General features: G+C 38.1%; 53 protein-coding genes, 1 rRNA gene and 2 riboswitches (1 of these 56 only partly in view). Of the genes, 24 read left to right on the forward strand and 30 right to left on the reverse strand.

Translation table 11 applies throughout. The features are described from left to right. The 3 genes from EPA86_RS09090 to EPA86_RS09100 all read right to left on the reverse strand — a co-directional run. Window positions 1-255 carry the 5' portion of a hypothetical protein gene (locus tag EPA86_RS09090; RefSeq protein ID WP_140603115.1) on the reverse strand. 204 nt of this gene lie to the left of the window's left edge, so 255 of the gene's 459 nt are visible here — the first part of the coding sequence; it begins with the start codon at window positions 253-255; the stop codon falls past the left edge of the window. Between the two features lie 461 nt (window positions 256-716). Continuing rightward, window positions 717-1,199, reverse strand: a complete 483-nt coding sequence (locus tag EPA86_RS09095) for a hypothetical protein (RefSeq protein WP_140603116.1) — start codon at window positions 1,197-1,199, stop codon at window positions 717-719. Window positions 1,200-1,359: 160 nt separating this feature from the next. Further along, entirely contained in the window at window positions 1,360-1,944 is a 585-nt protein-coding gene (locus tag EPA86_RS09100; protein ID WP_140603117.1) for a TetR/AcrR family transcriptional regulator, read from the reverse strand. 119 nt (window positions 1,945-2,063) lie between these two features. Here EPA86_RS09100 and EPA86_RS18205 point away from each other — a divergent pair, with 119 nt between their 5' ends. The 5 genes from EPA86_RS18205 (at window position 2,064) to EPA86_RS09120 (ending at window position 5,364) form a co-directional block, all read left to right on the forward strand. Beyond that, window positions 2,064-2,288 (forward strand): hypothetical protein, encoded by a 225-nt coding sequence (locus EPA86_RS18205; RefSeq protein WP_170309598.1) that lies wholly within the window; start codon window positions 2,064-2,066, stop codon window positions 2,286-2,288. A gap of 14 nt (window positions 2,289-2,302) precedes the next feature. Beyond that, window positions 2,303-2,485 carry a hypothetical protein gene (locus tag EPA86_RS09105; RefSeq protein ID WP_211664920.1) on the forward strand — a complete coding sequence of 61 codons (183 nt, stop codon included), beginning with the start codon at window positions 2,303-2,305 and terminating at the stop codon, window positions 2,483-2,485. Between the two features lie 75 nt (window positions 2,486-2,560). Next, on the forward strand, window positions 2,561-3,769 hold the full coding sequence (locus tag EPA86_RS09110) for a B12-binding domain-containing radical SAM protein (RefSeq protein WP_140603118.1): 1,209 nt from the start codon (window positions 2,561-2,563) through the stop codon (window positions 3,767-3,769). Between the two features lie 32 nt (window positions 3,770-3,801). After that, complete coding sequence (locus EPA86_RS09115) at window positions 3,802-4,647, forward strand: ABC transporter six-transmembrane domain-containing protein (protein WP_140603119.1); 846 nt, start codon at window positions 3,802-3,804, stop codon at window positions 4,645-4,647. A gap of 102 nt (window positions 4,648-4,749) precedes the next feature. Continuing rightward, window positions 4,750-5,364, forward strand: a complete 615-nt coding sequence (locus EPA86_RS09120) for a GNAT family N-acetyltransferase (RefSeq protein WP_140603120.1) — start codon at window positions 4,750-4,752, stop codon at window positions 5,362-5,364. A gap of 69 nt (window positions 5,365-5,433) precedes the next feature. Here EPA86_RS09120 and EPA86_RS09125 read toward each other — a convergent pair whose 3' ends face one another. Together EPA86_RS09125 and cobO are read right to left on the reverse strand one after the other, a co-directional pair. After that, the gene (locus EPA86_RS09125; RefSeq protein ID WP_140603121.1) at window positions 5,434-6,606 is read right to left on the reverse strand and encodes a MerR family transcriptional regulator; all 1,173 of its coding nucleotides are present in this window, start codon (window positions 6,604-6,606) and stop codon (window positions 5,434-5,436) included. Between the two features lie 210 nt (window positions 6,607-6,816). Beyond that, entirely contained in the window at window positions 6,817-7,464 is a 648-nt protein-coding gene (gene cobO / locus EPA86_RS09130) for a cob(I)yrinic acid a,c-diamide adenosyltransferase (protein WP_140603122.1), read from the reverse strand. 241 nt (window positions 7,465-7,705) lie between these two features. Here cobO and EPA86_RS09135 point away from each other — a divergent pair, with 241 nt between their 5' ends. The 3 genes from EPA86_RS09135 to cobD are packed head-to-tail and all read left to right on the forward strand — an operon-like array spanning window position 7,706 to window position 10,366. Further along, the gene (locus EPA86_RS09135; RefSeq protein ID WP_170309612.1) at window positions 7,706-8,302 is read left to right on the forward strand and encodes a histidine phosphatase family protein; all 597 of its coding nucleotides are present in this window, start codon (window positions 7,706-7,708) and stop codon (window positions 8,300-8,302) included. Further along, complete coding sequence (gene cbiB, locus EPA86_RS09140; protein WP_246058327.1) at window positions 8,299-9,291, forward strand: adenosylcobinamide-phosphate synthase CbiB; 993 nt, start codon at window positions 8,299-8,301, stop codon at window positions 9,289-9,291. The genes EPA86_RS09135 and cbiB overlap by 4 nt, the downstream gene beginning before the upstream one ends. Window positions 9,292-9,337: 46 nt before the next feature. Further along, window positions 9,338-10,366, forward strand: a complete 1,029-nt coding sequence (gene cobD, locus EPA86_RS09145) for a threonine-phosphate decarboxylase CobD (protein ID WP_170309613.1) — start codon at window positions 9,338-9,340, stop codon at window positions 10,364-10,366. 168 nt (window positions 10,367-10,534) lie between these two features. Here the strand turns inward: cobD and EPA86_RS09150 are convergent, their stop codons facing one another. The 9 genes from EPA86_RS09150 to EPA86_RS09190 all read right to left on the reverse strand — a co-directional run bounded on the left by EPA86_RS09150 (window position 10,535) and on the right by EPA86_RS09190 (window position 20,442). Then, window positions 10,535-12,379, reverse strand: a complete 1,845-nt coding sequence (locus tag EPA86_RS09150; RefSeq protein WP_140603125.1) for a TonB-dependent receptor domain-containing protein — start codon at window positions 12,377-12,379, stop codon at window positions 10,535-10,537. Window positions 12,380-12,439: 60 nt separating this feature from the next. Then, window positions 12,440-12,569, reverse strand: a riboswitch (cobalamin riboswitch). 31 nt (window positions 12,570-12,600) lie between these two features. Next, window positions 12,601-13,431: a cobalamin-binding protein gene (locus tag EPA86_RS09155; protein WP_140603126.1), complete on the reverse strand. Its 831-nt coding sequence runs from the start codon at window positions 13,429-13,431 to the stop codon at window positions 12,601-12,603. An 11-nt stretch (window positions 13,432-13,442) separates the two neighbouring features. Beyond that, window positions 13,443-14,957: a cobyric acid synthase gene (locus EPA86_RS09160; protein WP_140603127.1), complete on the reverse strand. Its 1,515-nt coding sequence runs from the start codon at window positions 14,955-14,957 to the stop codon at window positions 13,443-13,445. Then, a complete protein-coding gene (gene cobU, locus EPA86_RS09165; RefSeq protein WP_140603128.1) occupies window positions 14,954-15,541 on the reverse strand; it encodes a bifunctional adenosylcobinamide kinase/adenosylcobinamide-phosphate guanylyltransferase in 588 nt (195 codons plus the stop codon). Before cobU ends, EPA86_RS09160 begins: the two co-directional genes overlap by 4 nt. After that, a complete protein-coding gene (locus EPA86_RS09170) occupies window positions 15,541-16,356 on the reverse strand; it encodes an adenosylcobinamide-GDP ribazoletransferase (RefSeq protein WP_140603129.1) in 816 nt (271 codons plus the stop codon). Before EPA86_RS09170 ends, cobU begins: the two co-directional genes overlap by 1 nt. Window positions 16,357-16,433: 77 nt before the next feature. Further along, window positions 16,434-17,486 (reverse strand): nicotinate-nucleotide--dimethylbenzimidazole phosphoribosyltransferase, encoded by a 1,053-nt coding sequence (cobT, locus tag EPA86_RS09175; protein WP_140603130.1) that lies wholly within the window; start codon window positions 17,484-17,486, stop codon window positions 16,434-16,436. A gap of 52 nt (window positions 17,487-17,538) precedes the next feature. Next, window positions 17,539-18,609: a FecCD family ABC transporter permease gene (locus EPA86_RS09180; protein ID WP_140603131.1), complete on the reverse strand. Its 1,071-nt coding sequence runs from the start codon at window positions 18,607-18,609 to the stop codon at window positions 17,539-17,541. Beyond that, window positions 18,602-19,435, reverse strand: a complete 834-nt coding sequence (locus tag EPA86_RS09185) for an ABC transporter ATP-binding protein (RefSeq protein WP_140603132.1) — start codon at window positions 19,433-19,435, stop codon at window positions 18,602-18,604. Before EPA86_RS09185 ends, EPA86_RS09180 begins: the two co-directional genes overlap by 8 nt. Window positions 19,436-19,564: 129 nt before the next feature. Then, a riboswitch (cobalamin riboswitch) is annotated at window positions 19,565-19,724 on the reverse strand. Window positions 19,725-19,800: 76 nt separating this feature from the next. Continuing rightward, window positions 19,801-20,442 (reverse strand): histidine phosphatase family protein, encoded by a 642-nt coding sequence (locus EPA86_RS09190; protein WP_140603133.1) that lies wholly within the window; start codon window positions 20,440-20,442, stop codon window positions 19,801-19,803. Between the two features lie 177 nt (window positions 20,443-20,619). Between EPA86_RS09190 and EPA86_RS09195 the strand changes: the two genes are divergently transcribed. The 3 genes from EPA86_RS09195 to EPA86_RS09205 are packed head-to-tail and all read left to right on the forward strand — an operon-like array spanning window position 20,620 to window position 26,283. Further along, window positions 20,620-21,801, forward strand: a complete 1,182-nt coding sequence (locus tag EPA86_RS09195; RefSeq protein WP_140603134.1) for an efflux RND transporter periplasmic adaptor subunit — start codon at window positions 20,620-20,622, stop codon at window positions 21,799-21,801. Window positions 21,802-21,803: 2 nt separating this feature from the next. Then, window positions 21,804-24,923, forward strand: a complete 3,120-nt coding sequence (locus EPA86_RS09200) for an efflux RND transporter permease subunit (protein WP_140603135.1) — start codon at window positions 21,804-21,806, stop codon at window positions 24,921-24,923. Then, a complete protein-coding gene (locus tag EPA86_RS09205; protein ID WP_140603136.1) occupies window positions 24,916-26,283 on the forward strand; it encodes an efflux transporter outer membrane subunit in 1,368 nt (455 codons plus the stop codon). The genes EPA86_RS09200 and EPA86_RS09205 overlap by 8 nt, the downstream gene beginning before the upstream one ends. Window positions 26,284-26,311: 28 nt before the next feature. On the opposite strand, the gene EPA86_RS09210 is transcribed toward EPA86_RS09205, so the two are convergent. Next, the gene (locus EPA86_RS09210) at window positions 26,312-27,508 is read right to left on the reverse strand and encodes a GGDEF domain-containing protein (protein WP_140603137.1); all 1,197 of its coding nucleotides are present in this window, start codon (window positions 27,506-27,508) and stop codon (window positions 26,312-26,314) included. Window positions 27,509-27,730: 222 nt separating this feature from the next. On the opposite strand from EPA86_RS09210, the gene EPA86_RS09215 reads away from it, so the two are divergent. From EPA86_RS09215 to EPA86_RS09275, 13 genes are all read left to right on the forward strand, one after another. After that, window positions 27,731-28,918: a hypothetical protein gene (locus EPA86_RS09215; RefSeq protein WP_140603138.1), complete on the forward strand. Its 1,188-nt coding sequence runs from the start codon at window positions 27,731-27,733 to the stop codon at window positions 28,916-28,918. A 53-nt stretch (window positions 28,919-28,971) separates the two neighbouring features. Then, window positions 28,972-29,451 carry a hypothetical protein gene (locus tag EPA86_RS09220; RefSeq protein WP_140603139.1) on the forward strand — a complete coding sequence of 160 codons (480 nt, stop codon included), beginning with the start codon at window positions 28,972-28,974 and terminating at the stop codon, window positions 29,449-29,451. A gap of 161 nt (window positions 29,452-29,612) precedes the next feature. Beyond that, window positions 29,613-30,287 (forward strand): PDDEXK family nuclease, encoded by a 675-nt coding sequence (locus EPA86_RS09225; RefSeq protein ID WP_140603140.1) that lies wholly within the window; start codon window positions 29,613-29,615, stop codon window positions 30,285-30,287. A 48-nt stretch (window positions 30,288-30,335) separates the two neighbouring features. Continuing rightward, window positions 30,336-30,740, forward strand: a complete 405-nt coding sequence (locus EPA86_RS09230; protein ID WP_140603141.1) for a hypothetical protein — start codon at window positions 30,336-30,338, stop codon at window positions 30,738-30,740. Between the two features lie 115 nt (window positions 30,741-30,855). Then, window positions 30,856-31,476, forward strand: a complete 621-nt coding sequence (locus EPA86_RS09235) for a metallophosphoesterase (protein WP_281284870.1) — start codon at window positions 30,856-30,858, stop codon at window positions 31,474-31,476. 1 nt (window position 31,477) lies between these two features. Then, on the forward strand, window positions 31,478-36,331 hold the full coding sequence (locus tag EPA86_RS09240; protein WP_140603143.1) for a serine/threonine-protein kinase: 4,854 nt from the start codon (window positions 31,478-31,480) through the stop codon (window positions 36,329-36,331). Between the two features lie 160 nt (window positions 36,332-36,491). Continuing rightward, a complete protein-coding gene (locus tag EPA86_RS09245; RefSeq protein WP_140603144.1) occupies window positions 36,492-37,229 on the forward strand; it encodes a hypothetical protein in 738 nt (245 codons plus the stop codon). Window positions 37,230-37,274: 45 nt separating this feature from the next. Further along, window positions 37,275-38,096: a thioredoxin domain-containing protein gene (locus EPA86_RS09250; protein ID WP_140603145.1), complete on the forward strand. Its 822-nt coding sequence runs from the start codon at window positions 37,275-37,277 to the stop codon at window positions 38,094-38,096. A gap of 24 nt (window positions 38,097-38,120) precedes the next feature. Then, the gene (locus tag EPA86_RS09255) at window positions 38,121-38,756 is read left to right on the forward strand and encodes a hypothetical protein (RefSeq protein WP_140603146.1); all 636 of its coding nucleotides are present in this window, start codon (window positions 38,121-38,123) and stop codon (window positions 38,754-38,756) included. 174 nt (window positions 38,757-38,930) lie between these two features. Further along, complete coding sequence (locus EPA86_RS09260; RefSeq protein WP_170309615.1) at window positions 38,931-41,306, forward strand: AAA family ATPase; 2,376 nt, start codon at window positions 38,931-38,933, stop codon at window positions 41,304-41,306. 11 nt (window positions 41,307-41,317) lie between these two features. Beyond that, complete coding sequence (locus tag EPA86_RS09265; RefSeq protein WP_140603148.1) at window positions 41,318-41,869, forward strand: 3'-5' exonuclease family protein; 552 nt, start codon at window positions 41,318-41,320, stop codon at window positions 41,867-41,869. Window positions 41,870-41,961: 92 nt separating this feature from the next. Then, a complete protein-coding gene (locus tag EPA86_RS09270; protein WP_140603149.1) occupies window positions 41,962-42,486 on the forward strand; it encodes a DUF4262 domain-containing protein in 525 nt (174 codons plus the stop codon). A gap of 45 nt (window positions 42,487-42,531) precedes the next feature. Further along, a complete protein-coding gene (locus EPA86_RS09275; RefSeq protein ID WP_140603150.1) occupies window positions 42,532-43,107 on the forward strand; it encodes a 3'-5' exonuclease in 576 nt (191 codons plus the stop codon). A 139-nt stretch (window positions 43,108-43,246) separates the two neighbouring features. Here EPA86_RS09275 and glmS read toward each other — a convergent pair whose 3' ends face one another. From glmS to rrf, 15 genes are all read right to left on the reverse strand, one after another. Next, window positions 43,247-45,079, reverse strand: a complete 1,833-nt coding sequence (gene glmS, locus EPA86_RS09280) for a glutamine--fructose-6-phosphate transaminase (isomerizing) (protein ID WP_140603151.1) — start codon at window positions 45,077-45,079, stop codon at window positions 43,247-43,249. Window positions 45,080-45,147: 68 nt separating this feature from the next. Continuing rightward, window positions 45,148-45,906 (reverse strand): DeoR/GlpR family DNA-binding transcription regulator, encoded by a 759-nt coding sequence (locus EPA86_RS09285; protein ID WP_140603152.1) that lies wholly within the window; start codon window positions 45,904-45,906, stop codon window positions 45,148-45,150. Between the two features lie 185 nt (window positions 45,907-46,091). Continuing rightward, a complete protein-coding gene (glmU, locus tag EPA86_RS09290) occupies window positions 46,092-47,453 on the reverse strand; it encodes a bifunctional UDP-N-acetylglucosamine diphosphorylase/glucosamine-1-phosphate N-acetyltransferase GlmU (RefSeq protein WP_140603153.1) in 1,362 nt (453 codons plus the stop codon). Between the two features lie 69 nt (window positions 47,454-47,522). Continuing rightward, on the reverse strand, window positions 47,523-48,260 hold the full coding sequence (locus EPA86_RS09295; protein ID WP_140603154.1) for an oxygen-binding di-iron domain-containing protein: 738 nt from the start codon (window positions 48,258-48,260) through the stop codon (window positions 47,523-47,525). Window positions 48,261-48,282: 22 nt separating this feature from the next. Beyond that, on the reverse strand, window positions 48,283-48,894 hold the full coding sequence (locus EPA86_RS09300; protein ID WP_140603155.1) for a chemotaxis protein: 612 nt from the start codon (window positions 48,892-48,894) through the stop codon (window positions 48,283-48,285). Window positions 48,895-49,115: 221 nt separating this feature from the next. Then, window positions 49,116-49,538, reverse strand: coding sequence for a F0F1 ATP synthase subunit epsilon (locus tag EPA86_RS09305; RefSeq protein WP_140603156.1), 423 nt, complete (start codon window positions 49,536-49,538; stop codon window positions 49,116-49,118). A gap of 61 nt (window positions 49,539-49,599) precedes the next feature. Continuing rightward, window positions 49,600-50,985, reverse strand: a complete 1,386-nt coding sequence (atpD, locus tag EPA86_RS09310) for a F0F1 ATP synthase subunit beta (protein ID WP_140603157.1) — start codon at window positions 50,983-50,985, stop codon at window positions 49,600-49,602. Between the two features lie 97 nt (window positions 50,986-51,082). Further along, window positions 51,083-51,946 (reverse strand): F0F1 ATP synthase subunit gamma, encoded by an 864-nt coding sequence (gene atpG, locus EPA86_RS09315; RefSeq protein ID WP_140603158.1) that lies wholly within the window; start codon window positions 51,944-51,946, stop codon window positions 51,083-51,085. A gap of 39 nt (window positions 51,947-51,985) precedes the next feature. Next, window positions 51,986-53,527 (reverse strand): F0F1 ATP synthase subunit alpha, encoded by a 1,542-nt coding sequence (atpA, locus tag EPA86_RS09320; protein ID WP_140603159.1) that lies wholly within the window; start codon window positions 53,525-53,527, stop codon window positions 51,986-51,988. 15 nt (window positions 53,528-53,542) lie between these two features. Continuing rightward, a complete protein-coding gene (gene atpH / locus EPA86_RS09325) occupies window positions 53,543-54,076 on the reverse strand; it encodes a F0F1 ATP synthase subunit delta (RefSeq protein ID WP_140603160.1) in 534 nt (177 codons plus the stop codon). A gap of 12 nt (window positions 54,077-54,088) precedes the next feature. After that, window positions 54,089-54,559, reverse strand: coding sequence for a F0F1 ATP synthase subunit B (gene atpF / locus EPA86_RS09330; RefSeq protein WP_140603161.1), 471 nt, complete (start codon window positions 54,557-54,559; stop codon window positions 54,089-54,091). 40 nt (window positions 54,560-54,599) lie between these two features. Beyond that, entirely contained in the window at window positions 54,600-54,824 is a 225-nt protein-coding gene (gene atpE, locus EPA86_RS09335) for a F0F1 ATP synthase subunit C (protein ID WP_118960401.1), read from the reverse strand. Window positions 54,825-54,945: 121 nt separating this feature from the next. Next, the gene (atpB, locus tag EPA86_RS09340; RefSeq protein WP_140603162.1) at window positions 54,946-55,731 is read right to left on the reverse strand and encodes a F0F1 ATP synthase subunit A; all 786 of its coding nucleotides are present in this window, start codon (window positions 55,729-55,731) and stop codon (window positions 54,946-54,948) included. A 37-nt stretch (window positions 55,732-55,768) separates the two neighbouring features. Next, window positions 55,769-56,161: an ATP synthase subunit I gene (locus tag EPA86_RS09345; RefSeq protein WP_140603163.1), complete on the reverse strand. Its 393-nt coding sequence runs from the start codon at window positions 56,159-56,161 to the stop codon at window positions 55,769-55,771. Window positions 56,162-57,178: 1,017 nt separating this feature from the next. Beyond that, window positions 57,179-57,266, reverse strand: a 5S ribosomal RNA gene (rrf, locus tag EPA86_RS09350); the annotation flags it as partial.

Raw genomic sequence — 57,266 nt, forward strand, 5'->3', positions numbered from 1 at the left:
AAAGCCTATAAAACAATATTCGCCTTCTATTAGCTTTAACGTTATCTGAGAATAACCTTTATCAGTTCGACCTATATAAAACTCTTCAGATGTTTCCATATTTCTGATTTGTATGTTTTTTAACGGATCAAGAGTATTAAATACTAAACCCAAGTACCCTTCATTATCTTGCAAGTTAGTAAGAGGAACTTCAGGATCGACCCTATACTTCGATACACAACCCATTAGCAAGGCACTAGCAAGAAAAGCTATCATTAATGATTTCATCATATCCCTTTGAAAATTTTATAAAATACTTAACGAATATTAACCGTAAATAGCAAGTAAGTCTATAAAACACAATTAAGCATATAGAGCTTATTTATACACTATTTCTTAGGGCATACGTATTCAAGAAAATAAATTGCTTCTATAAACCCTCTTACCTTGTATATACAATATAACGAGTATTCTAAAGCCAAATTAGCAGCATATTCCAACATCGCTTTCGATACATCCCTTCAAAACAATGCATTATGCAAATCAGCTTATAAGCCTTGGTATATCGATATTTTAGTTAGTCATACAGATAAACAGATTGTCGGAAGAAGAAATGCTTATTAAAAATATTGTTTGCATGTAACCTCTACTAACGCAAACAATAATTATAGAATGTTTAGCTAATTTTATTAAAGCAATAATATGTATATACAAGTGCTTATGAATACAAAGTAGCTCTAATGTCTTTGCTTAATAACCTTATTTGAAATGCTATCAAATTTTACCGAGATTTCAGTAAAATACACCATATATAAAACTACTCCCTCAAGTAAGGAGAATATGTACCCTATAACAGTATCAAGATATACAGATGCTGAATAGCCAAATATAAAAGGAGCTAGCACTACATTAAAGAGCAATAAAACAGTGAATAATAATCTACCAGCTGAGTGAAAATAATAGAGCCCTAAATATGCTAAAACTTGCAAAGCAGATAAAAAATAAGGCAGTGGGCCAGTTAAATCAACGATACTTTCTGCCCCAGCAAGGTATAAGAAATTCTGTGTTTGATCAGTATATAAATACGGCCAACCATACGATAAATAACTAAAAACTGTGTAGCAAAGGGCTAAAATAAGTACTAGCTTTTGATAACGTCTTTCCACACCTTCCTTATGCTCCGTATTTGACTCAAAACTTGTTTGTTTTATAGAAGTCACTTTAACACCTTGTTGAAACGAATATTTATTCGTTCTTTTGCCTATAATGAATGGCTATCATAATACATTCAATCAATAAAATAAGCTCCTAGGTTGCCATACTTTGACTCTGAATTCATATAACCACCTTTGTATATTTTCACTTAGACAATCAATAAAATTACTTACATAAAAGAACCGTACAAAGTAATTTTGAACTTTGCTTTATCTTCTCAATCTTATCGACTAACTTTAGTGGCAAAAATGATTCTGCTAATAAATAATTAGCATAAACGCCATGACTCACTAGTTCAATTGAATTGGCATCAGATGTAGGGTAATCACTCACAAGTACATCGCTGAAATGCTTGATAAAGTCAGCCATGATTTTTTCTTGATCTCGCTTAATGGGCTTTAATCTTTTAGCTTCAGAAAACAAAGCTTCGCCAATAATAGTTTTATTAACTTCTTCTTTTGATTCAACATTGAATATTGTTTCAATAAAACTTTCAGCACGATTAACCTCGGGAAGCCAAGTCAGTAGCTCTAGCCATTGTCTTGCATAAAACTCACTCCATCTAACACTTAATGCACAAATAATATCATCTCTATTTCCAATATAATGCCGCAAAATACTTCGCTTGAAGCCTGCTTTATCGGCAATACTCTCTAATGAAGCACCTTGTATTCCTTTTTCTATAATGCAAGCCTCTAACGCATCAAGGATTTCTTCAACACGTAGAGCTGCCAAACTTGGCCTACCCATAGTCAACCTCACTCATTGTTTTTTTAACTATAGCAAAAAAGCTTTAGATTGTCATCTTGACAATCTAAAGCTTTCTCTATACATTGTCAGCATGATTATTAACTTAATGGATAAGCATTATGGTAAAGCTAATATCACTCAATGTGTTTTTCGCCGCAATTTTACTAATGTTTATTGTAATGCCTGTTAAATCAAACTGGCTTTGGCTGGCATTAATTTTTACATGGTGCTGGGGTGAAGGCCTTGTTGCACAACAAGCATCGGTAAAGTGGTGGCATATGCTTTTACTCTTTATTGTGCTTGGTGCACTCGAATTTTATCTCGTTTCTATCTTCCAACATTAAATAGGTTAAACATTATGAAAATTTTTTGGCGAATTATCGGCGTTGGATTACTGCTATGGGCAGCATGGGATATTTATTTTGGTTATACCTTTTTATACGACGTTATCTATAAAGAGGTCGAGCCAACTTTATATTGGGTAACAGTCGCAGCATGGATCATTCTCGGTTTAAGTTGTTTTTACACTAAAGATGAGTAGATATGTGACTCCTTTCTCTCAAACAACCTTAACACTCAATTATGCTATCAAATACAATTTCATTGGAGCAAGATAATGAAGATTTACCTTATTAAAGCCTCTGCAGGTAGTGATTACTCTAAATACAAAGCCGAAACTGGTGGGCCACCACAAAATATTTTTGCGGCTGCAGCAGCCACACCAAAGCATTATAAGCTTGAGATGGCAGATGAAACTATCGGCATGAAAACCAACTTTTCCTCTGATGCAGATGTAGTTGTAATTTTTGCTTCTACCCCTGATGCTTATAGAGCGTATGAAATATCAGCAAAATTTGCCGAGTTAGGAAAAACCATTATTCTTGGTGGCTTGCATACTAAATTTAATCAAGAAGAAGCTGCTGAACATGCTCACGCATTGATCTTAGGAGAGGTTGAAAATTACTGGCAAACCTTGCTAAATGATGTTCAAGAAAACAACTTACAACCAGTTTATCAAAGTACAACGCCATTAGATTTAAGTGAACTAAACCCTTACCCTACTAACTTAATTTCGCCCAAAACATACAACTACACGTGGTCTGTTGTGGTTACACGTGGCTGCCCATTTAAATGCGATTTTTGTCTAGTACATCAATTTTTTAATAAGTTTCAAATGCGACCTATTGAAAATATTGTTGAAGAGCTATGGCATTTAAAATCTCTTGGCGTGGAATGGGTTGAGCTACACTCAGATAACCTTACATATAATCGCGATTACGCAATTGAGCTCTTTAAAGCAATAGCCCCCATTGGTTTAAAATTTTATGGCGAAACAACCGTGCTTATAGCTCGCGATGAAGAAATGCTACAAGCCGCAAAACAAGCGGGTGTTAAAGCATTACTACTCGGCATAGAAACCCCCTCTCTTGAAGCTCTTAAAGCACAGAAAAAAGGCTTTGTTAAACCAGATAAAATGAAGGCTTATATGGAGAACATTAGAAAGTATGATATTGAGGTTTGGGGGGATTTCCTATTTGGCTTTGATGAGCATACACCATCAATATTTCAAGAAACCCTAGATTTTGTGAAAGATATCAAAGTCGATAAGGTTATTTCACACTTTATGATCCCCTTTCCTGGCTCGGAGTCTTTTAAAAAACTAGATGCTGAAAATCGAATTTTAACCAAAAATTGGTCTAAATATGATGGTAGTCACTCAGTATACCAACCTAAAAATATGTCTACCGAGGAGTTAGAGCAAGGAGTTTATTGGGTATGGAAGAAAACAGCGAGTTTTACTGAACGCTTGAAATACCTTTTTTAATTCAGATTTCGTTAACGTTTATTGAAACTATAATGCAACAGTCTCATACCTTAAAAGCCATTATTAGTCGCTTTAAGTGGCAAATACTACTGACGTTATCCGTGGTCGTTATAGAAGCAGTTTTAGGCATTTTTTATCCTTTACTTATAGGGATTGCTATTAATAAGCTCCTTGAAGAAAGCTACCAAGGAATCTATTGGCTAACGGCTTTAGGTGTGGCTTCGTTAGTTATTGGTACATTTAGACGCTTTTACGATACAAGAATTTATTCGAAGATTTATCGAAAAACTGTCACGAGTATGGTTGCTTCAGAGCATAACAAAGCACGAGCGGTCTCAGCCATTTCAGCTCGCAGCAATCTGATGACTGAATTTGTTGAATTTCTAGAAGATTCAATGCCTGAAATAGTGCAATCATTCATTGCTATCATCGGTGTTTCTATCATTATTGCGTTATTGAATATTAAAATATTCTTCGCGTGTTTAGCTTTACTTTTACTGATATTGCTTATTTATGCCATCACAGGGAAAAAGAACTTTTGCTTAAATAAGGGTTATAACGATGAACTCGAACAGCAGGTTCATGCCATTGAAAGCAAAGACAATACTACAAGTCAAAAGCACTTCAACGCATTAATGCGTTGGAATATCGCGTTATCTGATCTGGAAACGACTAACTATTTTATTATTTGGTCAGGTGTGATTGCGCTTTTTATTTATACCCCCATAACAGTTATTGATGGAGGTATTGCGAATTATGGTCTGGTTTTTTCAATTATTATGTATGTATTTGACTATATTGAAAAACTTGTAACCATGCCGCTGCATATTCAACAAGCTATTCGTTTAAAAGAAATTTCTCAACGATTATCAACTTAAATCATCTAACTAATTATTCACAAAACGAGTAAATATGAATATAGTGTCTGCCAAGTAAAATCACTTTATTAGATTTTTCTATGGGTTATTGAGGGGTAAATTGTGTTTTCATTAAAACAAGCAAAAATCAGTGATAAAGCATTTGTTGTTCCACTGATATTCTCATCAGGACCTGATGCATTTAATTTTGTTTTCACCACAAATACTCGCAGTGCTATAGATTTTCTTCATTTCGCTTATCAACAACCCAAAGGTACATTTAGTCACAATCATCATCAGGTATTAACTAAAGCTGAAGACACTGTTGCCGCTGGCACCTTGATGCAAGCAAGCAATGTTTTAGTTGATAACTTTCATGTTGCTAAACAAATCATTCGTTTTTATGGCGTGTTCAGTGGCCTAAAAGTCATGTTCAGAGGTTTGCGTACAGAATCAGTAATAAAGCCGCCAGCCAAAGGTAGGGGCTATTTAGCACACCTTGGCGTACCTGATGCAAAACAAGGCAATGGTTATGGCAAGCAACTCGTTGCGTTGCTTGAACAGCAAGCCAAATCTCTAGGCTTAGCCAAAGTAGCACTCGATGTTTCAATGGAAAACCCTAATGCTAAAAGGCTATACGCTCGTTTAGGTTATTCGGTAAGACGTTTTAATTCGTCGACGTTAAAAAATGATTTTGGCCATGTGCCCAGTCATGAATATATGGAGAAAACACTTTAAAACTCGCTTTACAAGCCTCGATACAAAATTACTCTTGAAAATATCAAGGCTCTTAAAAGCCTTTAACAACTACTTTTCTTTTGCCAAGATAAACACATGATAGCCAAACTCATCAGCAAAACGAGTGCAAATATCTACTTCATGTTTAATATCAGACAGTGCCACCGAAGAGGTCATCTCTTCTTCAAGTTCAGTAATTCTAGCTGTTAATGGTTCATAGTAATTCAACCACGCTTGTTTACTTTGTGGAAAATGCCTAATGACTTGATAGCCAGCTTTTTGCATTTGCTCAACTCTCGTGGCTATTTGCTGAATATCAGGATATTCCTGACTCCATAGTGCCATCGCTTCCTTACTCGGTTTATCTGTTCGCCAAACCATATCACTCAGTACAATATAACCTTGTGCACGAAGACAAGGTTTCCAGCTAGCAAGTGCCTTTTCAACACCCATTATGTATGCACTGCCCTCAGACCAAATAATATCAAAACTCTCCTTATCAAAAGGGAGGTTGGTCATACTTACATTTGCTGTTTCAAGCTGCTTAGATAATCCGAGTTGTTCAAACCGACGAGTAAGACTGTCTAGTGCGGATTGTTCATTGTCTATCGCTGTGATTATTGCTTCTGTTTCTTCAGCCAATACCTTGGTTGCTAAACCTTTTCCACAGCCTATTTCTAATATGTTCTTAGGTAAAGAAGGTAATAACGACAAGGCATGTTTAGTATCTACATCACTTCCTGGTCCCCAATGTTCTAATGTCTCGAAGACTTTCATAAAGTCTGCCATGTATTCGTCATGTTCATTCATATTTTTTGATAACCATTTCAATCGCAAGGCTTCTTTCTCACAAAAGCCCTGCTTAATTAACCAATCCAGATGGGCATCTGGCGCCAATTCGTTTAAGTCTTCATGCCAAGATTTAAGGTCGCCTTCACCTAGTATCGCAGCAAGTAAATCTCGGGATTTCTGCTTTTGAACGATTTCCTGATCTAAAGCATTGAGACGATTTTTCAACAATTGTCTATCTAGTTTAGCTTCGAGGCACACCTTGCATTCTTTCAATGTTAAACCACCAGCTAAAAGATGCTGAATCAACCGAAGGCGTTGTACGTCTTTGTCGCTATATACACGGTAGCCATTTTCAAGTCGTTGTCCTGTAATGAGTTGCAACTTTTCATAGTAAAGTAACGCTGTTCTAGACAAACCAACTTTAGTAGCGAGTTCTGATATTTTGTACACAGCAATCGTCCTTTAACTAACAATGGTTAACTACTCTAAACTATAAAGCAGTAGACAGGTCAACAAACAAATGTATTAAAGTTAAATTTTTGTCGGAAAATTATAAGAAAATAATGAGCTTTAACGTGTTTTAGAACAGGTCATGCACCCTGGAACGGGCACATGATGAATGCGTTAGTGGTAACAATTATTATGAATATTCGAACGATATTACCAATCAAGACCTTTTTGCGCCATAACACCTGCATCAAAGGCATGTTTAATAGGCTGAACTTCAGAAACCGTATCGGCTAATTCAATTAAGCGACGATGACATGCACGACCGGTAATAATTACATGTTGCATGGTTGGGCGGTTCTGAATGACCTCAATCACTTCTTCTAAGTCAATATAGCCATACTTCACCATGTAGGTCATTTCATCAAGCAAGACGATGTTAATGCTATCATCAGCAAGCATATCTTTACTTTTTTCCCATGCGACTTTTGCCGCGGCTTTATCGGTTTCCGTGCTTTGTGTTTCCCAAGTAAAACCTGTCCCCATCACATGATGCTGTACATCAAATTGCTTCAGAATGTTCATTTCACCACATTCCCATTGTGTACCTTTAATGAACTGTACTACGCCAGCCTTTTGACCATGACCAATAGCTCTTAGCACCGTACCAAAACCTGACGTGCTTTTGCCTTTACCATTCCCCGTAATAACAAGAAAAACACCACGCTCTTCTGTCGCTTGGGCAACACGCTTGTCTACATTAGCCTTTATTTTCTTTTGGCGTTCAATGTGTTTTTGCTCTTTCTCTGAGGCTGCTTGATCTTGTGATTGACTAGCATCGTCTTTTTTTATGTCATTCATATTTTACTCATTATGTATTGATATTCTGTGACCCGATAGTGGTGCTTAAATTTAGGATGATTTACACCGTAATCGTGGCACTTTTACAGACAGTACAAGGCCTTGTCAAATGAATTTCTTATCTCACATATACCCTTTTATCAGGTTAACGGTCACCATAAACGTATCAACACACTTTCCTTAATTGCACAGTTGTCAGCTTTTCGCTATGCTGCCCGCCAATATTTTAAAGGTAATGACTATGCACACCCGAATTTATCTAGCTCGCCATGGAGAAACGCTTTGGAATAAAACTCAGCGCCTGCAAGGTCAATTAGATAGTGATTTAACACCCTTAGGTGAAAATCAAGCATTAGCAATCGCGAAAAAATTAGCCGACAGACACATTGATTTAATTGTATCTTCTCCTTTGGGTCGCGCTAAAAAAAGTGCCCTCATCTGTCAGCAAATACTTAAGGTCGATCACCAAATAAAAATGCCGTTAATGGAGAGAAATCTAGGGATTTGGCAAGGAGAAGAAATTCAGCACCTAAAAACATTACCTGATTATCACGAGTGTTTACAGCAAGTCACTTCGCTGGCCATATACAATCTAGAGTCTGCATTAAATTGCGGTCAACGTATTCTTGAATCTCTCAAACAACTGGCTAACGACAATTCAGGTAAGAGTGTACTCGTTATTTTTCACGGTGAAGCATTACGATGTCTCCTGTTCTTACTCGGCAAAGAAGACACCCTCAATGCTTTTCACTTGTATAAAAACGGTTGCATTATCACTGTCGATTTTAATACGACTACACAAGAGTTCACCCTAGTTTTAGATGATATTTCATCATGATGAATGCGCAATGGTTTGAACAAGCACTAGTACAGTTCTCCCCTTTTGCACTAACTTGCACCTTAATATTTGCCCTCTTTCTTGATACTGTTTTAGGCGAACCGAAGAAGTATCACTATCTTATCGGCTTTGGCCATATTGCTAGCTGCGCAGAGCAACAGCTGAATCAATATAAGACATCTCAAAAGACTTTTTCACTATTCAACGCTTTTCTAGGTGCGATTAGCTGGTGCATACTCATATTGCCAATTTGCTATCTATCGTACTGCTTAGTCAGCGCTCTACCATCAGCCGTAAAGTATATCGTTGAAGCCCTATTGTTATACTTAGCGCTGGGTTTACAAAGTTTAAATCAGCATGCCATGCAGGTATACAAGCCTCTAAAACAAGGCGATTTAGTCGCGGCTCGACATTATACAGGTTACCTTGTAAGTCGTGACACCCAAGGTTTATCACCAGAAGATATGTCCCGTGCTACTGTTGAGTCCATGCTCGAAAATGGACATGATGCCGTTATCGCTTCATTGATCTTTTATATTATTGGTGGCATACCACTGGTTATATTGCACCGACTCAGTAATACCCTCGATGCAATGTGGGGTTATCGAACACAACGTTTTAATTCATTTGGTTATTTTGCCGCGCGAGCAGATGATGTATTAGGCTTTTTCACGGGTAAAATCTGTGTATTACTGTACGCATTCCAGCAACCTTTTACTCACGCTATTCGCAATGCTTATCAACAAGGGAATCATTATAAAAGTCATAATGGTGGCTGGGTAATGGCATCAGGTGCAACGGTGATGAATAGAAAAGTTGGCGGCAATGCGTCTTATCACGGCAAAACCGTACGGTCTCCACAATTAGGGCATGGCAAAGCTATCACTGTTGATGATATTCCACGCAGTATTACTGTCGTCAGAAAAGCCGCTATAATCTTAATTTTATTGGTGTTTAGTTATCAATTGTTCAACTACTTTACGATATAATCAAGCACACAGAACTCTTTGCAACAACTCCTTAGGTGAATCAACTTTGGCACTTATCCATGGTGGGCAACGTTTACGTATTGCCAAACAATTTAATATTGATGAAGGCCATTGGCTAGATTTATCTACCGGTATCGCCCCGTATAGTTATCCTATACCAGAGATTCCTCAGCGTATTTACCAAGAATTGCCACAAGCGCAAGACAATTTAAACAGAGCAGCGCAGCACTATTACAACGCTACTAATGTATTAGCTACTCATGGCAGTCAAACCATTATAAAATTACTTCCACAACTTTGGTGTGAATTATTTCCTGCTTCAACAAGGGTTTACGTTCCTGAACAAGGCTATAAAGAGCATGCTTTAGCATGGCAAAGTGCGGGGTTTTCCTTGCGCTATTACCAAGAAGAATTACCCCCACTCTCAGACATAGAAGCACATGACGTACTAGTGATTATTAATCCGAATAACCCTACCGGAAAACTTTATCAACGTTCACAACTAGAGCGTTATCAGAGCAAAATGGTCGCAATGAATGGATTATTAGTACTAGACGAAGCTTTCATGGATGTCATTACTCCTTCACAATCCATGACTACCACTATCAGCAACTATAAGCACACCATAGTATTGCGCTCATTTGGTAAGTTCTTTGGCTTAGCGGGCATTCGCATAGGCTTTCTCCTTGCCCAGCGGTACTGGATCAACCTTATTCATGAAAAACTTGGCCCGTGGCAAGTCAATGGACCTGCTCAATATATTGCAGAGAAAGCATTAGCCGATAAGTCTTGGCAACAAACACAACAAAGTCGATTACAGCAACTATCACAACAACTGAACATCACATTGTTGGATAATTTACCATCGAATGGCGTGATCAACATTACCGGGACAGCTTTATTCCAAACCGTATATTTTAACAACGCGATTGATGTAGAGAGTTACTATGTTCAACTCTGCCAGCAAGCTATTTATGTACGGTTAACTGACGATAATAAAGCACTACGTTTTGGCTTAGCAAAACCTGAACAGCTTGAACGCTTAGCTCACGCTTTATTATCACTTAACCACTAGCGCACTACGCTAATACTTTGATAAATGTGCACTTACTGACATATGCTATATGCATATAACGCAAACAATATATATTGGTCGGTATACCTAGTAGCATTGCATATACCAAACAAAAGACAGCTCAAAATGAGCTGTCTTGAAGTTATCATAGCGAGTTAACGTGAGTCACTAAAATGTATAAGTCGCCGTTAATTGATAGTTAACGCCATCAGTAAGATAATGCTCAGCTACTGTGTAATCTTTATCGAATAGATTGTTGATCTTACCTGTGACAGAAAGCTTATTAGTAATGTCGTAACTTAATGATAAATCAGTTAACAACACTGAACTTAACGTAACAGTACTGTATTTGTTATCTTCACTTTCACCACGGTAATCCAAAATAACATTAGCAGTTAACGCATCTAATTGATAAGCCAACGTATATGTAGCGCTTACTTTAGGGCGACGAAGTAATTGCTTGTTCGTTGTTTCATCTTCTGTTTCTACGTAGGCTGCAGCTAATTGGTGAGAAAAATCACCTGTTGCTAAGGTTGCTGTTAAATCAATACCTTGTGCTGTTGCGCTATCAACATTCGCAGGGAACCAATTGCCTTCGTCATTGGGTGCCCACGCAATTAAGTTTTTAATAGCCGTATCATAAATACTGACTTCAACACTACCTAAGGCAAACTGGTTGCGAATAAGTAGTTCAGTACTTTCAACTTCTTCGGGGGCTAAGTCAGGGTTACCTGAACCTGGCCAATATAAGTCATTGAACGTAGGTGCTTTAAAGCCAGTACTTTGACTAAGACTAATCAACCAGTCATCGTTAAGTTGATAACCTGCCGAGAGGTTGTAAGTTACTTCGTTATCTAGCCCGTCAATGTCATCATTTCTTACGGCAGCTTCAAGTAAAAATGATTCAACTTGATGGCGAGCTTGTACAAAAAGAGCATTTGTTTTACGGCTGTCTTTCACATACTCAGAACCAGAATTAGAAACGCGTTCTTTATACCAGTCAAAACCCGCAATAACGCTGGTTTTTTCACTAAAACTGTATTGGGCTAACAGTGCCAATTGGTCGCGTTTAGTCGTGATTTCATTCACAACTTTAGGACTTATATTACCAGCAAACGTTCCACCTTGATCTTGAGACGTTGATAACGACGTATCGATAAATAAATGCGTAGATTCATAAACGCCCCCCACTTTAACGGAGTAGTTTTCATGTTCATTTTCATCGGCGCCACCGTACTTATTATCATACTGTGAACCACCTTGCTCATAACGTGATACTAAGCTTAGCGCATACTCATTTGTGAGTTTACTTAGACCATTAAGACTAAAAGATTGGCGATCGTAACCGTCTTCATCTTCTTGTCCTGGGTAATCTGTGGCGTTAAAACCATCGCTTTCTTCTAGTGCACCAGTTAAGGTTAATGAATGATCTTCATTACCAAACCCTACTGCCGCTTCTGTTTTCCAAAAACCGTGGCTACCCAAACCCGCACTAATAACCCCCTCTCCCGATTGAAGTTTTTTAGTGAATATTTGAATGACACCACCAATGGCATCAGATCCCCAAAGTGCACCACGTGGACCTTTAACAATTTCAATGCGATCAATTAATGCAACAGACATGGCCGCAAAGCTAGTCGTACCTAATGTCGCTGAGCCCACGCGTACACCATCAACCAATACTAGGGTATGGTTACCATTAGTACCGCGCATAAAGATTGACGATGATTGACCCGCGCCACCTAAACTAGCCACAGTAACACCGGCAACTGTGCTCAATAGTTCCGCTATATTTTGTGGTTGTATCGCTTTAATTTCTGCCTGACCAATGACTTGTGTAGCCGACAGTGATAAAAACTGATCTTGCTGTGAACGGTTTGCGGTCACAACAATTTGTTCTAGAGCCTCTTCATTTACGCCAGCTTGGGTTGTCGTTTGTGCAAAAGCTGTTGATGAAAGTAATGCTGATGCAACAGCAATGTGTGTAAGTGTTTTATTAAATGTAGTTTTCATGTTACCTCTCGCTATGACGCCCTCCGCATCATGTTGACCACTGAATAATTTTGATTATCTTCAGTAGTAATTAGATAGGCACGAAGTGTCGGACTTACATACTGAGGGAAGTGCTCAGTATGATTACCGTTGCGGGGGCAGTATCTAATTCTCATAGATTTCCCTCGATACCTATCAAAATAGAATGGCTTTAACACCACTCTGTCGCTTATTTAATGCGCTTATCGAAACGCATCAATTTTTTTACACATGTCTTCAATACCGTCTAACATACGCGTACTGAATCGATGCATTAAATCTGCATTCACCCGAATAAAGCGTTGATGCTTCACGGCAGGAATTTCCTGCCATTTTTGCCAATCGATTACCGGTTGTACTTGGTTCGATTTTTCATCGGGTAAGATAATTAATTCGGGTTGAGCGACTATCACATTTTCTATGCCTATTTGTGGGTAAGGCGTTGGATTATCGGCAAAAACATTCTGACCTTGGCAAACTTCAATCAACTGATTAATTAAAGTTTCTTTGTTAATAGTGCGCATTGGCTCTGGCCACAACTGATAAAATACTTTCATCGGTGCTATATTGGCATGCTGCTGACGTAGTGCTGTTAACTTTTCTAGGTAACGGTTAGCAACCTGCTCGGCTTGGGCTTCGTTTCCCGTGTGTTTTCCGAGTTTTATCAGCTCTCTAGCCACATCTTCTATTTTGCCAGGTTGGCTGTATATCACGTTTAAGCCCATTTTCTCCATTTGTTCAATATCGCTCGCTTTATTGCCAGACTGCCAAACAATAACTAGGTCTGGTTTCAAAGCTAATACCTTTTCAATTTGAATACCGTGGTACCCACCAATGCGTGGAATTTTTAGCGCTGCTTCTGGATAATCAGCATAATCTACCGTGCCTACAATGTTTTTGCCTGCACCAATATCAAACAGCATTTCAACAATATGAGGAGCGAGTGCGACAATGCGTTGTTTTTCTGCTTGCACAGTCATCGACCCTAGCAGTAAAAAGCCGCATAAAATCCAGCGTGTTAAACTTATCTTCATGTATTCACCTGTTAGTTATGAGCTTTACTAGTAGTTGTCACACCTGCTTGTAAGATATGCTCAATTTCATTCATTTTTAAATGTTGCTGGCAAACATCGGCTAAGCGATTTAGTTGCCCTTCGCGATGTTGGTTAATATCAATATTTGTTTGCACACCATGACGTTCATTAACCCAATTCAATACCACGTTTGTCACGTCACTATGATCAAATAAACCGTGTAAATAGGTTGCAACTATCTGGTTATCTTGAGAGATAAAACCGTCAGAGCCATGAGTGCCTGTCGATAAGTCACTGATCATAGGTGCATCTAAAGCTGGACCATGAGATTGACCGCAATGAATTTCATAACCTTGGACAGCACATTGTTTGCCCATTAAGGTTAATTGACCAGTTACCTGCGTTAAGGTTTTTGATGTGGTAAGCGTCGTGGTAAAGTCAGCTAACGCTAAGCCTGTTATGGCTCGCTCACCCTCTTCTTGTATAGTTGACTCAATTCCATCTGGGTCATATATTTTTTGACCTAGCATTTGAAAACCACCACAAATACCTAAGATCTTGCCGCCATACCTTAAGTGACGGTTAATATCATCTTGCCAGCCTTGTGATTTTAAAAAAGCCAAATCAGCAATCACATTTTTACTGCCCGGAATAATAATTAAATCACACTGAGTTATTTGCTCACCCATTTTGACGTAAGTTAAATCAATTTCAGGGTTAAGTCTTAACGCATCAAAGTCAGTGTGGTTACTTATGTGAGGTAACAATGGAATTTTGATAGCTATTTTGCTATCACTTACATTGTTTTCTATGGCAATCGCATCTTCTGCATCAAGGGCTAAATCATGTAGATACGGTAACACTCCGAGTACTGGTTTACCTGTATGTTGTTCAAGCCACGTCAAACCTGATTCAAGTAATTTTATATCACCACGAAAACGGTTAATAATAAAACCTTTAACCCGCGCTTGTTCTGACTCAGATAATAACTCAAGTGTGCCCACTAAATGGGCAAATACGCCTCCACGATCAATATCTGCCACTAAAATCACCGGGCAATCAACTTTTTCGGCGTATCCCATATTGGCAATATCATGTTCACGCAGGTTAATCTCAGCGGGGCTACCCGCGCCTTCAACCAACAAGGCATCAAACTCATTTGCTAAGCGCTGATGTGATTCGACAACCGCCTCCATAGCCACTTTCTTATAATCGTGATAACTACTCGCTTCCATATTGGAAAGCGCCTTACCATGGACAATCACCTGTGCGCCCGTATCACTATTAGGCTTTAACAATATAGGGTTGAAGTCTGTTCTAGGCTGAATATTTGCCGCAATCGCCTGTAATGCTTGTGCTCGACCAATTTCACCGCCATCTTCTGTAACCGCACTATTGAGTGCCATGTTTTGTGGTTTAAACGGTGCGACTTTAACGCCTCGATTTACAAAAACTCGGCAAAGTCCTGCAACAATCGTACTTTTGCCTGCATCTGAGGTAGTACCTTGTATCATTAATGTTTTCATTTGATGGCCTTTGGTTGTGAAGACGCCCGTTTTAACGTCAACGGAATACCTGCCATAATAAAATCAACCTGCGTGGCTATTTCAGCAATTTCTTGATGCAACCATCCCGCTTGGTCGACAAATTCTCGAGATAACTCCCCCATAGGCACAATGCCATGACCCACTTCATTACTCACCAGTAACAAAGTTACGTTATCTGTTGGTTCATATTCAGTTAGCAAATCTAAAAGCGCCTGCTTCTCATATTGCCAACAGCCCTGTTTGCTTGCGCATAAACAGTTTGTTAGCCATAAGGTTAGGCAATCAACAATAATAGTAATGCTTTGCTGATATTGAGATTGATGTGTCTGAATCAACCCCTTAATTGCACCAGCAATAGAGGTTGAAGCTTCAGTTAACTGCCAATGTGTAGGCCTTTGTTGTTGATGCTTTGTGATACGAGCAGACATTTCGTCATCAAGGGCTTGACCAGTGGCAAGGTAATGTACTTGTGCCTGAGCAGTACTTTCAAATTGCTTGGCTTGCTTTTCGGCATAAGAACTTTTACCTGAGCGCGCGCCACCTAATATTAAATGAATAGTCATCAGCTAATTTCGCCAAGTGTTGTCGTTAAACCTAACTCACCATACCCAAGTAACAGCAAACTGAGATATATCACAATTTCACTACTTTGCTGAGCCGCACCTAAGCAATCTCCGGTATAGCCACCTAACTGAGCATTAAACCAAAAACGCAATATTGCTCTAAAGGCTATTAAGATAATAAACAATAAAATACAGTCGATTAACGGTAGAAAAAAGAAACTCACCGTTAAGCCAGTAAAGAGTAATATCAGTAAGCTGTGTTTTGATAACGCTTGGGCTAACGGTTTGACTTTAGATTGTTCATCTAAAGCGACATAGGACATGTCATATATAAGACTTGTCGCGACAACTCGACTTAAAGTATTAGCAACAATAAGTGCCATAACAGGTGAAGCTAACGCCACCAGCGCTTGATATTTTAATAACAAAATAATGATTAATGCCGACGCACCATAGGTGCCTAAGCGGCTATCTTTCATGATATCTAGCTTTTGCGCTTTACTCCAACCGCCGCCAAAACCATCCCAAGTATCAGCCCAGCCGTCTTCATGAAAAGCCCCTGTTAATAACAAACTTGCTGCCATCGCCAGTAACACAGCTATGGACTTGGGTAAGTAAGCACTGGCAATCATATACATTAAGGCACTACAAAGGCCAACAAAAAGCCCCACCACAGCAAAATAACGACTGGCTTTATTTAACTGTGCTGCGCTAATTTCTTGCGAAAATGTTACAGGCACACGGGTAAAGAAGCTCAGCGCTAATAGCAACAGTGTCTTTTGCTGGTCTAGTGTGTCTTTTTGTTCTGGCTTCATCATTGCTGCTTGGTTTGTTCACTCATCTTTAAATAAATCATGTTCAATGAATTTGTTTTCGGCTCATTCGGTAAACGTTAAACCACATCCGCCACGTCGGCTTGCTCAAAACTGGCCATCTCGTTATAAAATGCAGCAGATGCTTGAATAAGCGGCAAGGCTAATGCTGCACCTGTACCTTCACCTAAACGCAGCCCTATATTAAGTAACGGTTCAACTTCCAGCCATTCCAACATTTTGATGTGCCCTTTTTCGCCTGAACAATGCGCAAAAATCATATAGTCTTTAACGGTAGGGTTAATTTGTATAGCAACCAAGGCTGCCGCAGTACAAATAAAGCCATCAACCAGAATATGCATGTTTTCCTGCGCGGCCGCGAGCATAGCTCCTGTAATTTGTACTATTTCAAAGCCACCTAAACAGGCAAGCACTTGAATAGGGTCTGATAATTTTTCTTTGTGTAATACCAGTGCTTGTTCTACAACTTGTTGCTTTTTAAGCACAACCTCATCTGTAACGCCTGTGCCTTTACCTACCGTGTCTTTAGCACAGACTTGCATTATGGCCGCCATAATTGCCGATGCCGAAGTCGTATTACCAATACCCATTTCTCCAAACGCAACTAAATTACTGCCCTTATCCTTCACTTGTTTAATCAATTGATTTGCCTTTGCAAATCCTTGTGTGACTTTCTCAAGTGGCATGGCTTGAGTTTTGTGTAAAGGTGCTGTCGTTGTGCCTAATCGTTGATTAATTACCTGTAATTCTTTTTCAGGGGCTATCAAGATACCAGCATCGACAACACTAAGCTGCCAGCCTAGTTGGCGACAAAAAACATTTATAGCTGCACCACCTTGAGCAAAGTTTGCCACCATTTGCCCTGTGACTTCACTTGGCGCAATTGACACCCCTTCAGAGGCAACACCATGATCACCGGCAAACACAATAAGTTGAGGTTTTTTAATGACTAGCCTATCTACTTTGTTTGTTGAGGTAGCCTGTACTCGTGCTAATTGCTTTGCGACAACTTCTAATTGTCCAAGAGCTCCTAAGGGTTTGGTTTTACCATCAATAGTCGCTTGAATTTCTTGATCAAACTGGGTGCTAACGCTTTGAATACTATAAGTCATATGCTTTTCTATTGTGTGTTAATCAACTTACTTAACTTAATGATTTTAAAGTTTAATTAGGTCGATTCTTTCTAAAATAAAGTAAAGTAAGGAAGAATAAACTTCCGGTTGCCGCCGTGATAACACCGACAGGTAATTCTTGGTTTTCTAGGACAGTACGCGACAATATGTCGACCCAAAGCATAAATATTCCACCAACCAAAGCGGTAAGCAAAATGCCATACATTGAACCTTGTGAAATGAAGAAACGCACAATATGAGGGATCATTAATCCTACAAAGCCAATACCACCGCACATTGACACTAACGTAGCCGTGATCAATGAACTAAGCAGCAACATGATAAGTCGAAAACGATTAACATTTATACCAAGAGTAGTGGCACTTTCATCGCCCAGCAACATCGCATTTAATTGACGCCTGTAGGCCAACATAATGGTGATACAAACACTGATAACGATTGTAGGAAATAATAAATTTTCCCACTGTGCTCTCGAAAAACTACCTAATGTCCAAAATAGCACCGCAGTCACGGCTTGCGGGTCAGTATGATAAAGTAATAAGTTAGTGATAGAGCTAAATAAAAAGGATAATGCCACACCTGCTAGCAGCATTGATTCAACCTGCTGGCTTTGTCTGCGCCCCGCAATCAGCATTAACATTACCATGGCGAGTAAACTGCCAATAAATGCAGCAATAGGCGCTAAACCCGTAAACATCCCCCCCGTAAATGTAATAAGCATGACAACCCCTAACGAGGCACCTGACGAAATACCAAATAGGTACGGATCTGCTAACGGATTACGCGTAACGGTTTGTAAGATTAACCCTGAAATGGCCAGTCCACAACCAGCTAAAAAGGCTAATATAGCTCTTGGCATACGTAATTCCCAAATAATGCGGTCAATGAAACCGGTCTCTTTGGTTTGTTCAGGAAAGAAGCTTTGCCACACATCGGAAAAAGAGATATCAGCTGCGCCATATGACAACGCACAAAAGAAACTTAACAAGCAAATGAATGTTGTAACCAGCGTAATGCTCAAATAGTTTAATTGCGTCTTAGCTACCTTCTCACTTTGCGCTGCTGTTATTCTCGAATGAGGCGTTATGGCATGATTAGGCATGTTCATCACCTGAATGAGTATCGTCTTGTTTGTAGCCGTAGTAATATGAAATATGTGGCACGTTATGCTGAGGATGTTGTTCTACATGAGCGCATACGCCAAACACATCAGATAACATTTTTGCCGTAATAACCTCTTGAGGTGTACCTTGAACGACTAATTTACCTTGATTTAATACCATCAAATTGTCACACATTGCACTGGCAAGGTTTAAATCATGAAAAGACGCAATAACCGTAATACCCAGAGATTTTACCAACTCCATAATCTGAATTTGATAACGTACATCAAGATGGCTCGTCGGCTCATCCATCAAGAGCAGTTTTGGTGATTGGACAATTGCACGGGCAATTAATGCTCGTTGTTTTTCACCGCCTGATAAATGTTCAAAGCTTTGTTGTACTTTATGCGTCAAACCAACTTGCGTAATCGCTTGCGCTATTTTTTCTTCATCTGATTTATTAGCGGTTGAGAACAACCCCTTATGAGGAATTAACCCTAAGGCAACCACATCATAAACCGTTAAATTAAAGTGTGAAGGTGCTTCTTGCAGTACTACAGCGACATGTTTAGCATAATCATTTGCATGTAATTGCCAAATATCTTGATTATCAAAACGCACAACACCTTGCTCAGGTTTTACAAAGCGATATAGACATCGCAATAAGCTAGATTTACCCGCACCGTTTGGGCCTAATATTCCAGTAAAGCTCTGGTGATTTACAGCAAGGTTAATATCATCAAGGATCACATTGCCGTCAGTGCACCATGTTAGGTGTTCTGCCGTTAATAATGATTTGCTTGTAGTATGTGAAGCCTTACTCACTGTTTTATCGCTTATGTTATTAATGACTTAATACAGCGACCCAAACAACGCATAGCCGAAGACTTGCTAACAATTAATGTCCAGCAAGCTAGAGAATATACAGAGTTCGAGTAACCCGCTCGAATGAATATCGTAGATTAATTTAAAATGGGTATCCTGACTTGCCACAGAGATGCAGCCCAAAGAGCTAAAAAACAGTGACTTACAGTTGCGGGCACAGTTGTGGATTTTCACCACATTCCCAAATATGACGCTTTAGCGAAATAACATTAAAAATTAAAAGATTCTTTATAGGCGGAATTATCAACTGCTGGGCATAAATAGCAAGTGTTATTTAACAGTTCGGTCAGTTAAAATGTTCTAATTTATAACACGAGCTTCGTCCAAACTTTGGCTTGCTCATCGCGATATATTGATATTTTAATTAAGCCGGCATACGGAACTTCAATGGATGACATATGCTCTGTGCCATGTATAGGCATTTCAAGCACTCGCGCCACTATATGTTTTATAACGCCAGCATGGGTAAACACCAACGTATTTTGCAAGGTATCATCGCGGCATAATGCTTGCCACCAATCATCAACCCGACGAGTAAACATCTGCATTGTTTCACCATTAGGGGCTGGATTTTTCCACGGATCTTGCCAAAAATCACCTATACTATAACGCGCTGATGAGTCAGTACTATGCCATAGGGCATGATAGCTTTTACCATCCCAATCACCAAAATTCATTTCTTGTAACCTGTCTTCAACTATTAACGATAAGTCATTCTGCTTGGCGAAGTAATTTGCTCGCTCATAACAGCGAATTAATGGCGAGCTTATACAACGTTCTACCTCAACAAGAGAATCTGTTACCTGCAATATTTGTTGCACACCTTGTTCTGATAATGCCACATCAGTTTTTCCAGCTAAAATACCCGGCGTAGCTATTTCTCCATGGCGCAACAAATACAGCGTAAACTCTCCCGTTTGTCTTGGTATTTTAAGTTGTTTATCCATAAAGCGTTTAATACCTTTTACCTGTTAATTGATCTAAAAAAGTTATTGAAGCATCTTCAGTAACGCAGTGAAATTCTAATATATTTATTGATGAATTAAATAAATATATTGTCAGGAAATACAGTGCTATTATTTTGCTCATCTTGCAAAAAAATTTCATCGCTAAAGGAAGGCCTAATGTCTAAAGTTGCTGGTTATTTTTGGATATTCATTGCTGCTTATGTATTGTCAGCTTGTCAACAAGAGAAAATTGCACCTGTCCCGCCAGAAGTTATCGTCAAAGAAGTTAATAAAGATACTGTACCAGTTTATGGCAGCTATATTGGCGTCACACAAGCTTCTCTTGATGTTGAAGTTAGAGCAAGAATTACCGGCTATGTCGAAAAGGTAGAATTTGTTGAAGGCAGCTGGGTTGAAGCGGGACAATTATTATATCTTATCGATGACAAGCCATATATCGCTAAGCGCAAACAAGTTTTAGCGCAACTTGAAAAAGATAAAGCCGCTTATGAAAAAGCTAAGCGCGATGTCACTCGACTAAAACCATTATATGAACAGGATGCGGCAAGTCAGCTTGATTATGACACTGCACTGTCTACTCAAGAACAAGCAAAAGCCTCAGTCATGTCTTCGCAAGCCAATTTAGACGAAGTAGATTTAGAGTTAAGTTATACCAAAATAAAAGCACCTATTAGCGGTATGATTGGTGGCTCACAAGCCGATATTGGTGCCTTAGTAGGAAGCGGAGGCATTTCACTACTCACTACGGTTCAGCAAATTGACCCCATTTACGTGACATTTAACATGTCATCTCTGGATTATTTAAATGCCCGTCGCAGAATGAATACCTTCTTAGAAAAAAGAAAAGCAGAAGAACAAGGAAAAACAGTAGAAGGCTTTGTTAGAATCACTTTACCCGATGATAGCGAATACAAGTATTGGGGGGATGTAAGCTTTACCGATCCAAAAGTAAATCCAAAAACAGGAACGTTTAAGGTAAGAGCGGTACTGCCTAACCCCGATAGTGAACTCTTACCGGGTCAGTACACTAGCGCTCGCATTCGTTTAAGTGAATTTAACGATGCCGTTGTTATTGAAGAAGAAGCCGTACGTGTAGAACAAGGTGGCTTATATGTCATGGTCGTTATGCCAGACAATACTGTTGAACATCGATTTGTCATGGTTAAGCATTATGGTGAGCAAGGCTTAGTCATAGACTCAGGCTTAAATGAAGGTGAACGCATTATTATTGAGGGTCAGCATAGGGCTCGACACGGCCAGTTAGTGAAGCCGTTAACAGAGTCAGAATATAAAGAGCAACAAGCTCAACAAAAAGCTACAAATGTTGCAGGTGAGTAATTATGTTTTCTCACTTTTTTATTAAAAGACCAATCTTTGCAAGTGTTATATCAATAATCATTGTACTAACAGGCGTTGTCTCTTTGCTTGGTTTGCCTATTGATCAATACCCAAATATTGCGCCTCCACAAGTCAAAGTTTCCACCTCATTTTCAGGAGCAACAGCCAGTGTTGCCTCTGAATCGGTTGGCGTTCCCCTTGAACAAGAGCTCAATGGTACACCTAAAATGTTGTACATGGAGTCTAAATCGACAAACTCAGGCAGTACGAATATCACGGTAACCTTTGAAGTAGGGACTGACGCAGATTTAGCCGCCGTAGATATACAAAATACAGCCAGTCAAGCAGGCGCTGATTTGCCTGTTGATGTACAACAAAATGGGGTAACCGTCTCCACTGAGAGTTCAGTTGAACTACTAAAAATAGCACTCACTTCAGAAGATACCAAATACAATGATATTTACTTAAGTAACTATGCATCAATCAATATTCAAGCGGCGTTAAAGCGCATACCCGGAGTTGGCCGAGTAAGAAATACCGGTGCCCGCAGTTATTCAATGCGCATATGGATAAGACCCGATCGCATGGCGGGTTATGGGTTAACAGTTACCGATGTTCGTAATGCGATAAAAGAGCAAAACAAAGAAGCTGCAGCGGGGACCATTGGTGCACAACCAATGAATGAAGCAATCAAACTTAATTTCCCCATCAATGCACAAGGACGCTTTAATAAAGTTGAGGACTTTAAAAACATCATGGTTAAAGTTGACCCTGATGGCTCAATTATACGTTTACGCGATATTGCTAATATTGAATTAGGTTCATCGGCCTATACGCTGCAATCTAACTTGAATGGACAGCCTGCGACAATTTTACAAGTCTATATGCTACCAGGCTCGAATGCGCTTGAGGTAACAAAGCGCGTAAAAACTGAAATGGCTACCTTAGCAAAAACGTTTCCTCAAGGGATCAACTGGATTAGTTTTTATGACGCCTCTGAGTTTATTGAACTCTCTATAAACGAAGTGAAGAACACTTTATTTCAAGCGTTGTTGTTAGTTATTTTGGTTGTGTATTTATTTTTACAAAATTGGCGCACCACGCTAATTCCTGCGTTAGCGGTGCCTGTTTCCATCATTGGCACTTTTGTTGCCCTCGCTGCTTTTGGATTAACCATCAATACCATCAGTTTATTAGCGCTCGTCTTAGCCATTGGTATTGTGGTTGATGATGCCATTGTGGTGGTAGAAAGTGTTGAGCGTATTATTCAAGAACAAAAAATATCAGTTTTTCAAGCCACAAAACAAGCAATGTCAGAACTGTCAGGCGCATTAGTTGCCACATCACTTGTTTTAGCCGCAGTATTTGTACCGGTGTCATTCCTTGCCGGCATTACAGGTATTATGTATCGAGAGTTTGCCATTGCAATTACTGTCGCAGTTTTAATATCAACCCTTGTTGCACTCACCTTAAGTCCGGCTCTTTGTGTATTGTTTTTAAAAGCAGAGCAACAAAGTCAGAGCAACCGATTCTTCAAGGGGTTTAACCAGTGGATTGATAATTTAGCAGAAAAATATACGGGCTTAGTCAAGCTTACCTGCTTTAATGCTAAACGAAGCTATATGGCGATTACTGTGGCATTTATTGGTTGTTGGTTTGTTTTTTCAAGTTTACCTACAGGGTTTATTCCACAGGAAGATCAAGGGCGATTTTTTGTTGATATAACGTTACCAGATGCTGCAACCGTTACACGTACCAACAAAGTGATACAACAAGCTGAGAAACACATTCTCGCTCATGATGCCATTGCTTACTCTTTTTCCCTGGCGGGTGAAAACAGACGTGCTGGTAGTAGCCAAGCCAATGGACAACTTGAGGTCATCTTAAAGCCTTGGTCATATCGAGCAGATAAAGACTATAACGTTGAGCAAGTGATGAATGAGCTTAAAACGCTGTTGGAGAATATTCCTACTGCACAGTTCAACGTGTACCAACCCTCGGCGGTTTCTGGTGTAGGAAGTGGCTCTGGCGTTGAAATGGCATTACAAGATAGAAGTGGTTCTAATTTTGATGGTTTAATGGAAACTCTTAACCTCGTGTTAGATGAACTCAACAAGCAACCTGAAATTTCAAAAGCATCAAGCCCCGTGCAAGCCCAGGTTCCACAGCTTTTCTTAGAAGTTGATAGAGAGAAAGCCATGGCGTTAGAGGTCCCCATTGCTGATGTCTACAGTACGATGCAAGTGCTAACAGGGTCATCAACAATCAATGACTTCAACTTATTTGGTCGTGTTTATCGAGTAAAAATGCAAGCCGATGAACAGTTTAGAGCAAGGCCGAGTGATTTAAACAATTTTTATGTACGCAGTGGTAATGGTGCAATGGTGCCCATGAATGTCCTGGCTAAAATCAGCTTGACCACTGGGCCATCAGCCATTAACCGCTATAATTTATTCTCTAGTGCTAACATTAATGTCACACCTGCTGAAGGTTTTTCAAGTGGTGATGCAATTGAAGCGATTGAAAGAGTGACGGATAACCTACTTCCACAGGGTATGGGATACGAATGGACAGGATTAACCTACCAAGAAATAAAATCAGCGGGTCAAATGAATACTGCACTCATGCTTGCCATTATTTTTGTGTTCTTGTTTTTAGCTGCACTCTATGAAAGTTGGACTTTACCACTTGCCGTATTATTAATTTCTCCTATCGCCATGTTAGGCGCCAGTCTAACGGTATGGTTAGCAGGTATAGAAAATAATTTGTTCTTCCAAGTCGCTTTTATTTCATTAATTGGCTTAGCGGCAAAAAATTCTATCTTAATTGTAGAAGTGGCCAACCAATATTACCGAGAAGGTCTGTCGGCTCAACAAGCTGCTTTTAAAGCCGCTAGTGTCAGGTTTAGACCAATAATGATGACTGCCGCGTCATTTATTTTAGGTGTATTACCGCTTATTCTTGCTGTTGGTCCAGGGTCGATTAGTCGACAATCTATCTCCTACCCTATTTTAGGGGGGATGATACTAGCGAGTACTATCGGCATCATTCTTGTGCCACTTTTCTTTATTACTGTTGCGCGTTTTATGAAAGTTGAACACCAAGGAGAGGCAAATGAATAAGCAATTTACCGTCGCTGTGCTTTCATTACTGATAACCGCCTGCACTCTTGGCCCTGACTATGAAAAGCCTACTTTACATGTGCAAGATAAATTCCAGGGTGCACAAGATTATGGAATGGCAAAAAGCAGTGCATTTATCAACTGGCAGCAGGCATACAAAGATCCCGAATTACAGCGATTAATAAAGAAATCATTAGCGCAAAATTATGATCTAGCGATTGCTATTTCTCGCATTAAAGAAGCAAGAGCCTTGGCCAATATGGCCGATTCGGCTTTCTATCCAACAATTGGTTTATTAGCTGAAAGTGAACGTGTCTCTGAAGGGAGTGCTAGTGAGTATGACGACACACATCAACTTAAGGGGCAATTTTCTTGGGATCTCGATTTATTTGGCTACAATCGACGCGCCAGCGAAGCCGCCTGGGCTGAATTAGCCGCGCTTGGCCAAGCCAGAAATGTTGTTGAAATGAACTTGGTTGCTGATGTTGCGAGTACCTACTTCGCGTTAAAGGATTTAGAAGAAAAGATTCAGCTCAGCCAAAGCACGGTGACACTTCGAGAGCGTGCTTTACATATAGCCCAATTACGAAAAACCAATGGTATGGTTTCAGGTCTTGATGTAAGACAAGCTGAAGTAGAACTAGAATCAGCCAAGGTGACTATTCCAAACTTGGAACTTCAGCGTATAGAAACCATTAATCGTATGAAGTTACTTATTGCTGATGAAAAAACTCACATTGCCACCAGCATCGATCTCACAGAGCAAACGATACCTTTAGCGATACCTGTTGGTATCCCCTCGCAAGTACTTCTGCGTCGCCCTGATGTATTACAAGTTGAAGCTCAACTACATGCAGCAACCGCAGAAGTAGGCATGGCTACTGCTAACTTATTTCCTAAGATCACGCTAACGAGCGAATTTGGCTTTGAGAGTAGCCAGCTATCTGGCCTATTATCCGGTGATAGTTCTTATTGGGAGCTTGTGGGTGGCATAACTCAGCCTTTATTCAATGCAGGCAGATTACGTAATGACTTGACTGCAGCTGAAGAACGCGCTCTTCAAGCCAGTTTGGCTTATAAGAAAGTCGTAATGAATGCGTTTCTTGAAATCAGTAATGAACTCATGGCTTTTAAATCTAGTGAAACGATTTATCTCGCACAAGAGAAACTTCTTTTGGCATCTAGAGAATATGAAAGACTTGCAAGAATAAGATATCGCAATGGTGTAGCCAGTGCATTAGATTTAATGGATGCGCAAAGAAAACTCTTTGACGCGCAGCTTTCTTTTAGCTCCGCTAAAAAAGAACGTTTAGTCACCTTTGTTAATCTCTATCGCGCACTTGGTGGTGGTTGGGGATAACTATTTAGTGGCACATTGTAAAATAGGGTTATGATGCTGAGCAGCTTTCTGCTTTAGTAGAGGAAATAGCTTGGCAGTAACAATTTCTTCCCTCAGACTTGGCTTTATACATGGCAATATCCGCTCTGTTAATTAGCTCTTGCTGTGAGTCATTTTTTTCTATTGTTGCACAACCGAAGCTAGCTGTAATATTAATGAGCTTTCCATGCCAATGTAATGATGATTCAGATAAAGTTTCTTTTAATTTCTTTGTAATTAATAACACTTCTTCCTCATTTGTTGCGGGCAACAACAAAAGAAACTCCTCACCACCGTATCGGCTGAAAGTATCTGTTACTCTAATGACCTTCTGCAATGAGTTTGCTACATGGAGTAACACTGCATCGCCAGCAGCATGACCAAACTCATCATTTATTTTTTTAAAATAATCTAAATCGAATAAAATCAGACTATAAACTACATTATCTCTAAGCCAAAAGTTATGTACTCTTTCCTGATGCAATAAAATAGCTCGTCTATTCATTAACCCAGTGAGGTAGTCTTTTTCTGCTCTACTTCTTATCTTATCTACTAACCGAGTTATCGCGTTACCAAACATAATAATATTTATAGCAAGCGTTAGAACAACATATGTCCATAACATTGGTACAGCTTCTGCTCCTGTAATAGAAGCCAGCTGATCTTCAGATTGTGGTGCAAAGAATAATAGGAAAGCTCTTAACAAAAAAATGCATGCTATAGAGACTATTGGAATTAACACTATTACCGAACCATTAGCCTTTTTTAAGTAGCTAAAATGCTCAAATGCTAATTGTGAAAATATGATAAAAGTAGCAATTGAAAATAGGATACCAAGGTGAATATTAGAACTAGGATTGGGTTTCATTGTCAGCAACATTATCAACCCAATTGAAAGTAATAATATACTGTCTATACGTATACTACTCCTTAATTTAAATAGCTGCTGAGTACCCCATTTTAATAAAATAAAACCACTCAAAACGCAAAGATCAGCACCATACCAAAAAAGATAACTAGTAGTGGTGTCTCTGTATGTTGATAAAATGAGTCCAAAGGTAACAAGGGTATTTGCTAAGGCATACCTCGCAGAAGCTTGAGGTGCTATGCCTAGAGGGTACGTTAAAACGCCCCACGCCAACGAGGCTGTACCTGTTAACAAGCCTATGAAAATAAGTAGCTGCGTAGCGAGAGGGTCGAAATGCATATTTATCTACAGTTGTTTTCTTTAACTATAGACGAATAACCTTAAGATTCATTATAGAGATTCTATCATTTATATATATCAAAAAAAGTGCAAACCAACTAATACACAGAGCAGTTGTCGGCAAGCTTTTGCGCACTTTTATAAGTTGTAATTTAAATCTTATAAATCAAATGCCACCAAAGCGGTATAAAGTTTTCCCAATATTAAACATAAGGGGAAACCATGAATTTAAAAACAAATAAACAGATTATTAACGCGACTATACTCTTAATGATCACACAGATTGTTGGTTGTAATTCTGAAAGTTCTGATCAAACGATTGGTGGTAATTCTGGTAAATCAGATAATGCTGTTCAAAATGTTTCAGGAAGCTTTAAAAATTCCTATGACACAGGAGTGTTCTATTCAACTGAATTGATGCCTTCATCGCAAATGTACGGTAGAAGGGCTAAAGAGTGCTCTCAACAATATAACAATTACTACTTTGAAACTGAAAATTCTCTTGTATTTGGCAACCCTGATCTGCCTGAGGGTGATTTTAAGCAAGTTGCAACTTGGGTAGAAAACAATTTTGATTCCGCCTTAACCGCAATGCAAGTGTCTAAAAATGAATTCTTTTCAAGTCGCTATAGTATTCGTCTTGATGGCCTAAAACACATCAGAAACAATCTAATTTATCAACAGTATAATTCCATTTCATACCCATCAGAATTTACTAGTTGGAATTATGAAGAGCAAGTTAATTGGGCAACTAAAACATCCAAAAACATGAAAACTGCTCAAGCTATTGAACTGTTAGTTAATGACCCATATTCACCATTTAAAACAGAACGGGAAGCTATCTTAGTAGATAAACTTTATGTTTGTATTCATGAAACAAATTCAACAAATGGCTGGGGCGAAGGTAATTTGGTCGGTGTTAATGTTGGTGCTCCTTCTATTGCATTACCACATGAAGTTGACAAAATCGTGAAACACGAAATTATTCACACAATCCAGCATGCTTTATCGGCCAACTTCGAAAGCTTAGGATTACCAAGGTGGTTTTCTGAAGGTCAGGCTGTTTTGCTAAGCGACATGAATGTAGCTCAAAAGTCAAAACACAATGAATATGATCCAACTCTTGTTGTTTATTACAACGATGAAGTTGGCGACCAAGCCACCGCCTATAGCCATTACGGCCTTGCCTACCAATATCTTACCGATGCGAACAATCAGACAAACATTATAAAAATGATGAAAGATATCAAGCAGATAACTTATAACTTTTCAACTCAACTGAATTCGGGGATGGATGAACATCATGGTTATGTGGGCATGTTTGACAGCCAAATGAAGCAGCTCAACGGAAGTAACTTAACGGTTCAACAATACCGAGATGAGTATCATTCATTAATGACAGACTATTAACGTGATGAATAGATATTTTCACTCTCAGCTAATCAGAACACCGAGGAAAGTTTATGAAATATGAAGATGATAATTCAAATTTCGACTGTGAAAGCAAACTCGAAAAAAATAACAGCGAAAGCCTGTCGACACTAGCACAAATAAAACATTTGCTAAAAGATTTAATTGATGATGCTGAAACATTCAAAATTCGTGTATATAAGGGCGTTAAAGAGAGATCACTTATTGCCATATGGAAAATGGGGAGGCTTAAAGGAAACCAATCCATTTATAACAACACATTTTTGCAAAAATTCTCAGAAGTATCTCATGAGAGAAAGTTAGAGTTTATAAAAATGACAACCACCAATGACGTTTCCAAAGCATTCGTATTTAGTTCAGACGAAATGCTATACCTGTTGTTTAATTACTGCTCAATTAGAGCCGAAAAAATGTTATTGGTTGATATTTTGTCACTGAGGTATTCAAAAGAAATAAGCAATAAAGAGTGTTTTAGAATTCAGTTTAAATTATTAAAGACAATGGGGAATTAAGGATTCAATAAATTCAACGACTTTCTCTTTACTAAACTAATGCTTCTGGAGGGTATTAATTATTAACTTTATTCTGCTAGAAATAGTGAAATTTATAATATCTTATAAGTTGAACGCCACGAGTAACTGAAATAATAAGTGTCATCAATTAGGAGATATTTATGAAAACAGTTATTAAAGCGAACAACCAATACACTGCCAAAATAATAGGCACCCACTTTGGACTCGAATCACATGTAGTAAATAATCTGTTATTAAAAATTGGCTTTCTAACTAAAGCGTCACAAGGGCACGGCTATTACCTAACACAAACGGGGCTAAACAAAGGAGGTGAACAACTAACCGATACTATTAAAGGGATTTCATCGGTAAGATGGCCTGAATCCATATTGCACGATCAACATTTAGGCGCAGAAATAGCTCAGTTAAAAGGTACTGCAATGCAAGCTAACACCACTGCGAACAAAAAGGAACAAACAGATTTTAGAAAACTGTATCCTGCAAACATTCGTACGTCTGACGGACATTATGTGAGATCAAAAGCAGAAGCAATGATTGATGATTTCTTATTTAATCATGGCATTGTGCACGCTTATGAAAAAAAGTTGCCGGTAATTGAAGATTTAGTCTGTGACTTCTTTTTGCCTCAAGGCAAAGTATGGATTGAGTATTGGGGATTTGAAAACAAGCCTGAATATTTGGATAGAAAAAAGAAAAAGCAAGCTATTTATCAAAAATATGGCGTTAATCTGATTGAGCTAACAGATAAAGATATTCAGAATTTAGACGACGTTTTGCCACAAAAACTATTAACGTTTGGTATCCAACTTTTTTAAATATAGATAACCAAAACATTTTTAATATAACGTGATTGAGGAATTAATATGCAAAAAGAAAAAGTTACCGTAAACGAGTTAAAACTACTATCTGAAAAAGAGCAAATTGAACATATTAAATCGTGGTTTTTGAAATATTTTCATTGCCCAAGCGAAAGTTGTTTTATAGATGATGATACTGGAAATTGGGTCTTTTTTAGTGGCCCTTGGGAGCAAGCCACTGTTCTAGAAGAGTATTTTGGGAAATATGTGGAAGAGCACATTATCAATATCGTTTCAGAGCAATTAGGAGAGCACGCAACTGAATGGAATTCAGAGATTGAAGCCCATGAAATGGATGAGGTTTTATTGCCTATTGATTTATCTATAGCTAATAAAAGTACCGGAATAAACACATTATTTATCGCTAACAGAGACCCCACGGTATATCTTGATCCAGAAGATATTTTCTAAGGTTAGATTTTAGCAATGCTAATTCCATGCGTAACACAAGGATTTAAAGATTTATATTTTACACAATCAAACATTCTACAAAAATGAACGTGGTAATGACTTTGTTATTAGCGATATTCACGGTAACCTAGATTGCTTGAATCAAGTTTTGAAAAATGAATCCTTCGACTTTAACAATGATAGACTATTTGCCTTAGGCGACATTATTGATAGAGGCTCACAATCAGAATACTGTTTTGCGTTGTTAAATGAACCTTGGTTTTTCTCTGTGCTAGGCAATCATGAAGCCATGTTTTTAGAGCAATATAAAGCTAATAATTTTTCATACTTGAATAAAAATATAGGCAACTTATGGATTGAAAAATGGCAAAACAAAAAAAGTCAATTAGAGCAATGGGCGCACGATATTAATAACAATATGCCACTGACCATTACCTTAGATTATGATGGTTTTACTACCGGCCTTGTTCATGCAAAAGCCCCCCAAATATGGCCTACACAACAAGGCAATAAGGTGCCCATTGAGCAATGTAATGAACAGCTCTGGGACAGAGAAGATTTTTATAAGCTTAATCATCTTAGCGCTTATCAAGGCACAGATCTTATCCTTATGGGGCATAATCCGGTAAAAAAAATTACCTTACGTGGCAATCGAATTTGGTTAGACACCAATCACGGCGCTGGAAATCTGTCGATTGTCAACGTAAAGAAGTTAGTAGCATTATTTAGGAAGTAGTATGAATAGTAGTAATGACGCCCAAAGAGATCTAAGCATTCAAAAAAACTTTTCTGATAAAGCAGAAAAGTTTTCGACACTGATTAATAATACCACTAAGAAAAAAAAGCACGATAAGAGCGTACTGAAAAATCTCTATACAGATTTATGTAAAAGTTATGATACCTACCTTCGCTATCAACTAAAGTGTATTGAATTTTGCGATTTGCTCATCTTATTGGTAACAAATGAAAAAGCATTTATCGAAAAATACAAATGTAATCGTTACGCAAAAGAAGCATTAAATCAGCTAGCTATAAAACCGCAACTGAGTGACTTTATATCTCTTGTTGAGCAGTTCAAAAATAATGTGCCTACTAATATTGGCAACTGGTCACAACAAATTCGCCAATTAGAACACAACAAAGAAGCGTTCAAAACAGCAATTAAAGATAATAGTTTTCAACACTGTCCTTCATTAATGGAATTAGACCTAAATATCTTAGTGCTTGGTTTTTTGCGCTATAAAGTCAATAGCTTAATAATACTGAAAGAGGATGATTTTCGCCACACTGTTAACACTGAAGATAACGTGGAAAAAGTGGATAAAATAGAAACAGTATTAAACCCCGAATCTTGGCAAGGAGCTATTAAAAAAACATCAAGCTTAATGAATAGGCTCGTAGGCAGAGTTTGTTGTTTAAACCAAGTTGAATTTAATCTCGTTGATGACCAAGATAAAACTGAATCAAAACTGAGGTTTTTCGCAAGAGTTAAAAAGTGTGACGAAGATGTATTAGCAGTCGTAACGAACTTGAGTGAAATGTTATCTGCTCGCTATTTATACGTAGAAGGCAATTTAGCTTCTGACGATAGAGTGTGGGAGTGGTTCAAAAAAGATGTGCTAATTTCACTTATGGGAATAAATACCCCAGATATTTACAAATCACTTAAACAGCATAGTCAAGAAACACCTTTTGGATATTTTGATAAAGATTTTGCCCTTATTTGTACAAAGTTAGGGCTAGTATACAAAGCCGAAGATAATGATGGTGATCAGCTTATGATAACGAGTCTGGCTGATAAAAGTTATTGTGGTTATTTAATAAAGATAGCTAAAGGAGCCTCGACATTTAATATTTATACTCAGAGGTTACTTAAGGAAATACAATCTGTATTTGAAATAAATACGAAAAATAATAATCAAACAAATAGCCAATTTTGGAATGAGGAAACGAGGGACAGTAATGTTGTTCTTAACCTTGATGAAAGTTTAAAAAGCTTTCTAGCAAAAGCCATTGAACAGGTTGCAGGCCCTTTAATTGAACGCGGTGAAGATGCTTTTTCTAAAACAACTATTCTTGAAAGCTACTTTGGCATCACAAGATGTAAAAAAAGCGAACGTTCAGCATATGCTCACTTGTATATAAAATATATCGATCAGCTATTTGGCAGAGAACTTAGTAGATATCTAGGTAAGCCTTTCCCGATAAAGGCTGATCTAGATATGTTCCTACATGAAATATACACGCCACAAATACCAAACAATGAAATAGCGACAAAAATAGAAGCATTTTTTAAACGCCAAAATAACTTAGCTGACTGCATAATTGAAATTAACCAGAGCTTAAATGAGTCTAATAAAAATTCAGTAGTTAAAGAAATCTTAGGTGACATTACTGCTGCTTATGGCATAGAGCATCATTTGATATTTGCATTAATTGAAAAAAACATTGAGCAAATAAGTTTATCAAATGTGAATTTATTTGGCTCTAAGGAAAAAATAACTTTCAAAAGATTAAAAGCATACTCAAAAAGCGACAACCCACTTCTTGAGTATGCTAGTGATGCCAACACGTTATTTAAAAACAACGTGTTAGTGCGGTTGTTCATCAACGTGATGCTAGAAACTCAAAAAACTGACGCATCAAGGTTAGAACAGTTAATCGAAGTTAGTACAATAGAGGAGCTTGAGTGTACTCATAGAGCTGCGGTTCATAACGAATTTGTCGCTAAGTTAAAAGTAGAGAAAACGAAAGTTTTAGATACTTTCGAGAAATTTAAATGCGACCAAATTTATATTGCAAAGATTTACGTTGTTTTTCATTTACTAAACTGGGAAAAAGACAAATCAAAAGAGCCAGTACCTAAAGTTATTGAGCAACTTGCCTATAGCTATCTGAAGCAACCCAATAAACCGAAAACATTCGATAATTTCAAAAAATCACCCATTAAAAATATCAGTGTTAAAGGGGAACTAACAAGTAAATTTGATAAATTTCCAATCACCGAGTTTATAGAAGTTAAGAATACCACCACTGAGCAATCAAGCAGCTTTCAACTTGCTAACTTTGCCAAACAAGAACTGATAAATAATGAATGGGATATTGAGGCTATTGAACAATGTTTAAATAGCACAGGAATTGTAGAGTCGGTTTGGGTAAGCTTGCTAAATTGTACAGGTGACTTGAAGTTTATGGCGCTAATTTCTAAGTTCTTAGATGGAGCCAAACCCGCGAAAAAGAAACAAGATCATAAGCACTATAAAAATTACGTAACAACGGGAAGTTTTGTTAATAACTTTTTGAGTAGTGTTGCTAACATGGAGTTCTCGGAGTGGCTATTTCCTCATTCTCAAGATCAAAGAGAAATACTAGAAAACAAGTTAATAGCACTAGGAAATATACGCTATTTTGGTGATGAGCATTTTGAAATAGAGCAGTCATTAAATGCTGAAAATAAACTAGGACAAGGAACCTTTGGGTGTGTCTATTTGGCAAAAGATTTAGCACTTGATGCTAAAGTAGCTATCAAGCTGATACCTACTTGGGGTGATGATCCGGAAAGCCATGAACGCATAACAAAGAAGCTTCTTTCTGAAGCATCCATAATGCGCCACTGTCAACATGACAATGTTGCTATTGTTTACGGTTTACATAAGTTTCAAACAAATAAATTTAGTTATATTGATGCATCAACACATGAGCAGCAAGCCTACCTTAAAGAGAAGTTTATTTACGGTATCATCATAGAGTACATAGATGATGCACGCACATTAGAAAGTTTTGTGCAGTCCCAAGAATTTGCAAATTATAGCTATAAAGAAAAAATAAATTTATTTATTCAAATATGTAAAGGGGTTGAACAGGCTCATAATTTGCCTACGCCAATGATACATGGCGATATAACACCAGCTAATATTCTGATCGATAAGAACTGTATACCGAAATTAATAGATTTTGGTATAGCAAGTCAGGCAGGTAACTATTTAGGCGCAAACTCAGGAAAAATTTATTCTTCTCCTAATATTCTAAGTGGAGGGAAAGCAGACATAAAAGATGACATTCATAGCTTAGGGATGATTCTTTTGTTTTTACTTTATCCTGCAGTTATAAAGGAGTTAGTTCAATCAACTACCTCATCTCACTCTGAACGACTTAAATTGTTTTTCCATTTATTAGGTTTCGGTGCAAATTCTGCCTGTTTTACAGTTGATGAAACAGATGCCCATAAAAATCTAAAGCAACAATATAATCAAGTAGAACACTTTAGTTGGGGTAAATTTGAGGAATTAATACTTAATAACATATTGATTCCTCAAAGCAGCTTTTGGGACTTTGACTGGAGTTTTTTATTTGCGACTTTATCAAAATCACTAAATAGTGTTTCTTTAAGTTGTCATTTTGAATCTAATATAGCAAATGAAAGTAATACTTATTCTCAGGTAGCCTCATTAATAATATCTTTAAAAAGGTTTCTTACTTCTGGTGGACTAGCAGACGCTTTAAATTCTGTAAAGTTAAGAACTGTGGCTATTTATAACGGGGAAACATTAGAAAGAGAAAATATAGCCAATCTACCTGTTTTTGATATTTATGGAGATATACAAAGACAAGTACTGCCTATGAAATTGTTTGAGTCTCTTGAGACCATTTGTAAAGTTGATAACTTTAAAAAAGACTGTCTTACATTTATTGCTTTTGAACAAAACCACAATTTCTCTCGCCCATTCATATATCACCTACCAAATAGTTGCTTTGTTGGTAAAAATTTTACAACAAATTTTATCCGGGACTTTTATCAACCCAATAAGCAGTTATTGGAGCAATTAAGTCGCTTCGATAGCTCTCAATTCATTGAACAGTTTATAAATTTAATAAGCACACTTCCTCAAGAATATACAGCTATGAAAGAAGCTAGCTATAACCCTGACTTAATGTCAAAGGCAGCTACTTTTAGCTTAAGTTCAATAAAGTATTCTTTATTGTTTGATTTGATAGAGCAAATAAGCGGCGAGCTATTGAAATGTCTCCATCAAGAATCTACTGCTGTTAAAGTCATTGAATTGATAAATGAAGCGAATAGAAATGGGCTAGGTGAACTTGAATACACCACTAAAATAGAAATTTTGAACAACTTTGAGTCCTCGTCAAATTCAACAAAGTTTTTACAAGCAGATGATGAATTTGAAAGCATATTTGGATGGAGAGGAAGCTTTAGTCAAACAGAGTTACAGCTCATTAGTGAGGTACTATTCTCTGATTCAGAGTTTAACAAAACATTGTTAATAAACTTTTTGGGACTTAAACCTCGGCTAACAAATATTGGTCTTTTAACATTTATTTTGAAAAATGTATTTCCTCAAAACTTTATTGAAAATGCACAAATTTCTATCCGGAATTTAATGAACAGCGAAGAATATAAATTGGCAAAAACAGATATAGCACTAATAGAAGAATATATGCACGATAAGCTTACCGAGCATCATCTTTACCTTAAGTGCAGCGATCCATATACTAGCCCCGTTTCATATTGTAATTCATATCCTGAACACAAAATGCCATTTATTATTTTATCAGATGTTGATAGTAAATAGCGTGAGTTATGCTTAGGGAATCTATTTAGAAATAAAATACAAAAACCATAATCTTACAGCTTAAACGGAATCAAAGAAGTGTTTAATTAGCCCATCAATTAGGAGTTGGTGGGCTAATAAAATGAATTAACCCTCCTGCTCCTCAACAATGGAGCAGTATATGAACTACAACGACAACAACAATACAAATTTACCAGAAGATGAATCAAGCGCAGGGTTTGTTTTTGTTCTCATTGTTATTGCCACAGCCTATTACTTTTTTAGCAACAGTGACCCCGAAGAAAAGCCTGACTACGTTATTGCCGCTGAATCTCGCATCAAGCAGCTAAATAACACTTTAGACTATTATCGTTCTCTTAGAACTCAAGCAACGAATAATTGTGAAACATTTGCAACAAAACTTCACAACAATGGCCATTTCAATGTTTATCACTCTACGTTTCATGGCACAAATAGTTTGTGGGATTTAAACAAACACTACGCCTCCAACAGACAACTAACCCCCCTGAGAAATTGCTCTGTAAAACAGGTCAACTTTGATCAGAAAGACAGTGCTAACAATTTACTGATGCTATGTGAAACTGGCGGAGGTGGGTGGACCACCAACAGAGTATTAGCGAGTTGTGCTATTAATGACGAATTTAACGTTAGCAAAATTAATGTCTATTCAGGTAAATCATTTCATATTATGGAAGGAACAGGCACCGGTGCCCCTGGTAACTTTGCAGGTCGCATGGTGTCAGGAAAAGTAAGGTTTGAAGTTTATAAAAACCAATTTATTGACTACGTCAATGGCAGCTTTCTCAAAGACTTAAACAAGAGAAAATCAATGGATGAGTTGATTTCAGTGGTCAATAGCAAAATTAACAAGGCTGAATTCTTGGCTAAAAATGGCTAACTCCTTCCCACTGACAAAATAACTAATTAAAGAGGTATTTATTTTATGAAAAAATTATTTATGACACTATTAGCATTAACGTTAAGCCCAAGCATGGTGAAAGCTGTCGAAATTGATCCGCAACTTCAATCAGCACTTCGCTCATTTAAAGCACTTACCAAACTAAATGTTAAAACGGTGTCAAGAACGCCAACTACAGGAATGTTTGCTTTGTATACTAACAGTGGCCCCATGCTAATCAATCACACGGGTCAGCTACTATATTCGAAAGAATATGCTTTTCATGCAGATGTTAATGGCAAAATTAAGGGTAAAAAACACGAAAATATTAGAGCTGAAGCAGTTAATGAAATTAATGAGGATCATGTAATTGTCATTAAAAAAGGGGATGGCTCAAAACCAATTATTGTCAATACTGCGCTTGACTGCCCATATTGTTTAAAGCAGGAACAATTACTGGCTGCAAAAGATAAATTAAATGCAACATTAATACTAATTCCTTCTGTTCTCGACAAGACAAATTGGCCAGTTTTAGAAAAGGTGATGTGTAGTGCTAATCGAGCAACTGCCTGGCAAAATTACATGCTAAATGGTGTTATTCCAAAAAATAATGGCAAATGCTACTGGTCTGCTAACTTTAGTTTTCTCGGCCAAACTATATACACGAGCAATGTATTACGTACCTACGGCACACCCCAAATGATCCATGGTGATGGCAGAGTTCAAAATTTTAAAAAGCAAAATCCATTGGGTTTACCGCCAAGTTTTGGCAAGAATAGCAAAGATATTTTCAATGAAAAGAATATAACAACAGCTTACTTTTCAGGTGAGGTTTACAAACCGAAAAAGAAATTATTTAACTGGTAAATACTTATACACTGACAACGAAATGTGGCAGTCAAAACTGAAACTGTTTTGACTGCCATAAAGATGAAAAATAACATAAATGCATTAATATATGAAATCCTCCCTCTTACACTGGTAATTTTAGTGCTCATGAATAAATACACCATAACCCATTATTTTCAAGATATTCCCCCAAACCAATGGCAAGATTGTATTTGCCACCGCTACGAAACTGAGTATTACGGCGGAAATACACCAGAGAACATTGCTTTTAATAACCAAATGGAAGAATTTGATGAATTCTGTAAAAGCAATAATATTGAAATCGAGGATTATTTTCCTTTAATTGAAATTAAGCCCGTGATTAAGGCGCTTGGCGTTCTTTGTCAATCCATAAACCTTCCAAATGCAGATTTTACAATCGTAGATTTTCTAAAATCAATTTATGAACAACTACCCACTCAAGCTATAGCTGAAGATGGTTTCACTATAATTTTAGACACTTCCCCTGTTTATCATTTCACAAGTGACCCCATAAATATGACCTATTTAACTGTCAATATTAGCGGTATTGGTTTTAATCACATTCCATCTAAAAATGCGTATCAAGCTAGCGTGTGCTTAAAGAATAAAGAAACTGATGAAAGTATAACGCTTATTAATATTGTTAGAGATATTTAACTACAACTTAATGCTTAAAATAAGCAATACTATGGCATTGGGGGAAACTCAATCTATGGCTAACTTATTGTCAAAAAGATTTTAATAAATTAGAAATTTTCACTTAATTAAAAACTTACAACTCAAACGTAGCCTTCTAAATTCATAATGCTTCTCAAATCGAGGAGCGTTTTTATGAAATACATCAACAGAAACAACAAAGCAATTGAGGTATCTACTACTGAGCTACATTTTGATGAGCTAAATAATTTTCCTATTGAAGTTATTGTAGAAACAATAAATTTTTGGGTGCCAACTTTAACTTTTGCCAAAGCAATTAAGTATGCTGATTGGCAATCAATACTAAATTTATTCTACTATACAGAATGTCTAGATGATGCATTTTTTAACGAAACCCCTCCTTTTGGATTACTTGACTCCTCCACAGGAGAGTCGGTGTTGGCGCAAAATAAAATTTTGAAAAAATTACGCCAAGTACAATCTGTCATGCTAAGCAAAGGCCAATACAGCGCTAGAACAAAGCGTATCGCAAGTTTAGATAATCTAGAAACGACCAAGATTTTAACCTATCGCACAGAGATATTAAGAGATACGCTACATAATGCATCCTATGAAGATTGTGTAGCCGTCATGGCAGCTATTAATGGCAATGACGTTGGTGATGAAGTCTTAAAGCTTATCTTAAAATCAAAGGAAGATATTGAGTATTTTATGTTACAGGATATGCGAAATGTGACTGACGACAAGGCATTATCCACTATCAATACATTGCGTGAAAAACTAGAGTATTACGCCCGTGAACCCTGGCATATAGGCCATGAACCAGTTAATCGTTCAAATGAAGCGATAATCGAGCGCAAATTTGTAAAAGTAGTCGGTGAAGCTTGCGACGAGCTGAAGCATGGCTGTCGTGAAATGCCGAACAAGCACTTAGCAAAAATTCTTATTGCCATTAATGACGAACTAAAGAATGCCTTTTATGGACTATTATCAGACGATTATGCTCGAGAGCTAAAAGTCGCAGTAGCAAATTTAGAAAGTGATATATTTAACAAGTGGAAATCTAGATCTTTCTTCAAGAATAAATCAGAGTCAGACGTCACTGCCTTTATTCAAAAACAACATAATTACAACTGTCAAAGAGCCTATCGACCTTTATGTCGATTAGAGAATTTTATCAATAGTCATCAGCTTGTTACCGAAGAACCTCTGCCTGGTGCTGAAAATGATGCTCAAACCCCACTCTCGTTTACACAATTAGCCAACTATCAAGATAGTGCTATTCGCTATATGTTAAGGCTGGCTCATACGGATGATTTATTAGCTGCCTTTTATTACTGTCAAAGCGCACCAGAATTGAAAAGGATTTACAACATTGTGCCGACAATGAAGCGTAGGTTTGAACAAGCATACCTTGTTCATGATGTAGTGCCGACCGAACAAGCTGTTCAAGCCCAGTTAAAACTGATTAACCTTCTGGAATGCGCACCAGAAGTACCTAAGCCTGATTTAAAAAAACAACCTATACAAACAGCTCAACAGGAGCGGCTAGAGCCCAAGGTAAAAATTGAACCACAACAATTAACTAAAGCTATTTATAACAAAGCGGCTTTAGAAGAAGTGTTATTACTCAGAGATGCAACTGGTGAACACGGTGCAGAAGCTGTACGCAAAGTCTTAGATAAGGGCCCCACTAAAACCGTATTAATTGCAACACAGAGAATGCTCGATGAAATGGAGGGTTTAGCACAAGACTTTCCAAACCTTGCTGAACCAATTGAAGAAATTTTAATTTGTTTAAAGCTTTCCTTATTTAATCAATCTGCCATTGAGTTTCCTGTCATTAATTTACAATCCGTACCTGGATGCGGGAAGACAGAATTTATACGCTCTTTAGCCTGCAGATTAGGATTAGAATTCTTTGACCAAAGCGTATCCGGATTTGGAGGAAAGCAAGATCTGATTGGCGGTTCCAGTCAATTTAAGAGCAGTAATATAGGGGCTATTGCTGAGTCTGTTTTGGTGAAAGCTTCTACTGCTCAGCCTATTGTATTGCTAGATGAAATTTGTTTGGCTCGTCCAGATATCGATCATTCTATTGTCCCTAGCCTTTTAGGTCTGTTTGATATTGAGCAGCGCAAAAGCGTTAAAGAGCAATTCTTAGATGTTGAAATGGATTTGTCATCAGTGCTATTTTTTACCACAACAAATAATTATGAAAACTTAATCCCCGCAATTAAATCACGTTTAAAAAATTACGACATTCAGCCACCGTCACAACAGCAAATGCGTACGATTTGCCAAAACATTTATACAAACTATTTAACAGAAAAGAACTTTCAGCATTTTAAAGAAAAACTCAATGAAAGAATCATTGATTTACTCAGTGAACTAACCCCAAGAGAAGCTAAAATAGCAGTTATTTCAGGCATTCGTCGAGCCTTTGTTAGAGCGACTAATAGAGAAAGTTTAATTGAAGTAGAGCTTCAAGATGTTTCAGCAAGCAGAGGAAGTTCTTGTGAACGCAAACCTGCTGGGTTTATTCACTAGGGAGATTGATTATGAAGTTTTTCGATCCAACAACAAGGGATACGCTCACGCAGCAAAATAGTTTCTTTGACGAGTTTATAATTTTAGATATTGAAGCTAGTAGTCTTGGGTTTACTTCCTACCCAATTGAAGTCGCAATAACGTCCTCAATGGGACAATCAGCAAGCTATCTAATTCAACCAATAACTATCTGGCAAAAACAAGGGGAATGGGATGTTTACGCAGAAAAATACATCCATAAAATATCACAAGAAATGTTAATAACAAATGGCGAAAACGTGATATCTGTTGCAAGAAACCTTAATAAAATGTTCAGAGGCAAGTTGCTGTTTTGTGGCAATCTTGAGTATGACGGCATTTGGCTTTGTAAGTTATTTCAAGCTGCCAATGTTGGCGTAGAATTTCATTTAACAGACTTAACATACTTGTTAGAAAGTTGGGGAGCTAGTAAAACTGAACAGTTTTGGAATATCTACAACAACATAACAAACTCGCAACCGCATAGAGCATTGCCTGATACCAAACGCTTTGTAGATGCCTACACCAAACTAATTGAACTTTAGTATCGACAGCATCATTCATTTGAAATGACTTTAGACTAACAGGCACCTCTACCAAGTAAATTTTACGCCAATATGCATGTTAAGGGTTAAATATGACTACAACAGAAAACTATTTTAAAGGTTTAAGAAAGAAGGTTAAGCAATACGGTTATACCTTAATGAGTGTTACTGCTGAATACCCAAGAGCTGATGAACACGCTGCATACTGCTATACGATTGGACTATCAGATTATGGATATCCCGAACTATTATTTGCTGATTGCTTTTATGATGAAACCCTTTCATTAATAGATACTGTATTGGAGCTTATTGGCAAGTTAGAGCCCTTAGAGATTGGGCATATTATTAAGTCAAATAATCACAAGTATAAGGCAGTAGAATTATTAGATGGGGTTAAGGGGGAAATCAGTGCACACGCAAAAAAATATTTTGAACTTTATCGACATAAGACCCCAGATTATGACTTAGTTTATTTAGGACAAGCTGATGTGTTTGGGTTGTTTCCTGATGAAAAAGAGTTTGTCGAATCTAAACATATCAGACGATGCTTTTACAAATTACAGGCTGCAAAATCATTTGTTGGTCTAGTGTTGCATCAACCAGAAGAAACCCACTAAAGATGGAAATTTAACTTTGATTGCTAACTTAAAAGGTAATGACATATGAGCATTGGAAACCACAAAAACTATCTTATCATTGACGTTGAAGCGACCTGTTGTCACGACGATGCCTTTCCAACTACGGAAATGGAAATGATTGAAATAGGTGCTGTAATGGTGTGTGGTGAAACACTAGATAAACTAAGCGAGTTCTGCACATTCATTAAACCAGTGCGCCACCCCAATTTAACGCAGTTCTGCACTGAGCTAACGACCATCACTCAAGAAGATGTAGATGCTGCACCAAACTATCAAGAGGCAATAAAACAGCTTAAAGTATGGTTATATCAATTTGAAGACTTTCTATTTTGCTCCTGGGGAGATTATGATAAAGCCCAGTTTATGCAAGACTGTGGACTTCATAAAGTACCCTACCCCATTCCTGCGCCACATCTAAATATTAAAAAACAGTTCTCAAAAGCTCAGCGTGTTAGAAAACGTCAAGGCATGAATGACGCCCTCAAGTTAGCAGGTATTCCTCTTGAAGGCACGCATCATAGGGGAATTGATGACGCAAATAACATGGTAAAACTCATGCCTTTTGTATTAGGACGAAAATTTATTTCTCGTCAAAAATAAATAAAAAGAATGTGCAGAAGTTCTTACTCTAATGTTAGATACAAACTTTTAAATACCATATTTCAAAAACAGTTGCGCACATTAAACAGTGTTTCAATCATTATTTAATGTGAGCAAAATGTGGCTTGGTCTATAACACTTATTCCACAGTTACTGACTTAGCAAGATTTCGAGGCTGGTCAACGTCTGTACCCTTAATGATTGCTACATAGTACGACAGTAACTGTAGCGGTAAGGTATACACGATAGGGGCAATAATATCGTCACAAAGTGGTACATCAATCACTTTCATGGTTTCATCGCTAGCAAAATTAGCCTTGCTATCAGCAAATACATACATCAAGCCGCCACGTGCTCTTACTTCTTCTACATTTGACTTTAATTTTTCAATTAAATCATTTTGTGGTGCTACAACAATAACTGGCATTTCAGCATCGATTAATGCCAATGGACCGTGCTTTAATTCACCCGCAGCGTAGGCTTCAGCATGAATATAAGAAATCTCTTTTAGCTTTAACGCCCCTTCCATCGCAATTGGGTATTGATCACCACGACCTAAGAATAGCGCATGATTTTTATCGGCAAAATCTTCTGCTAACGCTTCAATAGAGTCTGCTAAAGCTAACACTTCTTCCAATTTGTTGGGCAACGTCATAATCGATTGTGATATTTCAGCTTGCTGCTCTTCACTCATACCATGGTGTTTACCCAAAGCCAGTGTCATCATTAATAAGCCAACCAACTGTGTAGTAAATGCTTTAGTAGACGCTACACCAATCTCTGCGCCTGCTTTTGTCATAAAGGCTAAATCAGATTCACGTACCAGCGATGAACCAGCAACATTACAAATGGTTAAACTTGCTTTATAACCTAAGTCTTTTGCCAATCTTAATGCCGCTAGCGTATCAGCTGTTTCACCTGATTGTGAAATGGTCACTAACAAAGCATTCTTAGGCACGTGGGACTTTCTATATCTAAACTCACTGGCTATTTCAATATTACACGATACGCCTGCATGCGCTTCTAACCAGTAACGTGCCACCATACCTGAATGGTAACTGGTGCCACAGGCAATAATTTGTACATGTTCAACTTCTTTAAAAATATCGTCCGCACTATCACCAAAGGCGTTAATATCTAGCTTAGAGCCCATTAATCGACCTTCTAGGGTGTTTCGAATAGCCGTTGGCTGCTCATAGGTCTCTTTTAGCATATAATGGCGATATTCGCCCTTATCGCCTGCATCGTGACTAACTTCAGATTCTTTCGCTTCGCGGATAACTGAATTACCGTCTTTATCAACAATATTGACTTCAAATCGAGTAATCTCAGCAACATCTCCCTCTTCTAAATAAGAAAATTTTCGGGTAACAGGCAGTAATGCCATTAAATCTGATGCGATAAAGTTTTCACCAAGGCCGTAACCTATAACTAATGGGCTACCAGAACGAGCAACGACAACACGATCTTTATCACGCGTATCCATCACAACAGTACCATAAGCACCTTCAAGTTGTTTCACTGTCAGTTGTACCGCAGCCATTAGCGATGATGCAGTTTTTAACTCATGATGAACCAAGTGAGTGATAACTTCTGTATCAGTTTCTGAGGTAAACTCATAACCTAGCCCTTGTAGCTTCTCTCTTAATTCATTGTGGTTTTCAATGATACCGTTATGCACTACTGCAATAGTATTTGATGAGATATGCGGGTGTGCGTTCGCCTCACTTGGTGCGCCATGAGTAGCCCAACGTGTATGAGCTATACCTGTGCCACCGATCAGTGGCATATCGTTTAAGGCGTCAGCTAGTTCTTGAACCTTTCCAAGTCTTCTTACGCGGTTTAAGCTGCTCTGGTGATCAATAATTGCTACGCCAGCTGAATCATACCCTCGGTACTCTAGTCGTTTTAGTCCTTCAACTAAAATATCTGCTACGTCACGTTGTGCAACTGCACCAACAATGCCACACATAATTACTTTCCTTTATTCTTTATCTGTTTTTAAGGTAGAGATGTCCTACCTAAATATTCTCTGCTTTATTAAGCGATAATTAGTTTTACACCTTGATTTGTCAGAGCTTCTTGCATTTCGCTTGATAAGCCATCATCAGTGATCAGTGTATGAATTTGCTCCCAAGACAATTCTAAATTTGGGATTTTCTTCGTTATTTTTTCTGACTCAACTAACACAATAACTTCTCTTGCTACTTCAGCCATAACTCGGCTTAAGCCAATGAGTTCGTTAAAGGTTGTCGTACCACGATTTATATCTATGCCATCAGCACCAATAAATAATTGGTCAAAGTCATAAGAACGCAAAACTTGCTCTGCAACTTGGCCTTGAAAAGCTTCGGAATTTGAATCCCAAGTACCGCCAGTCATTAGCAATGTCGGCTCACTTTCAAGCGCATGAATTTCATTTGCAATACTCAGCGCATTTGTCATAACTACTAAGCCATTTTTATTCGCTAACTCACTCACTAAAGCAGCGGTAGTTTGGCCACTATCAATAATGATTCTATTATGGTCACGGATCAGTGTAGACGCTCTTTTAGCAATTTTACGTTTTTGTTCTGAAAGTGTTTCCGCTTTTAGTTCAGTTATTTCACTAGGTAAAGCAACAGCACCACCATAACGCCTTAACAATAAACCGCTATTTTCTAATGCTGCTAAATCTTTCCTAATAGTCACTTCAGAAGTATCAAAATGTTTAGCTAAACTTTCAACGCTCACCTCGCCATGTAAATTAAGGTCTGCAATAATATTATGACGACGTTGTTGAGTATTTCTTTTTGGCATGTTGAATGACTTTTGTAGTTTACTTTCGAAAGGGTTCGATATATTTCGTTATGAATTCCATTATGTTTCATACCGAAAGATAATGCAATACAAAGTAGTTACTATTTCTACATTTCTGACCATTTAGTCAGTTTAATTATAAAAAAAAAGCACCTAATGGTGCTTTTTTTCAATTTACAGAGAACCTAAGACTTTTTAACTGGACGCTGCCAACCAATAACATTGCGTTGTTTACCTCGCGCTATTGCAAGCTCTCCTTCTGCTACAGCTTTACTTATCACAGAACCAGCGCCAATTGTCGCCTTGTTCCCTATTTCAACGGGAGCAACCAGTGAGCTATTTGAACCAATGAAAGCATTATCACCAATAGTAGTGGTTGATTTATTAACTCCATCATAATTACAGGTAATTGTTCCTGCACCAATATTAACGTTACTGCCAATATCAGCATTGCCTAAATAGGTTAAATGACCAGCTTTACTACCTTCGCCAATAACAGTCTTTTTTGCTTCAACAAAATTACCAATATGTGAGTCACGCTTCATTAGCGTATCTGGTCTGATTCGTGCAAAAGGCCCTACAGAACAGTCAGCTTCAATGACAGAGTCTTCAATAATGGAATTAGGCTTAATTACCACGTTTTCGCCTATGGTTGAATTTTTGATAATTGAATTAGCACCAATAGTTACGTTATTTGCTAAGCTTACTTCGCCTTCAAAGATGCAATTTACATCGATTGTAACTTCACATCCGATTAAAAGTTTGCCCCTTACGTCAATACGAGCAGGGTCACGTAAACTTGCTCCAGCAATCATTAACTCTTCAGCGGTACGCAATTGATATGCTCTTTCAAGTGCAGCTAATTGTACTCTATTATTCGCGCCTTCAACTTCAATCTCTGTTTCGGGGTGTGCTGTTGCTATTAACTTTCCTTCGCTATGAGCTGAGGCGATTATATCGGTTAAATAATATTCACCTTGCGCATTATCATTAGATAAGCCATTTAACCAACGCTTTAGGTCCTTACCATTTGCTAGTAATATTCCTGTATTCGCTTCATTGATAAGAAGTTGCTCTGCACTCGCGTCTTTTTGTTCAACAATACCAACAACAGTTTCTCCCTCTCTAACTATGCGCCCATAGCCTGTAGGGTTAGCTAAATGTACGGTGAGTAATGCCATACCGTTATCTGGTTTGACTGAGAGAAGATTTTCTAACGTTGATACTTTAGTTAATGGTACATCGCCATAAAGAACTAATACATTCTCATCATCTTTAATAAAAGGAGATGCTTGGTCAACAGCGTGACCTGTACCAAGTTGCTCTTTTTGCTCAACAAAGGTCAAGTCATTACCAGTTACCTTCGCTTTAAGTTGCTCGCCGCCAAAGCCATATACAACATAAATATTTTCAGCGCCTAACTGACGAGCGCTATCAATAACATGCCCTACCATGGGCTTATCTGCTACAGGATGAAGTACTTTGGGTAATGATGAGCGCATACGAGTGCCTTTACCCGCAGCAAGAATAACAACAGAAAGTGACATACTGAACCTATACTAAGATTGATTTGCGCGTATTCTATCTTTGTTTAAAGTGAATACCAAGGTGTTATATTAGCCTTTATTTAAGACACCAACTTCAAGACTTTCAAACCAATCGAGAAATCGCTTAACATCATCCCCTTTAAAAATTCTACCGTGCTGAGGACACATCATTTCAATGTCTAGTTTTCTAACGCGCCTTACCCAATCATTTTTAGCTTCATTGGACGGCATCCAACGTTGATGAAACATTCTCATCTTCTTAGCGTGCTCATCAAAGTCTTCAACAAACAAAGGTGCATCAACCGCTTCCATCGCTGCGCCAATATCACCCGACATCAATATCTTAGCTTCTGGATCATACACATTAAAATTGCCTGATGAATGTAAATAATGAGCAGGGATAAACTCTAAAGCTACACCATCAAGTTTTAGTATATTTCCCTCGTCTGGGATGGCTGCATAATTAATGTTGTTCATACCAAAATGTCGAATAAAACTCTCCCACAACCATGGTGAATGTAATGTTGCAGAAGGTAAAGCCTGATCCCAAAGACCTAGCGAAGAAATGATGTCTGGGTCTTGGTGAGAGGCAAATAAATGAGTAATTTTATTGGCGGGTACCTGCTTTATAACAGCCGCTAGCATAGCCGAAAAAAGCTCAATTCCACCAGGGTCCATTAATAATGAATTATTCTTCGTCACTACCATATATTGGTTTGTATCAATGATAGCCTCAGGTTTTTCATCATCTCGGCCAAACATTATCCAAGTATGACTTGGGCATTCAAATAATTTCTGAGTTTTCATTCTTTAATATCATCCAGTATTATTAGTATTCTTCCAATGTGGAAACCATTTGCTGTGAGTATTTGATATGATTTTTTATCTTTCCTGCAGCCCCTTCAACATTATCAGCCACATTAATTAACGCATCTTGATATTGCGCACCAGCTTGTGATGCCTCAACTCTTGATAGAGTTGCTAAAATTACGGCGTTACGTAATTCACTGCTTAACGTAGCAAGCTCTTCACTTAATTGTTCGATTTGCCTTCTATAAGTTTTTTCTAATCTATCTTGCTCTGACTTACAGCGTTCATACACTTCATCTAGGCTATGAATGTAAGGCGATTCATGTGCAATTTTATAGACAGAATTGAAATGTAAGATTGCACCATCTGCACGGACTTTTTCCGCCGAAGTTTGGCTCAACACAGCGGCCATTTGGTTTATTTTTTTAGACGATCCTATCGTTATTTCTGCTAAGCGGTCTATAAAGTCAGTTAATGGCCTAAAGCCTGCCGCGCGCTCGCCTGCACGAAGTGCTACTGCTCTTGCGTTACTTGCAGTTAATGATAGCTTTTGTGCGATGGTCGTTGCTTGATCTAGCTTTGCAGCAATTTCTGCAACGGAAACGAAGTAATTTTGTGATAGATCAGTCATTTAATCGGATATTTAATGAGACATTCAATAAATATAGACAGTGTTTATCACTAATGTAAGGAAAATGATTAATTTATTTAAAAATATTTGCTGATCATTGATCTAGACATATTATTCTAAGTACAGAAATAAAAAAGCGAGTTTCACTGAATGAAACTCGCTTTATATATTTTGAAATCACTAAAACTTAGTGCTTGTTTAATTGCATATAACCTATGCTATTAAACTTTTCTTTTACCTGCTTGAATAACACGTAATTGTGCAATTGCGCGCGCTAGTTCTGCGGCAACTTCAGCATAGTCTACATCTCCGCCATGAGCGTTCATGTTTTCTTCTGCACGTTGCTTAGCTTCTAACGCAGCTTGTTCATCCAAATCATCTGCACGTGTAGCAACATCTGCTAATACAATTACATTATTTGGTTGAACTTCTAGCATACCACCAGAAAGGTAGATTACTTCTTCAGTACCATCTTTCTTAGTAATTAATGCCATACCAGGTTTTAGTGAGGTCAGTAAAGGTGCGTGACCAGGCATAATACCTAATTCACCTTCACTACCTGTGATCTGTAATGATTTTATGCTACCAGAAAATAAGTTTTCTTCTGCACTTACCACATTCAGATTTACAGTTAATAATGCCATTTGACTCGACCTCTTTAAGGGTTAAACACTTACAGCCAAGCCATAAGTGTTAACCTGATAATTACGCTTTGTTCGCTTTCTCAATGGCTTCTTCAATAGAACCAACCATGTAGAACGCTTGCTCAGGTAAATCATCGTAGTCACCAGCTAAAATGCCTTTAAAGCCAGAGATGGTGTCTTTTAATGAAACATACTTACCTGGAGAACCAGTAAATACTTCAGCAACGAAGAATGGTTGAGATAAGTAACGTTGGATCTTACGTGCGCGAGATACTGTTTGCTTATCTTCTTCAGATAATTCATCCATACCTAAAATAGCGATGATATCTTTAAGTTCTTTGTAGCGTTGTAATACTGACTGAACACCACGAGCAACTTCATAATGCTCAGTACCAACCACTAATGGGTCTAACTGGCGTGAAGTAGAATCAAGTGGGTCGATTGCTGGGTAAATACCTTGAGCAGCAATGTCACGACTTAATACAACAGTTGCATCTAAGTGAGCGAAAGTCGTTGCAGGACTAGGGTCAGTTAAATCATCCGCAGGTACATATACCGCTTGGATTGAAGTGATTGAACCTTTGTTAGTTGACGTAATACGCTCTTGAAGTACACCCATTTCTTCAGCTAATGTAGGTTGGTAACCTACCGCTGATGGCATGCGACCTAGAAGTGCTGATACCTCAGTACCTGCAAGCGTGTAACGGTAGATGTTATCAACGAAGAATAATACATCGCGACCTTCATCACGGAATTTTTCTGCCATTGTTAAACCAGTCATCGCTACACGTAAACGGTTACCCGGTGGCTCGTTCATCTGACCGTAAACTAACGATACTTTATCTAGTACGTTAGAATCGTTCATTTCATGGTAGAAATCGTTACCTTCACGTGTACGCTCACCAACACCAGCGAATACAGAGAAACCACTGTGCTCGATTGCGATGTTACGGATAAGTTCCATCATGTTAACGGTTTTACCAACACCAGCACCACCGAATAAACCAACTTTACCACCCTTAGCGAATGGACAAACTAAGTCGATTACTTTGATACCAGTTTCTAACAATTCGTTAGACATTGATTGTTCAGCGTAAGCAGGTGCTGAACGGTGAATAGACCAACGATCTTGCTCGCCGATTGGACCAGCTTCATCAATTGGCTCACCAAGAACGTTCATGATGCGACCTAAGGTCTCTACACCAACAGGAACTTGGATAGCTTTACCTGTGTTTACTACATTCAGACCACGACGCAAACCGTCTGAGGTACCCATTGCGATAGTACGTACAACACCGCCACCAAGCTGCTGTTGAACTTCAAGTACTAAACCGTCAAGGTCACCTTCGGTTATGTTTAATGCGTCATATACCTGAGGTACAGCATCTTGTGGAAATTCAACATCCACAACTGCGCCAATGATTTGGACGACTTTACCTGTACTCATGTTTATTCCTCTTAATTTAAGTTAGTTAAACTTTGCTTAACTAACTTGTCTTTAAATTACGAAACTATTGTTACCTGGCTATATCTTCAGCTCAGGCTTACCCTACTGCAGCTGCACCTGCAACAATCTCACCCAATTCTTGAGTGATAGCTGCTTGACGCGCTTTGTTGAATACCAATTGTAAATCGTTAATAAGCTCACCAGCATTATCTGTTGCAGCTTTCATAGCAATCATACGGGCGGCTTGTTCACAAGCTAGGTTTTCAACCACGCCTTGGTATACCTGAGATTCAATATAGCGAACTAGTAACTGATCTAATAACGCATTAGCATCAGGTTCGTAAATGTAATCCCAGCGATGACTAATTTCTTCGTCATCTGATTTAGGTAAAGGTAACAATTGATCAATTGTTGGTTGTTGCGTCATCGTATTAACAAATTTGTTATATACCACGTACAACTTATCAATTTCACCGTCATCATAAGCTTTAAGCATAACCTTAACGCTACCAATTAAATCAGTAACTGAAGGGTTATCACCTAAGCCTGAAATTTGTGAAGTGATTTTAGCACCCATGCTTTTGAAGAAGGATGTAGCTTTTGAGCCTACAATGCCAAATTCTACTTCGGCGCCTTCTTCCTGCTTTTGAGCAGCATCAGCTAGTACTTTCTTAAATAAGTTAATATTTAAGCCACCACACAAACCACGGTCAGTTGATACAACAATGTAGCCTACACGCTTAGTCTCACGTTCTTCCATATAAGGATGACGATATTCTAAGTTACCAAGCGCAATATGGCCGATCACATTTCGTATATTTGTTGCATACGGACGAGATGCTGCCATACAATCTTGCGCTTTACGCATTTTGCTGGCTGCAACCATTTCCATAGCATTTGTGATCTTTTGAGTGTTTTGTACACTCGCAATCTTGGTTTTTATTTCTTTACCAACGGCCATGACTCTTTCTCCGAAAAGGTTACTTAATTAAAGACTCGATTACCACGTTTGAGTTGACTTGAATGATTCAAGTGCTTTAGTCAAACCAGCTTCGATGTCTTTATCGTAGTTACCGCTTTCATTGATAGTAGCCATCAACTCAGCTTGCTCATTGTTCACATAAGTGTGTAATGCTTCTTCAAAATCAACTACTTTGTTGATTTCTACATCATTTAAGAAGCCTTTTTCAGCAGCGAATAATGAAACAGCTGTTTCAGCAATTGATAATGGGCTAAATTGCTTTTGCTTCATTAATTCAGTAACACGTTGTCCATGCTCTAATTGTGCACGAGTCGCGTCATCTAAGTCAGAAGCAAATTGAGCGAAAGCCGCTAATTCTGCATATTGAGCAAGTGCTAAACGGATACCACCACCAAGTTTCTTGATGATTTTCGTTTGTGCAGCACCACCAACACGAGATACTGAAATACCAGCGTTAACAGCAGGGCGAATACCCGCGTTAAATAAGTTAGATTCTAAGAAAATCTGACCATCGGTAATTGAGATTACGTTAGTTGGTACGAAAGCTGATACATCACCCGCTTGCGTTTCAATAATTGGTAATGCAGTTAAAGAACCTGTTTTACCTTTAACTTCACCATTTGTGAATTTCTCTACGTATGCTTCGTTAACACGAGCAGCACGCTCAAGTAAACGACTGTGAAGGTAGAAAACATCACCTGGGTAAGCTTCACGACCTGGCGGACGACGTAAAAGTAATGAGATTTGACGATAAGCAACAGCTTGCTTAGATAAATCATCATATACGATTAACGCATCTTCACCGCGGTCACGGAAGTATTCACCCATAGAGCAACCAGAGTAAGGTGCTAAGTATTGAAGTGCAGCTGCTTCAGAAGCAGAAGCTACAACAACAATAGTATTTGATAACGCGCCGTGCTCTTCTAAGCTACGCACAACGTTAGCAACAGTTGATGCTTTTTGACCAACAGCTACATAAATACTCTTAATACCTGTGTTCTTTTGGTTGATGATAGCATCTAGTGCGATCGCTGATTTACCGATTTGACGGTCACCAATGATCAATTCACGTTGGCCACGACCAATTGGAATCATAGAGTCAATTGATTTAATACCAGTTTGTACTGGCTCATCAACTGATTTACGGTCGATAACACCTGGTGCAACAACTTCTACAGGAGAGAAGCCATCGTTATCAATTGGGCCCTTGCCATCAATTGGTTCACCTAAAGTGTTTACTACACGGCCTAAAAGACCACGACCTACAGGTACTTCCAAAATACGGCCAGTACCTTTAACTTTTTGTCCTTCAGCTAAATCAGCATAAGGACCCATCACTACCGCACCTACCGAATCACGGTCAAGGTTTAAGGCGATAGCAAAACGACTACCAGGAAGTTCGATCATTTCACCTTGCATTACATCGGCAAGGCCATGGATACGAATAATACCATCTGTTACAGAAACGATAGTACCTTCGTTACGAGCTTCGCTGACAACGTCGAACTGTTCAATACGATTCTTGATCAGTTCAGCGATTTCAGTGGAATTCAGTTGCATGCTCTGTTCCCTTATCTAAGATTGTAAAGTTGATGCTAAACGGCTCAGTTTACCTTTTACAGAGCCATCAATTACCATATCACCAGCTTGGATTAACAAACCTGATACGATACTTTCATCAATAATACAATTAAGCTTAACTTTACGTGCCAAGCGCTTTTCAAGCGCGGCGCTTAGTGTTGTTTTTTGCTCTGCCGTAACTTCTACAGCAGAGGTTACATCCACAGTTATTTCTTGTTCATATTCAGCTTTTAATTGGCTAAATTGCTCAAGAACTTGTGGTAGCACCAACAAACGTTCGTTTTCAGCCATTACTTTCAAGAAGTTTTGACCTTGGCTGTTTACTTGCTCACCACAAACATTAATAAATAATGCTTGTGCTTGCTCTACTGAAGTTCCACCAGATAAATAACCAACAATGGTTTCATCTTTAGCGACTTCAGCCGCAAATGTTAACTGGGCTAACCAGCTATCAACTGCGTTTGCTTCAACAGCAAATTCGAACGCTGCTTTAGCGTAAGGACGAGCGACAGTTGTCAATTCAGACATAGCTCTTTCCTCTTAAAGTTCAGCGACGAGTTTATCTAAAATGTCGCTGTGAGCAGCGGCATCTATTGAACGCTCGAGAATTTTCTCGGCACCAGCTACAGCAAGTACGGCAACTTGTGCACGTAGTTCTTCTTTAGCTCGGTTACGTTCAGTTTCAATTTCTGCATGACCAGCAGCTAAGATTCTTTCTTTCTCAGCTTGTGCTTTACCAGCAGCTTCTTCAACAATTTTAGCTTCATGCTTTTTAGCAGCATCTACAATAGATGCAGCTTCAGCTTTAGCTTCTTTTAATTGAGCAGTAGCTTTTTCTTGAGCAAGCTCAAGATCTTTAGCAGCACGGTCAGAAGCAGCAAGACCATCAGCAATTGTAGCTTGACGTTCTTCAATGGCACCGATAATTGGTGGCCATACATACTTCATACAAAAAATTACAAATACGACAAATGCGATTAATTGCCCAATCAGGGTCATATTAATATCCATTGTGCGTACCTCCTATTAATTCGCTATAAAAAAAGGGTTCTTAGCCTAGGCCAACAGCGAACAATAGGTATAAACCGATAGCAACACCGATCATAGCAATCGCATCGATAAGACCCGCTACGATGAACATTTTAACTTGAAGTTGAGGTGCTAATTCTGGTTGACGAGCAGCAGATTCTAAGAACTTACCACCTAAAAGACCAAAACCAATAGCGGTACCTAAAGCACCTAAACCGATTAGTAGAGCAACTGCGATAGCAATCATATTTTTCTCCGATATTTAAAAGTAAAGTTTAAAGTTAAAAGTTAAAAATTTTATACATCGGGCTTCCTGCCCTTATTACCCCGAGGGGCCGAATAAATTCGTTTAATTTGTTCCTAACAAATTAGTGGTCTTCGTGAGCTAAACTTAAATAAACTATTGTTAGCATCATAAAAATAAACGCTTGTAATGGGATTACCAATAAGTGGAATGCTGCCCATAAAAAGTGAATAGGTAATTGGAATAAACCAATAGTTGCAATAAGTAAGAAAATTAACTCACCTGCATATAAGTTACCAAATAAACGTAAAGCTAACGATAGAGGACGAGCTAACATCGTAACGGTTTCTAGCAAAAAGTTTACAGGGTACAAAGACCAATGACCAAAAGGTTGAGTAGTTAGTTCTTTAATGAAACCACCTACACCTTTTACTTTGATTGAATAGTAAATAATTAGGATAAATACACCTAATGCTAAACCAAAGGTAATGTTAGGATCTGCTGTAGGAACTGGCTTCATGTAGATATCACCTAACTCCATACCAGTAGTCCAATGAATAAGGTGTGGTAATAAGTCTACTGGAACCCAGTCCATAGCATTCATTAGTAAAACCCATACAAATATGGTTAAACTTAATGGCGCAATTAATGGGTTTTTACCATGGAATGTGCTTTTAACGCTATCATCCACAAAGCCCACGACCATTTCAACAGCACATTGCAACTTGCCTGGAACACCAGTTGTTGCTTTTTTTGCTACCGATCGAAAGATCATTAAAAAGACCAAACCTAAAAATATTGACCATCCCAAAGAATCTAAATGAACGGCCATAAAGCCTTCACCTACTTTCAAATTGGCAAGATGGTGAACAATATATTCTTGGCTGGTTAATTCAGCACCTGAAGACATATTAATTTCCCAATGATTAAAGTTTAAAAATAAAATCTTAACGGTTGCCGCTATAACTCAGTAGTAAAGGTGTTACTAAAGGTAAAGCCACAACAACACAAAACATCCCTAAAAATGGAACAGGCAATAGCACTAAAAGTTTGAAAGCGAGTGCAAATAACAAAGCTGTTAAACCCATTTTTAACTTAACGCCACTAAAGAAAGACTCCACGACTTTCTTCGATGACTGTGCTCCTGCAAACTTAAAAGCTTTATAAGCAAAAACACAATTAGGAATGATAACGACAAATCCACCAACAAAAGCAGATTTAGCATAGTCAAAATCCCAGATATAACAAATTAATAGCGATAAAAACGAAACGATAATAATAGCTAACATATTCTGCTTAAAGGCAAATTCTCGACCTGCTCTTGTTAGACTATTTTTCATAGATAATTTTTAAATTTAATACGAATTTGATCGTATAAATCTTCGTTTTTTAAAGTAAAAACTTTAACGCTAAAAAAGTTTGCGCAAGTATACTTAATCTGGCTTTTTTTGCAAGAAAATAGGGCATACAACGCCCTTTATTTGTGCGAATAATATATATTCATGTAATTAATGTCACATTCTATTAATATTCATATTTACTTGGGCATCATATAGCTAGAGTCCTGTGACAAATGGCAAACTATCGAATATAACTTATCGCTCTATTTCATCCCTACTGATCTTACCAGTTGTTATTTAGAGATTATTATCAGACTTGCTTAAGTTTCATTCAGTTTAATTTCGGCTTTTACTTAGTATATATTGTGACATAGCTAGCTTTTATATTTTAATTTGCCTAATAGGCGCTAAATAAGCATATTTTCACATATAATCAATATACATATACTTTCTACGAAAAATAGAAATAAAACGCTTTATTTCAAATCTCAAGTCCTCAATTTGCAATTTAACTGAAGGGGAATTTCTTAATTGTGGTAAGTGGCGAATAAATAGCTAAAAACAAAAAAAACATTCCTCTGTAACGGCTTTTCTTTAATTAGCGCTTAGCAGTGTCCTACTCTCATATAAATACATAAACACCAACACACTATCTACCTTGCTGTAAACGCAGTTAACTACTGCTTATCTTAGGCGTTGAGAATGGGATGAGGCGAAGTGAGCTTTGCCCAGTTGAAAATTGCAAACCTGAAAAGCAAAAACCCCGACGCTTTCGAATTGGAGCTTTCTCTTATTTATAAGAAAGCGAAGGTTAACAATGTCCTACGCTCACATAAGAGCACGAGCATCAGCACATCCAGCCTTGGTGTAAACACAGTTCATTTCTGCTTATCTTAGGCCTTGAGAATGACGAATTGAGAATGGGATGAGGTGAAGTGAGTTTTGCCCAGTTGAAAATAGCAAAACCTGAAAAGCAAAAACCCCGACTCTTTCGAATCGGGGTTTTCTTAATTAGAAGCTTAGCAATGTCCTACTCTCACATGGGAACTCCCACACTACCATCGGCGCTAACACATTTCACTTCTGAGTTCGGAATGGGATCAGG

Origin of the sequence: Litorilituus lipolyticus, from assembly GCF_006439335.1 — a bacterium.
GTDB classification, from domain to species: domain Bacteria; phylum Pseudomonadota; class Gammaproteobacteria; order Enterobacterales; family Alteromonadaceae; genus Colwellia; species Colwellia lipolytica.

Excerpts from the sequence above, each read along its gene's own strand:
- atpG (WP_140603158.1), bottom strand. The coding sequence starts at position 51,946 with ATGGCCGTTGGTAAAGAAATAAAAACCAAGATTGCGAGTGTACAAAAC.
- EPA86_RS09215 (WP_140603138.1), top strand. The coding sequence starts at position 27,731 with ATGAATTTAAAAACAAATAAACAGATTATTAACGCGACTATACTCTTA.
- atpA (WP_140603159.1), bottom strand. The coding sequence starts at position 53,527 with ATGCAACTGAATTCCACTGAAATCGCTGAACTGATCAAGAATCGTATT.
- EPA86_RS09135 (WP_170309612.1), top strand. The coding sequence starts at position 7,706 with ATGCACACCCGAATTTATCTAGCTCGCCATGGAGAAACGCTTTGGAAT.
- cobO (WP_140603122.1), bottom strand. The coding sequence starts at position 7,464 with ATGAATGACATAAAAAAAGACGATGCTAGTCAATCACAAGATCAAGCA.
- atpB (WP_140603162.1), bottom strand. The coding sequence starts at position 55,731 with ATGTCTTCAGGTGCTGAATTAACCAGCCAAGAATATATTGTTCACCAT.
- glmU (WP_140603153.1), bottom strand. The coding sequence starts at position 47,453 with ATGTCACTTTCTGTTGTTATTCTTGCTGCGGGTAAAGGCACTCGTATG.
- EPA86_RS09270 (WP_140603149.1), top strand. The coding sequence starts at position 41,962 with ATGACTACAACAGAAAACTATTTTAAAGGTTTAAGAAAGAAGGTTAAG.
- EPA86_RS09305 (WP_140603156.1), bottom strand. The coding sequence starts at position 49,538 with ATGGCATTATTAACTGTAAATCTGAATGTGGTAAGTGCAGAAGAAAAC.
- EPA86_RS09245 (WP_140603144.1), top strand. The coding sequence starts at position 36,492 with ATGAACTACAACGACAACAACAATACAAATTTACCAGAAGATGAATCA.
- EPA86_RS09295 (WP_140603154.1), bottom strand. The coding sequence starts at position 48,260 with ATGAAAACTCAGAAATTATTTGAATGCCCAAGTCATACTTGGATAATG.
- EPA86_RS09300 (WP_140603155.1), bottom strand. The coding sequence starts at position 48,894 with ATGACTGATCTATCACAAAATTACTTCGTTTCCGTTGCAGAAATTGCT.
- EPA86_RS09110 (WP_140603118.1), top strand. The coding sequence starts at position 2,561 with ATGAAGATTTACCTTATTAAAGCCTCTGCAGGTAGTGATTACTCTAAA.
- EPA86_RS09275 (WP_140603150.1), top strand. The coding sequence starts at position 42,532 with ATGAGCATTGGAAACCACAAAAACTATCTTATCATTGACGTTGAAGCG.
- EPA86_RS09160 (WP_140603127.1), bottom strand. The coding sequence starts at position 14,957 with ATGAAAACATTAATGATACAAGGTACTACCTCAGATGCAGGCAAAAGT.
- cobU (WP_140603128.1), bottom strand. The coding sequence starts at position 15,541 with ATGACTATTCATTTAATATTAGGTGGCGCGCGCTCAGGTAAAAGTTCT.
- EPA86_RS09180 (WP_140603131.1), bottom strand. The coding sequence starts at position 18,609 with ATGCCTAATCATGCCATAACGCCTCATTCGAGAATAACAGCAGCGCAA.
- EPA86_RS09205 (WP_140603136.1), top strand. The coding sequence starts at position 24,916 with ATGAATAAGCAATTTACCGTCGCTGTGCTTTCATTACTGATAACCGCC.
- EPA86_RS09200 (WP_140603135.1), top strand. The coding sequence starts at position 21,804 with ATGTTTTCTCACTTTTTTATTAAAAGACCAATCTTTGCAAGTGTTATA.
- EPA86_RS09150 (WP_140603125.1), bottom strand. The coding sequence starts at position 12,379 with ATGAAAACTACATTTAATAAAACACTTACACACATTGCTGTTGCATCA.
- cobT (WP_140603130.1), bottom strand. The coding sequence starts at position 17,486 with ATGACTTATAGTATTCAAAGCGTTAGCACCCAGTTTGATCAAGAAATT.
- EPA86_RS09115 (WP_140603119.1), top strand. The coding sequence starts at position 3,802 with ATGCAACAGTCTCATACCTTAAAAGCCATTATTAGTCGCTTTAAGTGG.
- EPA86_RS09195 (WP_140603134.1), top strand. The coding sequence starts at position 20,620 with ATGTCTAAAGTTGCTGGTTATTTTTGGATATTCATTGCTGCTTATGTA.
- EPA86_RS09240 (WP_140603143.1), top strand. The coding sequence starts at position 31,478 with ATGAATAGTAGTAATGACGCCCAAAGAGATCTAAGCATTCAAAAAAAC.
- EPA86_RS09100 (WP_140603117.1), bottom strand. The coding sequence starts at position 1,944 with ATGGGTAGGCCAAGTTTGGCAGCTCTACGTGTTGAAGAAATCCTTGAT.
- EPA86_RS09345 (WP_140603163.1), bottom strand. The coding sequence starts at position 56,161 with ATGAAAAATAGTCTAACAAGAGCAGGTCGAGAATTTGCCTTTAAGCAG.
- EPA86_RS09220 (WP_140603139.1), top strand. The coding sequence starts at position 28,972 with ATGAAATATGAAGATGATAATTCAAATTTCGACTGTGAAAGCAAACTC.
- EPA86_RS09250 (WP_140603145.1), top strand. The coding sequence starts at position 37,275 with ATGAAAAAATTATTTATGACACTATTAGCATTAACGTTAAGCCCAAGC.
- EPA86_RS09105 (WP_211664920.1), top strand. The coding sequence starts at position 2,303 with ATGAAAATTTTTTGGCGAATTATCGGCGTTGGATTACTGCTATGGGCA.
- EPA86_RS09225 (WP_140603140.1), top strand. The coding sequence starts at position 29,613 with ATGAAAACAGTTATTAAAGCGAACAACCAATACACTGCCAAAATAATA.
- EPA86_RS09170 (WP_140603129.1), bottom strand. The coding sequence starts at position 16,356 with ATGAAGCCAGAACAAAAAGACACACTAGACCAGCAAAAGACACTGTTG.
- atpD (WP_140603157.1), bottom strand. The coding sequence starts at position 50,985 with ATGAGTACAGGTAAAGTCGTCCAAATCATTGGCGCAGTTGTGGATGTT.
- EPA86_RS09285 (WP_140603152.1), bottom strand. The coding sequence starts at position 45,906 with ATGCCAAAAAGAAATACTCAACAACGTCGTCATAATATTATTGCAGAC.
- EPA86_RS09155 (WP_140603126.1), bottom strand. The coding sequence starts at position 13,431 with ATGAAGATAAGTTTAACACGCTGGATTTTATGCGGCTTTTTACTGCTA.
- EPA86_RS18205 (WP_170309598.1), top strand. The coding sequence starts at position 2,064 with ATGGTAAAGCTAATATCACTCAATGTGTTTTTCGCCGCAATTTTACTA.
- cbiB (WP_246058327.1), top strand. The coding sequence starts at position 8,299 with ATGATGAATGCGCAATGGTTTGAACAAGCACTAGTACAGTTCTCCCCT.
- atpH (WP_140603160.1), bottom strand. The coding sequence starts at position 54,076 with ATGTCTGAATTGACAACTGTCGCTCGTCCTTACGCTAAAGCAGCGTTC.
- EPA86_RS09190 (WP_140603133.1), bottom strand. The coding sequence starts at position 20,442 with ATGGATAAACAACTTAAAATACCAAGACAAACGGGAGAGTTTACGCTG.
- atpE (WP_118960401.1), bottom strand. The coding sequence starts at position 54,824 with ATGATTGCTATCGCAGTTGCTCTACTAATCGGTTTAGGTGCTTTAGGT.
- EPA86_RS09260 (WP_170309615.1), top strand. The coding sequence starts at position 38,931 with ATGAAATACATCAACAGAAACAACAAAGCAATTGAGGTATCTACTACT.
- EPA86_RS09230 (WP_140603141.1), top strand. The coding sequence starts at position 30,336 with ATGCAAAAAGAAAAAGTTACCGTAAACGAGTTAAAACTACTATCTGAA.
- EPA86_RS09210 (WP_140603137.1), bottom strand. The coding sequence starts at position 27,508 with ATGCATTTCGACCCTCTCGCTACGCAGCTACTTATTTTCATAGGCTTG.
- EPA86_RS09265 (WP_140603148.1), top strand. The coding sequence starts at position 41,318 with ATGAAGTTTTTCGATCCAACAACAAGGGATACGCTCACGCAGCAAAAT.
- glmS (WP_140603151.1), bottom strand. The coding sequence starts at position 45,079 with ATGTGTGGCATTGTTGGTGCAGTTGCACAACGTGACGTAGCAGATATT.
- atpF (WP_140603161.1), bottom strand. The coding sequence starts at position 54,559 with ATGGATATTAATATGACCCTGATTGGGCAATTAATCGCATTTGTCGTA.